At 67.5% G+C, this 54,348-nt stretch carries 65 protein-coding genes, 2 tRNA genes and 1 pseudogene (2 of these 68 only partly in view); 37 read left to right on the top strand and 31 right to left on the bottom strand.

Annotation, left to right across the window (positions count from 1 at the left end):
- From EGH23_RS06235 to EGH23_RS06220, 4 genes are all read left to right on the top strand, one after another.
- On the top strand, positions 1-1,145 hold the 3' portion of the coding sequence (locus EGH23_RS06235) for a ribonuclease J (RefSeq protein WP_220579125.1). Its footprint begins 202 nt before the window's first position; the window shows 1,145 of its 1,347 coding nt (coding positions 203-1,347); its start codon lies off the left edge, out of view; the stop codon is at positions 1,143-1,145.
- A gap of 4 nt (positions 1,146-1,149) precedes the next feature.
- Positions 1,150-2,190, top strand: coding sequence for a geranylfarnesyl diphosphate synthase (gene idsA3 / locus EGH23_RS06230; RefSeq protein WP_220579124.1), 1,041 nt, complete (start codon positions 1,150-1,152; stop codon positions 2,188-2,190).
- Positions 2,191-2,274: 84 nt separating this feature from the next.
- Complete coding sequence (locus EGH23_RS06225) at positions 2,275-2,562, top strand: GYD domain-containing protein (protein ID WP_220579123.1); 288 nt, start codon at positions 2,275-2,277, stop codon at positions 2,560-2,562.
- A gap of 99 nt (positions 2,563-2,661) precedes the next feature.
- Positions 2,662-3,597 carry an ArsA family ATPase gene (locus tag EGH23_RS06220; RefSeq protein ID WP_220579122.1) on the top strand — a complete coding sequence of 312 codons (936 nt, stop codon included), beginning with the start codon at positions 2,662-2,664 and terminating at the stop codon, positions 3,595-3,597.
- 374 nt (positions 3,598-3,971) lie between these two features.
- Here the strand turns inward: EGH23_RS06220 and EGH23_RS06215 are convergent.
- Positions 3,972-4,853 (bottom strand): annotated as a pseudogene (locus EGH23_RS06215) (complex I NDUFA9 subunit family protein); the annotation flags it as partial.
- A gap of 157 nt (positions 4,854-5,010) precedes the next feature.
- Positions 5,011-5,793, bottom strand: coding sequence for a helix-turn-helix transcriptional regulator (locus EGH23_RS06210; RefSeq protein WP_220579120.1), 783 nt, complete (start codon positions 5,791-5,793; stop codon positions 5,011-5,013).
- A 113-nt stretch (positions 5,794-5,906) separates the two neighbouring features.
- Here EGH23_RS06210 and EGH23_RS06205 point away from each other — a divergent pair, with 113 nt between their 5' ends.
- Positions 5,907-7,640 (top strand): glutamate--tRNA ligase, encoded by a 1,734-nt coding sequence (locus EGH23_RS06205; RefSeq protein WP_220579119.1) that lies wholly within the window; start codon positions 5,907-5,909, stop codon positions 7,638-7,640.
- On the opposite strand, the gene EGH23_RS06200 is transcribed toward EGH23_RS06205, so the two are convergent.
- Positions 7,641-9,026, bottom strand: a complete 1,386-nt coding sequence (locus EGH23_RS06200) for a PAS domain-containing sensor histidine kinase (protein ID WP_220579118.1) — start codon at positions 9,024-9,026, stop codon at positions 7,641-7,643.
- Positions 9,027-9,400: 374 nt separating this feature from the next.
- Between EGH23_RS06200 and EGH23_RS06195 the strand changes: the two genes are divergently transcribed.
- From EGH23_RS06195 to EGH23_RS06165, 7 genes are all read left to right on the top strand, one after another.
- A complete protein-coding gene (locus tag EGH23_RS06195; RefSeq protein ID WP_220579117.1) occupies positions 9,401-10,393 on the top strand; it encodes an alpha/beta hydrolase fold domain-containing protein in 993 nt (330 codons plus the stop codon).
- A gap of 50 nt (positions 10,394-10,443) precedes the next feature.
- Positions 10,444-10,773 (top strand): 4Fe-4S dicluster domain-containing protein, encoded by a 330-nt coding sequence (locus EGH23_RS06190; RefSeq protein ID WP_220579116.1) that lies wholly within the window; start codon positions 10,444-10,446, stop codon positions 10,771-10,773.
- Positions 10,774-10,926: 153 nt separating this feature from the next.
- Positions 10,927-11,781: an electron transfer flavoprotein subunit beta/FixA family protein gene (locus tag EGH23_RS06185; protein ID WP_220579115.1), complete on the top strand. Its 855-nt coding sequence runs from the start codon at positions 10,927-10,929 to the stop codon at positions 11,779-11,781.
- Between the two features lie 2 nt (positions 11,782-11,783).
- Positions 11,784-13,490, top strand: a complete 1,707-nt coding sequence (locus EGH23_RS06180; protein ID WP_220579114.1) for an electron transfer flavoprotein subunit alpha/FixB family protein — start codon at positions 11,784-11,786, stop codon at positions 13,488-13,490.
- Entirely contained in the window at positions 13,483-15,141 is a 1,659-nt protein-coding gene (locus tag EGH23_RS06175; RefSeq protein WP_220579113.1) for an FAD-dependent monooxygenase, read from the top strand. The genes EGH23_RS06180 and EGH23_RS06175 overlap by 8 nt, the downstream gene beginning before the upstream one ends.
- A gap of 4 nt (positions 15,142-15,145) precedes the next feature.
- Positions 15,146-15,508, top strand: coding sequence for a DUF8055 family protein (locus EGH23_RS06170; RefSeq protein ID WP_220579112.1), 363 nt, complete (start codon positions 15,146-15,148; stop codon positions 15,506-15,508).
- Between the two features lie 79 nt (positions 15,509-15,587).
- Positions 15,588-16,319, top strand: a complete 732-nt coding sequence (locus EGH23_RS06165; protein ID WP_220579111.1) for a GNAT family N-acetyltransferase — start codon at positions 15,588-15,590, stop codon at positions 16,317-16,319.
- Here EGH23_RS06165 and EGH23_RS06160 read toward each other — a convergent pair whose 3' ends face one another.
- From EGH23_RS06160 to tmcA, 3 genes are read right to left on the bottom strand one after another with little or no spacing between them, the layout of a single operon-like run.
- Complete coding sequence (locus EGH23_RS06160) at positions 16,320-16,484, bottom strand: DUF8014 family protein (RefSeq protein WP_220579110.1); 165 nt, start codon at positions 16,482-16,484, stop codon at positions 16,320-16,322. It abuts the gene before it with no gap.
- Positions 16,481-16,963 carry a DUF456 domain-containing protein gene (locus tag EGH23_RS06155; RefSeq protein ID WP_220579109.1) on the bottom strand — a complete coding sequence of 161 codons (483 nt, stop codon included), beginning with the start codon at positions 16,961-16,963 and terminating at the stop codon, positions 16,481-16,483. The genes EGH23_RS06160 and EGH23_RS06155 overlap by 4 nt, the downstream gene beginning before the upstream one ends.
- Positions 16,960-19,239 (bottom strand): tRNA(Met) cytidine acetyltransferase TmcA, encoded by a 2,280-nt coding sequence (gene tmcA / locus EGH23_RS06150; protein WP_220579108.1) that lies wholly within the window; start codon positions 19,237-19,239, stop codon positions 16,960-16,962. The genes EGH23_RS06155 and tmcA overlap by 4 nt, the downstream gene beginning before the upstream one ends.
- A 313-nt stretch (positions 19,240-19,552) precedes the next feature.
- On the opposite strand from tmcA, the gene rpl7ae reads away from it, so the two are divergent.
- The 5 genes from rpl7ae to EGH23_RS06125 all read left to right on the top strand — a co-directional run bounded on the left by rpl7ae (position 19,553) and on the right by EGH23_RS06125 (position 21,294).
- Positions 19,553-19,915, top strand: a complete 363-nt coding sequence (rpl7ae, locus tag EGH23_RS06145) for a 50S ribosomal protein L7Ae (RefSeq protein ID WP_162315845.1) — start codon at positions 19,553-19,555, stop codon at positions 19,913-19,915.
- A gap of 11 nt (positions 19,916-19,926) precedes the next feature.
- A complete protein-coding gene (locus EGH23_RS06140; RefSeq protein ID WP_135303141.1) occupies positions 19,927-20,154 on the top strand; it encodes a 30S ribosomal protein S28e in 228 nt (75 codons plus the stop codon).
- 2 nt (positions 20,155-20,156) lie between these two features.
- Positions 20,157-20,507, top strand: coding sequence for a 50S ribosomal protein L24e (locus EGH23_RS06135; protein ID WP_220579107.1), 351 nt, complete (start codon positions 20,157-20,159; stop codon positions 20,505-20,507).
- Positions 20,507-20,971, top strand: coding sequence for a nucleoside-diphosphate kinase (ndk, locus tag EGH23_RS06130; protein WP_220579106.1), 465 nt, complete (start codon positions 20,507-20,509; stop codon positions 20,969-20,971). The genes EGH23_RS06135 and ndk overlap by 1 nt, the downstream gene beginning before the upstream one ends.
- Before the next feature lie 83 nt (positions 20,972-21,054).
- Positions 21,055-21,294 (top strand): glutaredoxin family protein, encoded by a 240-nt coding sequence (locus EGH23_RS06125; protein WP_220579105.1) that lies wholly within the window; start codon positions 21,055-21,057, stop codon positions 21,292-21,294.
- 51 nt (positions 21,295-21,345) lie between these two features.
- On the opposite strand, the gene msrB is transcribed toward EGH23_RS06125, so the two are convergent.
- Together msrB and EGH23_RS06115 are read right to left on the bottom strand one after the other, a co-directional pair.
- Positions 21,346-21,753: a peptide-methionine (R)-S-oxide reductase MsrB gene (gene msrB, locus EGH23_RS06120; protein WP_162315849.1), complete on the bottom strand. Its 408-nt coding sequence runs from the start codon at positions 21,751-21,753 to the stop codon at positions 21,346-21,348.
- 50 nt (positions 21,754-21,803) lie between these two features.
- Positions 21,804-22,919: an oxidoreductase gene (locus EGH23_RS06115; RefSeq protein WP_220579104.1), complete on the bottom strand. Its 1,116-nt coding sequence runs from the start codon at positions 22,917-22,919 to the stop codon at positions 21,804-21,806.
- 139 nt (positions 22,920-23,058) lie between these two features.
- On the opposite strand from EGH23_RS06115, the gene EGH23_RS06110 reads away from it, so the two are divergent.
- Positions 23,059-24,102, top strand: a complete 1,044-nt coding sequence (locus EGH23_RS06110) for a YihY/virulence factor BrkB family protein (RefSeq protein ID WP_220579103.1) — start codon at positions 23,059-23,061, stop codon at positions 24,100-24,102.
- Positions 24,103-24,162: 60 nt separating this feature from the next.
- Complete coding sequence (locus EGH23_RS06105) at positions 24,163-25,323, top strand: right-handed parallel beta-helix repeat-containing protein (protein ID WP_220579102.1); 1,161 nt, start codon at positions 24,163-24,165, stop codon at positions 25,321-25,323.
- Positions 25,324-25,333: 10 nt separating this feature from the next.
- Here the strand turns inward: EGH23_RS06105 and EGH23_RS06100 are convergent, their stop codons facing one another.
- The 10 genes from EGH23_RS06100 to EGH23_RS06055 all read right to left on the bottom strand — a co-directional run bounded on the left by EGH23_RS06100 (position 25,334) and on the right by EGH23_RS06055 (position 31,014).
- Entirely contained in the window at positions 25,334-26,581 is a 1,248-nt protein-coding gene (locus tag EGH23_RS06100) for an AI-2E family transporter (RefSeq protein WP_328765827.1), read from the bottom strand.
- Between the two features lie 194 nt (positions 26,582-26,775).
- The gene (locus EGH23_RS06095; RefSeq protein ID WP_220579100.1) at positions 26,776-26,940 is read right to left on the bottom strand and encodes a hypothetical protein; all 165 of its coding nucleotides are present in this window, start codon (positions 26,938-26,940) and stop codon (positions 26,776-26,778) included.
- A gap of 226 nt (positions 26,941-27,166) precedes the next feature.
- A tRNA-Thr gene (locus tag EGH23_RS06090) sits at positions 27,167-27,240 on the bottom strand.
- A 30-nt stretch (positions 27,241-27,270) separates the two neighbouring features.
- On the bottom strand, positions 27,271-27,738 hold the full coding sequence (locus tag EGH23_RS06085) for a GNAT family N-acetyltransferase (RefSeq protein WP_220579099.1): 468 nt from the start codon (positions 27,736-27,738) through the stop codon (positions 27,271-27,273).
- Between the two features lie 48 nt (positions 27,739-27,786).
- Positions 27,787-28,374, bottom strand: a complete 588-nt coding sequence (locus tag EGH23_RS06080) for a CBS domain-containing protein (RefSeq protein ID WP_220579098.1) — start codon at positions 28,372-28,374, stop codon at positions 27,787-27,789.
- A 79-nt stretch (positions 28,375-28,453) separates the two neighbouring features.
- On the bottom strand, positions 28,454-29,212 hold the full coding sequence (locus EGH23_RS06075) for a GTP cyclohydrolase III (protein ID WP_220579097.1): 759 nt from the start codon (positions 29,210-29,212) through the stop codon (positions 28,454-28,456).
- 65 nt (positions 29,213-29,277) lie between these two features.
- Positions 29,278-29,610 (bottom strand): DUF7344 domain-containing protein, encoded by a 333-nt coding sequence (locus tag EGH23_RS06070; RefSeq protein ID WP_220579096.1) that lies wholly within the window; start codon positions 29,608-29,610, stop codon positions 29,278-29,280.
- A gap of 72 nt (positions 29,611-29,682) precedes the next feature.
- The gene (locus EGH23_RS06065) at positions 29,683-29,982 is read right to left on the bottom strand and encodes a DUF5785 family protein (protein WP_220579095.1); all 300 of its coding nucleotides are present in this window, start codon (positions 29,980-29,982) and stop codon (positions 29,683-29,685) included.
- A gap of 164 nt (positions 29,983-30,146) precedes the next feature.
- Positions 30,147-30,230: transfer RNA gene (locus EGH23_RS06060), tRNA-Ser, on the bottom strand.
- A 40-nt stretch (positions 30,231-30,270) separates the two neighbouring features.
- A complete protein-coding gene (locus EGH23_RS06055) occupies positions 30,271-31,014 on the bottom strand; it encodes a glycosyltransferase family protein (protein WP_220579094.1) in 744 nt (247 codons plus the stop codon).
- 80 nt (positions 31,015-31,094) lie between these two features.
- Here EGH23_RS06055 and EGH23_RS06050 point away from each other — a divergent pair, with 80 nt between their 5' ends.
- Complete coding sequence (locus tag EGH23_RS06050; protein ID WP_220579093.1) at positions 31,095-31,520, top strand: CBS domain-containing protein; 426 nt, start codon at positions 31,095-31,097, stop codon at positions 31,518-31,520.
- A gap of 42 nt (positions 31,521-31,562) precedes the next feature.
- Here EGH23_RS06050 and EGH23_RS06045 read toward each other — a convergent pair whose 3' ends face one another.
- The 5 genes from EGH23_RS06045 to EGH23_RS06025 all read right to left on the bottom strand — a co-directional run bounded on the left by EGH23_RS06045 (position 31,563) and on the right by EGH23_RS06025 (position 35,778).
- Complete coding sequence (locus tag EGH23_RS06045; RefSeq protein WP_220579092.1) at positions 31,563-32,189, bottom strand: uracil-DNA glycosylase; 627 nt, start codon at positions 32,187-32,189, stop codon at positions 31,563-31,565.
- A 1-nt stretch (position 32,190) separates the two neighbouring features.
- On the bottom strand, positions 32,191-33,390 hold the full coding sequence (gene aroC, locus EGH23_RS06040; RefSeq protein WP_220579091.1) for a chorismate synthase: 1,200 nt from the start codon (positions 33,388-33,390) through the stop codon (positions 32,191-32,193).
- A gap of 81 nt (positions 33,391-33,471) precedes the next feature.
- Positions 33,472-34,758, bottom strand: a complete 1,287-nt coding sequence (aroA, locus tag EGH23_RS06035; RefSeq protein WP_220579090.1) for a 3-phosphoshikimate 1-carboxyvinyltransferase — start codon at positions 34,756-34,758, stop codon at positions 33,472-33,474.
- Between the two features lie 68 nt (positions 34,759-34,826).
- Positions 34,827-35,255, bottom strand: a complete 429-nt coding sequence (locus EGH23_RS06030) for a DUF6069 family protein (protein ID WP_220579089.1) — start codon at positions 35,253-35,255, stop codon at positions 34,827-34,829.
- 82 nt (positions 35,256-35,337) lie between these two features.
- Positions 35,338-35,778, bottom strand: a complete 441-nt coding sequence (locus EGH23_RS06025; RefSeq protein WP_236044619.1) for a luciferase domain-containing protein — start codon at positions 35,776-35,778, stop codon at positions 35,338-35,340.
- A 96-nt stretch (positions 35,779-35,874) separates the two neighbouring features.
- Here EGH23_RS06025 and EGH23_RS06020 point away from each other — a divergent pair, with 96 nt between their 5' ends.
- Positions 35,875-37,050 carry a M24 family metallopeptidase gene (locus EGH23_RS06020; protein ID WP_220579088.1) on the top strand — a complete coding sequence of 392 codons (1,176 nt, stop codon included), beginning with the start codon at positions 35,875-35,877 and terminating at the stop codon, positions 37,048-37,050.
- A gap of 13 nt (positions 37,051-37,063) precedes the next feature.
- Here the strand turns inward: EGH23_RS06020 and EGH23_RS06015 are convergent, their stop codons facing one another.
- A complete protein-coding gene (locus EGH23_RS06015; RefSeq protein WP_220579087.1) occupies positions 37,064-37,213 on the bottom strand; it encodes a transcription initiation factor IIE subunit alpha family protein in 150 nt (49 codons plus the stop codon).
- Between the two features lie 202 nt (positions 37,214-37,415).
- On the opposite strand from EGH23_RS06015, the gene EGH23_RS06010 reads away from it, so the two are divergent.
- Both EGH23_RS06010 and EGH23_RS06005 read left to right on the top strand, forming a co-directional pair.
- Positions 37,416-37,586: a hypothetical protein gene (locus EGH23_RS06010; RefSeq protein WP_220579086.1), complete on the top strand. Its 171-nt coding sequence runs from the start codon at positions 37,416-37,418 to the stop codon at positions 37,584-37,586.
- A 44-nt stretch (positions 37,587-37,630) separates the two neighbouring features.
- On the top strand, positions 37,631-37,840 hold the full coding sequence (locus tag EGH23_RS06005) for a ribbon-helix-helix domain-containing protein (RefSeq protein ID WP_162414862.1): 210 nt from the start codon (positions 37,631-37,633) through the stop codon (positions 37,838-37,840).
- Here EGH23_RS06005 and EGH23_RS06000 read toward each other — a convergent pair whose 3' ends face one another.
- Complete coding sequence (locus EGH23_RS06000) at positions 37,841-38,251, bottom strand: JAB/MPN domain protein-containing protein (RefSeq protein ID WP_220579085.1); 411 nt, start codon at positions 38,249-38,251, stop codon at positions 37,841-37,843.
- A 61-nt stretch (positions 38,252-38,312) separates the two neighbouring features.
- Positions 38,313-38,993, bottom strand: a complete 681-nt coding sequence (locus EGH23_RS05995) for a hypothetical protein (RefSeq protein WP_220579084.1) — start codon at positions 38,991-38,993, stop codon at positions 38,313-38,315.
- 226 nt (positions 38,994-39,219) lie between these two features.
- Here EGH23_RS05995 and EGH23_RS05990 point away from each other — a divergent pair, with 226 nt between their 5' ends.
- Entirely contained in the window at positions 39,220-39,405 is a 186-nt protein-coding gene (locus tag EGH23_RS05990; RefSeq protein ID WP_220579083.1) for a DUF7333 family protein, read from the top strand.
- A 102-nt stretch (positions 39,406-39,507) separates the two neighbouring features.
- Positions 39,508-40,200 carry a VOC family protein gene (locus EGH23_RS05985; protein WP_220579082.1) on the top strand — a complete coding sequence of 231 codons (693 nt, stop codon included), beginning with the start codon at positions 39,508-39,510 and terminating at the stop codon, positions 40,198-40,200.
- 12 nt (positions 40,201-40,212) lie between these two features.
- On the opposite strand, the gene EGH23_RS05980 is transcribed toward EGH23_RS05985, so the two are convergent.
- The gene (locus tag EGH23_RS05980; RefSeq protein ID WP_220579081.1) at positions 40,213-40,509 is read right to left on the bottom strand and encodes a DUF5779 family protein; all 297 of its coding nucleotides are present in this window, start codon (positions 40,507-40,509) and stop codon (positions 40,213-40,215) included.
- A gap of 31 nt (positions 40,510-40,540) precedes the next feature.
- On the opposite strand from EGH23_RS05980, the gene EGH23_RS05975 reads away from it, so the two are divergent.
- The 10 genes from EGH23_RS05975 (at position 40,541) to pfkB (ending at position 51,118) form a co-directional block, all read left to right on the top strand.
- Positions 40,541-41,866 carry a LeuA family protein gene (locus tag EGH23_RS05975; RefSeq protein ID WP_425433202.1) on the top strand — a complete coding sequence of 442 codons (1,326 nt, stop codon included), beginning with the start codon at positions 40,541-40,543 and terminating at the stop codon, positions 41,864-41,866.
- Between the two features lie 342 nt (positions 41,867-42,208).
- A complete protein-coding gene (gene ilvB / locus EGH23_RS05970) occupies positions 42,209-43,972 on the top strand; it encodes a biosynthetic-type acetolactate synthase large subunit (protein WP_220579080.1) in 1,764 nt (587 codons plus the stop codon).
- 14 nt (positions 43,973-43,986) lie between these two features.
- Positions 43,987-44,574, top strand: a complete 588-nt coding sequence (gene ilvN / locus EGH23_RS05965) for an acetolactate synthase small subunit (RefSeq protein ID WP_220579079.1) — start codon at positions 43,987-43,989, stop codon at positions 44,572-44,574.
- On the top strand, positions 44,567-45,598 hold the full coding sequence (gene ilvC / locus EGH23_RS05960; RefSeq protein ID WP_220579078.1) for a ketol-acid reductoisomerase: 1,032 nt from the start codon (positions 44,567-44,569) through the stop codon (positions 45,596-45,598). The genes ilvN and ilvC overlap by 8 nt, the downstream gene beginning before the upstream one ends.
- Positions 45,591-45,854 (top strand): DUF7989 family protein, encoded by a 264-nt coding sequence (locus EGH23_RS05955; protein ID WP_220579077.1) that lies wholly within the window; start codon positions 45,591-45,593, stop codon positions 45,852-45,854. Before ilvC ends, EGH23_RS05955 begins: the two co-directional genes overlap by 8 nt.
- Positions 45,855-45,924: 70 nt before the next feature.
- Positions 45,925-47,346 carry a 3-isopropylmalate dehydratase large subunit gene (gene leuC / locus EGH23_RS05950; RefSeq protein WP_220579076.1) on the top strand — a complete coding sequence of 474 codons (1,422 nt, stop codon included), beginning with the start codon at positions 45,925-45,927 and terminating at the stop codon, positions 47,344-47,346.
- On the top strand, positions 47,343-47,987 hold the full coding sequence (gene leuD, locus EGH23_RS05945) for a 3-isopropylmalate dehydratase small subunit (RefSeq protein WP_220579075.1): 645 nt from the start codon (positions 47,343-47,345) through the stop codon (positions 47,985-47,987). Before leuC ends, leuD begins: the two co-directional genes overlap by 4 nt.
- 344 nt (positions 47,988-48,331) lie before the next feature.
- A complete protein-coding gene (locus EGH23_RS05940) occupies positions 48,332-49,363 on the top strand; it encodes an isocitrate/isopropylmalate dehydrogenase family protein (protein WP_220579074.1) in 1,032 nt (343 codons plus the stop codon).
- Between the two features lie 82 nt (positions 49,364-49,445).
- On the top strand, positions 49,446-50,213 hold the full coding sequence (gene glpR / locus EGH23_RS05935; RefSeq protein ID WP_220579073.1) for an HTH-type transcriptional regulator GlpR: 768 nt from the start codon (positions 49,446-49,448) through the stop codon (positions 50,211-50,213).
- The gene (pfkB, locus tag EGH23_RS05930) at positions 50,210-51,118 is read left to right on the top strand and encodes a 1-phosphofructokinase (RefSeq protein WP_220579072.1); all 909 of its coding nucleotides are present in this window, start codon (positions 50,210-50,212) and stop codon (positions 51,116-51,118) included. Before glpR ends, pfkB begins: the two co-directional genes overlap by 4 nt.
- A 19-nt stretch (positions 51,119-51,137) precedes the next feature.
- Here pfkB and EGH23_RS05925 read toward each other — a convergent pair whose 3' ends face one another.
- Positions 51,138-52,262, bottom strand: coding sequence for a hypothetical protein (locus EGH23_RS05925; RefSeq protein ID WP_220579071.1), 1,125 nt, complete (start codon positions 52,260-52,262; stop codon positions 51,138-51,140).
- A 6-nt stretch (positions 52,263-52,268) separates the two neighbouring features.
- Positions 52,269-53,051: a class I fructose-bisphosphate aldolase gene (locus tag EGH23_RS05920; protein WP_220579070.1), complete on the bottom strand. Its 783-nt coding sequence runs from the start codon at positions 53,049-53,051 to the stop codon at positions 52,269-52,271.
- Positions 53,052-53,168: 117 nt separating this feature from the next.
- Between EGH23_RS05920 and EGH23_RS05915 the strand changes: the two genes are divergently transcribed.
- Positions 53,169-53,318 (top strand): DUF7557 family protein, encoded by a 150-nt coding sequence (locus tag EGH23_RS05915; protein WP_164509599.1) that lies wholly within the window; start codon positions 53,169-53,171, stop codon positions 53,316-53,318.
- On the opposite strand, the gene EGH23_RS05910 is transcribed toward EGH23_RS05915, so the two are convergent.
- On the bottom strand, positions 53,315-53,776 hold the full coding sequence (locus EGH23_RS05910) for a DUF5799 family protein (RefSeq protein WP_220579069.1): 462 nt from the start codon (positions 53,774-53,776) through the stop codon (positions 53,315-53,317). The two genes, EGH23_RS05915 and EGH23_RS05910, sit on opposite strands and share 4 nt — an antisense overlap.
- Before the next feature lie 73 nt (positions 53,777-53,849).
- Complete coding sequence (locus EGH23_RS05905; RefSeq protein ID WP_220579068.1) at positions 53,850-54,245, bottom strand: OsmC family protein; 396 nt, start codon at positions 54,243-54,245, stop codon at positions 53,850-53,852.
- A gap of 84 nt (positions 54,246-54,329) precedes the next feature.
- Between EGH23_RS05905 and EGH23_RS05900 the strand changes: the two genes are divergently transcribed.
- A protein-coding gene (locus tag EGH23_RS05900) for an NAD(P)-dependent oxidoreductase (protein ID WP_220579067.1) crosses the window boundary here: on the top strand, positions 54,330-54,348 show its start. Its footprint extends 872 nt past the window's final position; only the first 19 of its 891 coding nucleotides appear in the window; it begins with the start codon at positions 54,330-54,332; its stop codon lies beyond the right edge, outside the window.

Here is a 54,348-nt window from a genome sequence, read left to right as displayed (position 1 = left end):
CCGACCTCGAGGGCGACGTCAAGGCCATCGTGCCGACGCACGGTCACCTGGACCACATCGGCGCGATATCGAAGCTCGCACACCGCTACGACGCGCCCATCGTCGCCACGCCCTTCACCATCGAGCTCGTCAAACAGCAGATCAAGGGCGAGGAGAAGTTCGGCGTCCAGAACGACCTCCAGAAGATGGAGGCCGGCGAGACGATGCAGATCGGCGAGCGCACCGAGCTGGAGTTCGTCAACGTCACCCACTCCATCATCGACGCCATCAACCCCGTCCTCCACACGCCGGAGGGCGCGGTCGTCTACGGCCTGGACAAGCGGATGGACCACACGCCGGTGCTGGGCGACCCCATCGACATGAAGCGCTTCCGCGAGATCGGCCGCGAGGGCGAGGGCGTCCTCTGTTACATCGAGGACTGTACGAACGCCGGTCGGAAGGGTCGGACCCCCTCCGAGTCCGTCGCGCGTCGACACCTCAGGGACGTCATGGAGAGCATCGAGCACTACGACGGCGGGATCGTCGCCACGACGTTCTCCAGCCACATCGCCCGCGTGAAGAGCCTCGTCGAGTTCGCCGAGGACATCGGCCGCCAGCCGGTGCTGCTGGGCCGCTCGATGGAGAAGTACTCCGGTACCGCGGAGCGACTGGACTTCGTGGACTTCCCCGACGATCTGGGGATGTACGGCCACCGCAAGTCCGTCGACCGCACGTTCAAGCGCATCATGAACGAGGGCAAGGAGAACTTCCTGCCCATCGTGACGGGCCACCAGGGCGAACCGCGCGCGATGCTCACCCGCATGGGCCGCGGCGAGACGCCATACGAACTGGACGACGGCGACAAGGTCCTCTTCTCGGCCCGGGTCATCCCGGAGCCGACCAACGAGGGCCAGCGCTACCAGTCCGAGAAACTGCTGGGCATGCAGGGCGCTCGCATCTACGACGACATCCACGTCTCGGGCCACCTTCGAGAGGAAGGACACTACGAGATGCTCCAGGCGCTGCAGCCACAGCACGTCATCCCCGCTCACCAGAGCCTCAAAGGGTTCGCGCCGTACGTGGACCTCGCCGAGAACCAGGGCTACAAGGTCGGCCGCGACCTCCACGTTACCCGAAACGGTAACATGATCCAACTCACCGAGTAGAGTGATGTCAGGACGCCATCAGCAGGTCGAAGCGGCCATCCTCGCCCGGCGAGAGCGGGTCAACGAGGCGCTCCCGGAGGAACTCCCGGTCACGCGGCCGGAACACCTCTACGAGGCGACCCGGTACCTGCTGGACGCTGGCGGCAAACGACTCCGACCGACGGTGCTGTTGTTGGTCGCCGAGTCGCTGTTGGACGTCGAACCGCTCTCCGAGAACTACCGCGACTTCCCGACGCTAGACGACGGGCGCGCCGACGTGCTGTCGGCGGCCATCGCGATCGAGGTCATCCAGACGTTCACGCTCATCCACGACGACATCATGGACGACGACGACCTCCGCCGGGGAGTCCCCGCCGTCCACAAGGAGTACGACCTCTCGACGGCGATCCTGGCCGGCGACACGCTGTACTCGAAGGCCTTCGAGTTCCTGCTCGAAACCGGGGCCGCGCCGGAGCGAACCGTCGAGGCGAACAAGCGACTCGCCACGACGTGTACCCGCATCTGCGAGGGGCAGTCGCTGGACATCGAGTTCGAACAGCGCGAGGCGGTCACGCCCGAGGAGTACCTGGAGATGGTCGAACTCAAGACCGCCGTGCTGTACGGGGCCGCCGCCTCGATTCCGGCGACCCTGCTGGGGGCCGACGAGGAGACCGTCGCGGCGCTGTACAACCACGGACTCGACGTGGGCCGGGCGTTCCAGATCCAGGACGACCTGCTGGACCTGACGACGCCCTCGGAGAAACTGGGCAAACAGCGCGGGTCGGACCTCGTCGAGAACAAGCAGACGCTCGTGACGCTACACGCCCGCCAGCAGGGCGTCGACGTGGCGAATCTCGTCGATACCGACTCCGTCGAGGACGTCTCCGAGGCCGAGATAGACGACGCCGTCGCCCGACTCCGCGAGGCGGGCTCTATCGAGTACGCGGAAAACCGGGCACAGGAGCTCGTTCAGAGCGGGAAGGAGAACCTCGAAGTGCTCCCCGACAACGAGGCCCGCGAGCTGTTAGACGGCATCGCGAACTACCTCGTCGAGCGCGAGTACTGAACGTCGGACCGCGTCCCGTCGCTTTTTTTATCGGGGAGAGTATCGGGCAACAGACCTATAATCGGCAGACGCGACGGTCGAACCATGCCGACGTACTCGGTCCTCGCCGACGTCAACGAACAGGAGATACAGAACGCCCAGGAGCTGGTGAGCATCTGGGGCGACGTCCAACAGGACATCGAGGATCTCGGTGGGGAGCTCCTCGACAGCTACGCGCTGGCGGGCAGCTACGACTTCCTGCTCACGTTCGAAGTCCCCGACGAGGACACCGTCCTGCAGGCCTCCATCGCGATCGAGCGATACGGGCTGGACACGGAGACGATGCGTGCGGTGCCCACCGAGCGGTTCGGTGAACTCGTCATGGACATCTGAGGCGCCAGCCCGTAGTCGAGTCGTCGCTCTATTTTCCACCGGAGTTCGACTTTCCCGCTCCGCCACGGAGTTAAACGGGTTCGGCCCCAACACTCGGCCGTGACACGGTTCGTCCTCTACGGCGGGAAAGGCGGCGTCGGGAAGACCACCGTCGCGGCGGCGACCGGGCTGCGACTGGCACGCGAGGGCCACGAGACGCTGGTGGTCTCGACCGACCCGGCTCACTCGCTCGCCGACTCCGTCGGAACCCCGCTCGGCGGCGACCCGACCGAGATACGCGAGAACCTCTGGGGCGTCGAGGTCGACCCGCAGGCGGGCGTCGACCGCTATCGCGTGCTGTTCGAGGCGCTGGCCGACGAGTTAGACGACGCCGGTATCCGCCTCGACGAGGGGGAAGTGGCGACGCTGTTCTCCTCGGGCGTCGCGCCCGGGAGCGACGAACTCGCCGCGCTCGAAGGGCTGGCGACGTACGTCGACAGCGACCGCTGGGACCGCGTCGTCTTCGACACCGCGCCGACCGGCCACACGCTCAGACTTCTCGACCTGCCGTCGGTGATCGACCGCGGGATGGCGACGGCGCTCGACCTGCGAGACCAGGTGCGACGGAAGGTCGACGCCACGCGGACGATGCTGTTCGGGCCGATGGGACGGAAGCGCCGCGGGGAGCACGACGACTTCACCGAGATGCGCGAGCGGATGGAGCGCGTGGGGACGGTTCTGCGAGACCCCGAACAGACCGAGTTCCGCGTCGTCACGATCCCCGAGACGATGGCGGTCCGCGAGAGCGAGCGGCTCGTTGAGCGGCTTGGCGAGTTCGAGATTCCGGTGACGACGCTCGTCGTGAACAAGGTCATCGAAGAACCGGGCGACTGCGAGCGCTGTCTCGGGAAACAGGCCGTCCAGGAGGAGGCTATCGCCGCGCTCCGGTCGTCGCTGCCGGACCTCGACGTGTGGACGGTCCCCGACGAACCCGGGGAAGTCACCGGACTGGAGACGCTCGAACGGGTCGGCGCGCGTCTCGACGGGCGGGATTGACGAGCGGAGACCGACGGCCGCCGTTCAGGAGCGACCTAGCCGCGGCGGGAGCCGACGGCCGAGCGAACCGAGCGGCCGAGCCACGTCAGCGCGACGGCACAGGCGAAGTACGTCACCAGCAGGCCGACGTGGTACAGCGCCGAACTGTGACCGATGCCCAGCAGGGACTCCGCCCCGTAGACGACGTTCTCCAGTCCCCACGGGGCGTCGTAGACGGCTATCGTCAGGAGGTAGGTCGGCACGTAGAGGGCGATCGCCAGCGGGGAGTCGGTCAGGGTCGGGAGGGCGGTCGAGAGCGCGAAGTACGCGAACAGCGCGAGCGTCGCGGGGCGGGTCAGGAGGCTCCGGCGACGGTCGCCGGAACGCTCGCCGCCCTCGTCGAGGTGCTCCTCGAGCGCCCGGAGGTCGGCCTCGGTGCGGCCGAAGGCGCTCACGTCGTTCTCTTCGACGGTGTTGTCGAACTGTAGCGAGCGGTACTGGTCGGGTCCCATCGGGAAACCGGGAACGCTTCCGCCGACAGTCAGCCCGATCTTGGCGAGTGTCGTCGGGACGGGCAGGACGCGCAGCGACTTCCCGTCGGCTCGATAGATGGCGCGTGCCACGTCGGCGAGGGTCAGCACGTCCGGACCGCCGAGTTCGTGCGTCTCGCCGGCGTGAGACCCGTCGGTGACGCAGTCGGCGAGCATCTCCGCGAGGTCTTCGACCCAGATTGGCTGAAAACGGGTCGTCCCGCCGCCGGGCAGGCCCGTGATATAGGGCGTCGTCAGCAGGCGCGTGAAGGAGACGAATTCGCCGCCGTCGCCGAAGACGACGGAGGGCCGGACGATCGTCCACGAGAGCGACGAGTCGCGGACGACGGACTCTGCCTGTCCCTTCGATCGGATGTAGTGGGTCGTCCCGTCGGGGTCGGCACCGAGCGCGCTCAACTGGACGAAGCGGGGGACGCCGTGGCGTTCGGCCGCGGCGACGGCGTTCTCGGTCCCGCCGAGATGCACCTTCTCGTGCATCTCGCTTCCCCCGTCGGGTTCGAACAGCGGCGAGAGCGCGACGAGGTTCACGACGGCGTCCTGCCCGTCGAAGGCCGAATCGAGCGAGTCTGGGTCGGTCACGTCGCCCGCGACCGTTCGCACGCCGTCGGGGAGGGCCGTCGCGTCGGGGGAGCGAGCCAGCGCGGTCACGTCGTGGTCTCGGTCGACCAGTCGGGCGGCGAGGCGGCGACCGACGAAGCCGGTGCCGCCGAGCAGGAGGATTCGCATACGGGTCGAGATACTCCGCACGGGGAGTTTACGTCAGCTACCGTCACGGGCGACACCCCCTGTCACCGCGGCCACTCGTACGGACTGTTGTAGTCTCTTACCGATGACCGACTGATCGGTGTGGACGATCACCGGTAAACAGCTACGACAGTCCGTATCAGGAGCGGAGCGCGTCGAGGCCCGACACCGACTCGCTGCGCTCGCGGCGGCGCTCGAAACAGTCCGTCGCCCACGCGTAGAACTCCGGATCGGTCCCGTCGGCGCAGGCGTGGAGTTGCCCGCTATCGTCGTAGGCGAGCAAGAGGACGCGGTCGTCGGTCAGCGTCAGGCCGAACGAGATGGGGTCCGGACTGTGATACAAGGTAAAGGGCGGGACGCCGACGACGGTCGCGAACTCCGCGGGGTTCTTCTCGCGGGCGCGGTCGATCGTCGCCCCGTCGAGGACGAGTTCGGTCTCGACGCCCGAGACGACCAGTTCGGCGTGAGCGTCGTGGAACAGGCGACTCAACACGGGCGAAATCATCCGCACGCGGGACGTCTCGGCCGACTCGACGGTACTCACGTAGTGACTGACCGGGGCCTGCGGCTGGTCGGTCTCGGCGACGACGAGCGTCGCGTTCGCCAGCAGGTCCGGCTCCGGAGCCACGTCCGCGGGGAGATGCGCGTAGAGGTCGTCGTTGTCGCCGATCGCCGCCAGCGCGTCCACGTACTCGCGGTGGCGGCGCGTGACCAGCAGCCCCGTCGTCGTCAAGCGGTAGTCCCCGTCGCGCTTCTCGGCCCACCCGCGGTCGGCGAAGGCGGCCAGGTTCCGCTGGACGCTCCGGCGGGACTGGTCGAGTTCGTCGGCGAGGTCGCGGGGCGACCCCGGCGTCTCGCGGAGGCGCTCTAAGAGCGCCAGCCGGTCCGGCGAGTCCGCGAGGAACTGCGCGGCGTCGGTCATACGCGGTGACTGCGACGGCCGCGGAAATAACGATGGCGGGACTCTGTCGCGGAACCTCCAGTCGACCGAGCGAACCCGACGGCGTTTTGACCGGGGCGGTGTCAGAGGCGAGCATGGACGACGCGCTACGCCAGCGGATCGAGGAGGCCGCCGAGACGAACGCCCTCCTCAACGCGGTCAAACACGACAGCGAGGCACAGGTCGGGGCCATCATGGGGCCGCTCATGGGCGAGAACCCGGAGTTCCGCGAGTACGGCGACGAGATCCCGGCGATCATCTCGCCGGTGGTCGACCGGGTCAACGGCATGGACGCCGAGGGACGCCGCGAGCGACTGGGCGAACTCGCCCCGGAGAAACTCGAAGAACTCGAAGCGGAGGACGAGGGCGACGAGCATCCGCTCCCGGACCTGCCCAACGTCGACGAGTACGATACGGTGCGGATGCGCGTCGCCCCGAACCCCAACGGCCCGTGGCACATCGGCCACGCCCGGATGGCCGCCGTCATCGGCACCTACAAGGAGCGCTACGACGGCGAGTTCGTCTGCCGGTTCGACGACACCGACCCGGAGACCAAGCGCCCGGACCTCGGTGCGTACGACGCCATCCTCGACGCCATCGAGTATCTGGGTTTCGAACCCGACGCCGTCTACCGCGCCAGCGACCGGGTCGAGACGTACTACGACCACGCGCGGGAACTCGTCGAACTGGGCGGAGCCTACACCTGCTCCTGTCCGCAGGGGGAGTTCTCCGACATGAAGAACAGCGGCGAGGCCTGCCCGCACCGCGAGAAGGACGCCGAGACCGTCCGCGAGGAGTTCGAGGCGATGGTCGACGGCGAGTACGAGAGCGGCGAGATGGTCCTCCGCGTGCGGACCGACATCACGCACAAGAACCCCGCGCTGCGCGACTTCGTCGCGTTCCGGATGATCGACACGCCCCACCCCCGCGAGGAGGCCGAAGAGTATCGCTGCTGGCCGATGCTGGACTTCCAGAGCGGCGTCGACGACCACCTGCTCGGCGTCACGCACATCATCCGCGGCATCGACTTACAGGACTCGGCGAAGCGTCAGGGGTTCGTCTACGACTACTTCGACTGGGAGTACCCCGAGGTCGTTCACTGGGGCCACGTGCAGGTCGACGAGTACGACGTGAAGATGTCCACCTCGACCATCGCGGAACTCGTCGCCGAGGGCGAACTCGACGGCTGGGACGACCCGCGCGCCCCGACCGTCGCCAGTCTCCGTCGGCGCGGTATCCGCGGCGAGGCGCTGGTCGACGCGATGGTCGAACTCGGTACCTCTACCTCGAACGTCGACCTCGCCATGTCCTCGGTGTACGCCAACAACCGCGACCTGATAGACGACGACACCGACCGCGCGTTCTTCGTCCGCGATAGCGACGAGCACGGCGGCGTAGTCGAGCGACAGGTCGTCGGCGGTCCCGACGCCGGCGAACCGCCGTTCCACCCCGACCACGAGGACCGAGGGCGGCGAGAGATTCCGGTCGCGGGCGGCGTCGCCGTCGAGGGCGACGACCTGCCCGAACACGGCGAGCGCGTCTGGCTGAAGGGGTACGGTTGCGTCCGGCACACCCGCGACGCCTTCGAGTACGTCGGCGACGACATCTCGGCGGTCCGCGAGGAGGGCGTCGACGTGGTCCACTGGGCACCGGCGGACGGCCCGCGACTCCGCCTACGGACGATGGACGGCGACGTGACCGGCGTCGCGGAGCCGGGCGTTCTCGACTACGAATCCGACGACATGCTCCAGTTCGAGCGCATCGGCTTCGCTCGGGTGGACGAGGTCGAGTCGGACGGCGAGTCCGTCGCGTACTTCGCACACCCCTGATCAGGTCGTCCGTTCCACGTCGGTGAACTCGAAGCGTGCGCCGCCGTCCTCGCTCTCGGTGAGCGTCACGTCCCAGTCGTGGGCGTCGGCGATGGTCTCGACGATGGCCAGACCGAACCCGGTGCCGTCGCCGACGGTCGTGTAGCCGGATTCGAACACCGCGTCGCGTTCGTCTGCGGGGATCCCCGGACCGTCGTCGGCGACGTAGAACCCGTCTTCGAGCTCGCCGACGGTGACGGTGACCGGCGACTCGTCGGTGCCGCCGTGTTCCAGCGCGTTCCGAAAGAGGTTCTCGAACAGTTCGGTCAACCGCCCGGGGTCGCAGAGGACGGTCCGCGACGTCTCGATCGAACAGGCCGCGCCCTCGGTGAAGACGCCGTTCCACGCGCCCTGGGCGACGATGCGGAGGTCGACCACTTCGGTGTCTTCGATGTCCTGTCCCTCTCTGGCCAGCGTGAGCGTGTCCTCGACGAGCGCCTCCATCCGCTCTAAGGCGTCGCCGATGGAGTCGAGGCGGTCCTCGACTTCCGGCGTCGCCTCGTGTCTCGCGAGTTCGAGGCTCCCGGAGGCGACCTGTAACGGGTTCCGGAGGTCGTGGCTGACGATGCTGGCGAACTCGTCTAAGCGCTCGTTTTGCTCCTGGAGTCGCTCCTCGCGGTCCTTCTGGTCGGAGATGTCCGCGATGATGGCGACGCTCCCGAGGATGTCGCCGTGTTTGCCCCGGATCGGGGCGATGGAGACGCTCACGTCGAGCGTGTGACCGCCCCGGTGTCGGAGCTGCGTCTCGACGCCGGTGAGTCGGTCCCCGTCGAGCACGCGCTCGTGGCGGCGCTGTAACTCGGCGCGGTGGTCGACCGGGAGGACGGCGAGCGGTTCGCCGCAGATCTCGTTCGTCGACCACCCGAACAGCGACTCCGCGGCGGGGTTCCAGACGTCGACGACGCCCGCCTCGTCCGCGGCGACGATGGCCAGCGGTGACGCCTCGATGAGCGTCTGGAGGCGTTCGCGCACCTCCGCCAACTCGGATTCGAGGTGCGCCCGGCGGGAGATATCGCGGACCACGCCGACCGATTTCGACTCGCCTTCCGTCGTCGTGAGCGGCGTCACGGACACCTCGCACGGGATCCGATCTCCCGACGGCGTGACTACCGTTCGCTCCTCGTCCGCGCCGGCCTCCGACGGGCCCTCGTCTCGGCCCGACTTCAGGACGGTCGCGACCGGTTCGCCGACGAGCGTCCCCTCTTCTCGGCCCGTGAGTTCGGCGAACGCGTCGTTGGCCCTGACGAACCGGCCCGCCTCGTTCACGACGTACACCGGCTGGTCGAGCGATTCGAAGACGGCTTCGAACTGTAACGAGTGCCGTTCGTCGGCCTCGCAGTCCGTCATTTGCCCTCCGGTGAGATGCACTCTGGGACGGGGTGCTCCACAGCGCCGTCTCGCCTGCGCCTCGCTGGTCCGGGGGAGGCGAGCGGGACGATGGTTACCGCGCAGCGCTGCGGGACGAACCGGGTTCGCATTTCAGCTACGTATATGCCAGTATCGAACTTTGTTCTATCGGCCCATTATCAACGTTTTATCGACGGGTGTCGGAATCCGGGTCGGCGATAGGCGGCCGTTACTGTCGCTGAGAACGCCGGAGGCACTCGGGAACCGACGGCGATCGCATCCGCGGAGGGGCGGTGTATCACCCTTCTCCGCCACAGTCACTCCCCCGGTCGTTCCCCGACGCGTTTTTATCGCCGACGGGCGCAGTGTCCGACGTGACAGCGAACACCGGCGAGACAGTGACGGTCGAGCGGGACGTCCCGTTCCGGGAAGTCGACGGGCGGACGCTGCTGCTCGACCGCTACGAGGCGACGGCGGCGAGCGGTCCGAAACCCGTGGCCGTCCTCGTCCGCGGCGGCGCGTTCCGCTACGGCGACAAGGGTGAGTTCGCCCGCCACGCCATCGACCTCGCCGCCGAGGGGTACGTCGTCGTCGAACCGCAGTACCGACTCGCGCCCGAGTGGACGTTCCCGGCCCCGCTCGTCGACGTGAAAGCCGCGATCGAGTGGTGTCGCGCCGAGGGCGTCAGCGGCGACCCGCAGGGCGTCGTCGCCGTCGGACACTCCGCGGGCGCGAATCTGGTCCTCCTGGCGGCGGCGACGGCCGACGAACCCGGCTTCGAACCGGAGCGCTATCCGGGGGCGTCCTCGTCTCTCGACGCCGTCGTCGGCTACTCCGGCCTCTACGACTTCCGGGCGCTGGGTATCGAGGACGGCGACCACGAACTCGCGGCGTACCTCGGTGGCGGCCCGGAGGAGATCCCCGAGGCGTACGACCTCGCCTCGCCGGCCGGACAGGTCGACGCGTCGATGCCGCCGACGCTATTGCTTCACGGCGAGGACGACGACGTCGTGCCGCCGGGGCAGTCCGAACTGATGGCCGAGGCGCTGGCACCGCTCACCGATATCGACTACGAACCGGTTTCGGGGGGCCACGCCTTCCCGTTCCACGGCGGGTTCTACGACGACGTCTACGACCGCACGGTCGCGTTTCTGGGACAGCACGTCGGGGCGGTGACGGGGTCCGATCGCGACCTGGGGGCGAGCGGACAGTCACCGAGCGGTGGGCCGGACGGGCGGCGTCCCGACGACGGACCGGGCCGACGACCGACCGACATTCCCGGCGATCGCCCGCCCGGCGGCGGTCCCGGGAACCGGAAACCGCCGGCGAACGACCCGGCCGACGACTCGGATCGCCACCGGGACTGACGCGTCCGGTCGAAAGTTTAAGTACCGCCGACGAGTGGTGGTAGATACCAATGGCCATAGACCCCGAGTTCGAGGACAACCGCGAAGTGGTCGAACAGCACGACGGCCACGACGTGTGGGGACCGGTCGAGGAACCGGAGACGCTCGGTATCCACGGCACACACGTCGCCGTCGACTTCGACATCTGCATCGCCGACGGCGCGTGCCTGGAGGACTGTCCGGTCGACGTCTTCGAGTGGGTAGACACGCCCGACCATCCCGAGAGCGAGATAAAGGCCGACCCGGCCCACGAGGACCAGTGTATCGACTGCATGCTGTGTGTCGACGTCTGCCCGGTCGACGCCATCGACGTGGACCCCGGACGCGCCGGCCGGATCTGAGCGTTCGCCGACAGTTCAAGGGACCGCGTTCTCCGTTCGCGGGAGTCGCCGGTAGCGGTTAGTCACTCGTTACCCGCCGCCGGCCGACATTATCACGAACATACATTTATATCCGACCCGCTTTGAGGTACGTTCACGAGGGTCGTGAGTAATATGCACACAGTAGTTCTGACGAAGGGTGTCCCGGACTTCCGCGAGGGGAAAGTCTCCTTCGACGAGGACGGGCACCTAGAACGCGGCAAGACACCGACGGTGATGAACCCGAACGACAAGCACGCGCTCCGGGCGGCGTTCCAGACCAGCGTGCGCAACGGCGGCCACGTCACGCTGATGAGCATGGGACCGCCGGGCTATCAGGAGGTGTTACAGGAGGGCATGGCCGACGTCTACGCCGACGACCTCTATCTCCTCTCCGACCGGGAGATGGGTGCGGCCGACACCTGGGCCACGGCGATGACCGTCGCCTCGGGCATCGAGAAGCTCGATACCCAGCCGGACCTCGTGTTCGCGGGGTTCAAGACGGCCGACGGGGAGACGGGCCACACCGGGCCGCAGACGGCCTACTGTCTCGGTTGGCCCATCGTCACGCACGCCATCTCGCTGGACATCGACGAAGAGGAGGAACTGTTGCGGGCCAAGCGGTTGGTCGACGGCGACGTTACCGAAATCGAGACAGTCGAGGCCCCGCTTCCGTGTTTCGTCGTCGCGGATCCGGAGTTCGAACCGACCTACCGGAAGGCGACCCACCGCCTCGAACACAAGGACCGGCGCGAGCAGACGCAGGAGCGGGCCGAGGAGTACGAGGACCACCTCACGGTCTGGGACCACGAGGACCTCAACCTCGACCCGGACTACATCGGACTGGACGGCTCGCCGACCATCGTCGCCGGCGTCGACCCGATTCCGAAAGCGCCCTCCGAACGGGAGGCGACCGACGTCGACGGCGGCGACCCGGCCGAACTGGAACCGGTACTGGACGAACTCACGCCCTACGCCGGAGGTGACTGACAATGCCCGAGATAGACCCCACAGAGTACGAGATAGCCGAGCTGGGACCGAAGATCAAGGACGTCGACGACGCCGACGAACTGCGCGAGATGCTGGAACTCGAAGAAGAGGGCGAGGACCGCGCGCCGGTCAAGACGCTCATCGAGGACCGCATCGAGAAACTCGAAGCGGAGGACGACGGCGAGGGAGACCCCGAGAGCGTCGACCTCTCGGAGATGACCGTCGCGGACATCGCGAACATGGTCCGGGACGTCGACGACGCGGCCGTCTTAGAGGGGGTCCTCGAACGCGAACGCGAGGGGAAGGACCGCTCGTCGGCCATCACGCAGATCGAGAACCGCATCGAGTCCATCGAGGGCAGCGACGAAGACGAGGACGCGGAAGTCGAGTACGTCCCGCCCGAGGAGAAGTACCCAGAACTCGACCACCCGACCAACGACAAGAAGTGGGTCGAGGGGACCGTCGGCGAGGAGTACCGCGACATGTGGGTCTACTGCGAGACCCAGGCCGGCGAACTGGTCGACGTCTCCAAGGAGATGCTCGGGAAGGCCCGCGAGCTGATGGACCAGTACAACGAGGACTACGTCGTCTCCGAGAGCGAAGCGAGCGGAGGCTCGGAAGACTCGTCTTCCGGTGAAGAAGAGCGCGTGGTCGCGGTCCTCATCGGCGACGAGGCGAGCGACCTCGTCGAAGAGGTGACCGCCTACGGCGCGGACCTCGTCGTCTACCACGAGGACGACCGGCTCGAACGGTTCCAACACACGCCCTACACCGAGATATTCACGGACATGTCCCGGGCGGGCGGCGACCTCGCCAGCGAGGGCCACGAGGACGTCGAGTGGAAGGACTACCACGAACCGCGCTACACCGTCTTCCCGGCGACGAACAACGGCCGGGACCTCTCGGCGCTCGTCCAGGGCGCGCTCGACTCCGGACTGGCTTCCGACTGCTCGGGGCTCTACATCGAGAACGCGATGATCTCGAACCCGGCGAAGGTCGGGAACGCGGGCGACAAGAAGGAGTTCGAGCGCGTGCTCCACATGAAGCGCCCGGACTTCTCGGGCTTCGAGTACTCCACGATTCTGTGTATCGACAAGCCCAACCGCGACTTCCACCCGCAGGGGGCATCCGTGATTCCCGGGAGCTTCGAGATCCCCGAACCGGACTACGAGCGCGAAGCCGAGGTAGTCGACTACGAGATGGCGTTAGACGACGACTGGTTTCAGGTCGAGGTCACGGAGTTCGACCGCCTCACCGGCGGCGTCGACCTGACGGGCAACGACGTCGTCGTCGCCGTCGGACGCGGCATCGGCGACGACCCGACGAAGGGCATCGAGTTGGCGCTGGACCTCGTCGACGCCTTCGACCACGCCGACCTCGGCCTCTCGCGCGGCGTCATCACCTCCTCCTATGCCTTCGATAGCCACGTCGAACAGTACGTCACGGAGGAGCGCCAGATCGGCGAGTCCGGGCAGGTCGTCGAACCGGACGTCTACATCGCGGCGGGCATCTCCGGCGCGATCCAGCACAAGGTCGGCTGCGACGAGTCCGACACCATCATCGCCATCAACACGAACCCGGACGCCGACGTCCGGGACTTCTCGAACTACATGATAGAGGGCGACCTCTTCGAGGTGTTGCCGCGGCTGACGGAGGCGGTCGAAGCGGGCGAACTCGGCGCGGTCATGCAGGAGGCCAGCGATGACTGAGCACGAACACTACGAGGCGGTCGTCGTCGGGTGCGGTCCCGGCGGGGCCGCGGCGGCGGTGACGTTAGCGCGCAACGGCGTCGAGACGCTCGTCCTCGAACGCGGGGTCGACGCCGGGTCGAAGAACGTCTCGGGCGGGCTCATTTACGCGGAGGAGTCCGCGCCGTACACGATAGACGGCCTGTTCCCCGACTTCCGCGAGGAAGCGACCGAGCGCCCGGTGACGGAGAACTTCATCCACAACATCGCCGGCGACCGGGTGAAGACGTTCGACCTCGGGGGCTTACATCACCACGACACCGCGTGGGCCGACTCGGTCCTCCGGCGGCCAATGGACTCGTGGCTGGCCCAGCGCGTCCACGAGCGGACCCGCGAGACGGGCGGTGGCCTGTTGACCGACGTCCACGTCACGGGTCTGCTCCGCGAGCGGGGCGAAATCGTCGGCGTGACGAGCGAGGAACTGGACCCCATCGAGGCAGATATCGTCGTCGCCGCCGACGGCGTCAACTCGGAACTCGCCCGCGACGCGGGACTGATGGACTGGGAGGAACCCGACGAGTGGTTCCAGGGGGTGAAAGCCGTCGCCGAGATGGACCCGGACACCATCGACGAGCGCTTCGACATCGGCGACGACGAGGGGGAGGCCCACCTGTTCTCGGGCGACCTCTTCGACGGCGTCCGGGGCGGCGGCTTCCTCTACACGAACGAGGCGTCGCTCTCCATCGGGACGGTGTTCCACCTCGACTCGCTGGCCGAGGAGCGGGCCGAACCGCAGAAACTCCTCGACAGCCTGCTCACGCACCCGCTGCTGGCCCAGTGGCTCGGCGACGACTACAACGAAGTGGAGTACAGCGCGAAGCTCGTCCCGGACTCGAAGAAGGTGGCCCACCCCTCGCCGCACGAGGACCGCCTGGTCCTCGTCGGTGACGCCGCCGGGCAGATGCAGGCTCAGGGGCCCATCATCAAGGGGATGAACCACGCCGTGACGGCCGGCGCGCTGGCCGCCGAGGCGTTCGCCGACGCCCGGTCGCGCGGGGACCCCCACCGGGCCGGGAAGTTCTACGAGAAGAAGCTCGAAGACGAGGGCGTGATGGACAAGCTCCGTCCGACCGGCTACGACGTGTTCGGGCGGGCGGGCGAAGTCGGTGCGGTCGACGACCTCACGAACGGCGTCGCCGAGTCCGCCGTCGGCCGGTTCGGTATCCGCGCGGCGGGCGGTCTCTTAGAGAAGGCCTACAACTCGCCGACGCTCGTCTCGATGATCCCCGACACGAAACTGCCCTACGTCACGCTCCCGACGGTCATCGCCGAGGAGCTGGGCGACCCGGTGACGGACGTGAACAAGGTCGAACCGCCGGAACTGGACGACCGTATCGGCGACCTGACCTACGACGTGGGCGAACCGCACATCGAACTCCTCGATAAGTCCTTCGAAGCCTCGGGGACGGCGGTGACGGCCTGCCCGGTCAGCGCGAAGGACTTCGGCGGCGGTTGTTACCGCGACGAGATGGTCCAGACCAACGGCCACGAGGAGCATCTCGTGAGCCTCGACACCCAGCCCTGCGTCGAGTGTGGCACCTGTGCCATCGTCGCCGAGACCGAGTGGGAACACCCCGCCGGCGGGAAGGGAGTCGAGTTCAAACAGGGATAGCCTCGTGAGTCAGCACCCGCAGTACGACGAGCGGATCCGCGCGCTCGAACGGGCGGCCGAGGAGGCCGCCGAGTCGCTCGACCCGGACCCGCCCGACGAGGCGCGGGCGACGGAAATCGTCCGCGAGGGCGTCGGCCCCACCGTGGCGCTGTACTGCGAGGCGCGGACCGGCGGGACGTGGGCCCGCTTCGACGACGAGACGTTCGACCGCCTCGAAACGACGCTGAATCACTGGCTCGACTGTTACGCCGCCTGCTACGGCGTTTCCCTCGACGGAGTCTACTCGGTTCGCACGGCGGCGGAACTGCTCGTGGATACCCACGACGCCGCCGCCGTCGCCGCGACGCTGACCGGCGTCCCCGAGTAGTAGCCGCTCGTTTCCCCGGGATGAACGCTGTGCGAAATCGTGACAAACAGTTAAATACTGGGGAGTGATAACACGTTACATGGAGCTTACCGAGCCACTGCAGTTCGACCACACAGACCGGAAGGACATCTACGAGTACGTCGAGTCGCACGGATCGGTAGACCCCGAAGAGGCGCGCAAGGCTCTGAGAATGGAACCACACCCCTTCGGCCACCACGTCGCCATCATGAAACGCGACGGCGTCCTCACCGAGTACGAGGAGGAACTCCGCATCGCCTACGAGGACAGCGGCGAGGAGGAGTTCCAGGCAGACGACGTGGAGTTCACCATTCGACAGGCTCGTCAGGAGGACCTGACCGGACTCGTCGGCGCGATTCGGGCGGCCATCGGGAGCGGTGAGTACATCGACGCCGAGACGGTTGCCGACGTCATCGACACCGAGGGCGTCCTGCTCCGGCACAACGAACTGGAGTCGCGCATCTTCTTCGTCGCCTGCATCGACAACGACGTCATCGGCTGGGTTCACCTCAAACACACCGAGACGAAGAAGCTCTCCCACACCGCCGAACTCACCGTGGGCGTACTGGCCCAGTACCGCGGCCACGGCATCGGCGCGCACCTCCTCGAACGCGGGACAGAGTGGGCGTCAGACCACGGCTACGAGAAACTGTACAACTCCGTCCCCTCGACGAACCAGGATGCTATCGACTTCCTCGAAGCCCACGACTGGGAGACCGAAGCGGTGCGCGAAGATCACTACAAGTTCGGCGACGAGTACGCCGACGAAGTGATGCTGGCGCGGTCACTCTGATCAGGGCCACTCGTCCTCGTGACCGTCGAGTGGCTCCGGAACGACGCCGTCTTTCTGCACCCAGACTCGCGCGTGCGCTGCACAGACGAGTCGGTCGGCGTCCCACGGGATATGTAGCTCCACCGCGGCCTCGCTCTCGCAGTCCACCTCCTCGCAGGTCGTCATAGCGCGACCACGACCATCGTCACCAGCATCGACCCGGTGAGCAGCGCCTGGACGACGCTCGACGCGAGCATCCCGGCCGTCGTCACGAGCGCCGCTCTCAGCCCCTGCTTGGCGTCCTGTTGCCGCCAGAACTCCACGGCGAACACCGTCGCGGCCACGCCGAGGATGAGGCCCACCGGCCCGGTAACGAAGAACAGCAACAGGCCGACGATTCCGGCGACGACCGCCGTGGTGGTCGACGCGCCGCCGACGCGGGCCGCGACGGCCCCGCCGAAGAAGTCGACGATCCACGTCAACACGCCGACGAGGGTCAGACCGACGAGCACTACGAGCGGGAGGCCGACGGCGTACCAGTAGACGTAGACGCCCGCGAGCGACAGCAGCGCGCCGGGTACCTGCGGGACGAGGCTGCCGACGACGCCGCCGACGAGCAGGGCGAACGCGAGGACGACCAGTATCGTCTCGGTTCCGGTGATCATGTGTAGCGGTCCAGTTCCTCCTGTACCCACTCCTCGCCGTAAAGACGGGTCAACCTTTCGACGGTTCCGCCGAGCGCCCGCATGCACTGTCGCCGCGAGACGAAGTCGAGCTCGGCGGTCACGCCGTCCCACGACTGCGCCTGCAACACTTTTCGGACGAGCAGTCGCTCCTCGCGGTCGGCGAGGGCGTCCGGGTCGTCGGGCGCGACGAGATGCCGGACCGCGAGCGCCCGGAACGGCGCGGGGTCGGTGTCGAGGATGGCCGCGCCGCCCGGGACGCCCGCGACGAGTCGCCACTCCCAGTCGGAGAGGTCGAGAGAGGGCGCGCCGTCGACGGCCCGCAGTGCCGCCCGCACCACGTCCGGGTCGCAGTCGGCGAGCGCGTCCGAGAGGACGGCACCGACGCGAGCGAGGAACCACTCCGCGTGTCGCTCGGCGAGCGCTCGCCCGTCCTTCGAACGGGGGTCGAGCATCACCGCGGAGTACTCGCCGCTCGTGTCGTTGCGCGACGTCGAGAGGTGGACGGTTCCGAACCCGTTGCGACGCCAGAACCGGACGAGTTCCGGCGTCGCGCCGTAGCCGACGCCGAGCCAGTCGACCTCGTCGTCGAACTCGGCCCGGACTTCGTCGAGGAGGTACGATCCGAAGCCGCGAGACCGCACGGCGGCGTGGGTTGCGATGCGGAGGACGCGCTGGCCGACCGGGACGCCCGCGTCCTCGTCGCGCAACTGCGTCGTCAGCACGTCGGGCACCATGTTCCCGCGGATTCGTCCGCCCTCGTACATCGTCGCCCGCGTCTCCGCATCCAGACTGCCCTCCCGCGCGAGCAGCGCGACGGCGACGACGTGACCGCCGTCGGACTGGCGGTCCGACGCGGTCAGCGCCCGAACCGAGAGATTCGGGGCGTCGAGCAGCCGCGCGAGGTCGGCGGGTTCGGTGCGGTAGTGTGCCAGCACGAGCAGGCCGAACACCTCCCGAAGCAGGTGTTCGTCGGCGAGCAAGTCGGCGCTCGTCAGCCGTCGGTACCGGACCGTCTCGGGCGTCGCGTCGGCGACCAACTGGTCGACCGGCGGCCGCGCGTCGAGCAACAGCGCCCGGAACGCCCACGCTTCGACCGGGTCGGCGTCGGCGTAGCGGATTGGCGTCGTCATCGTCACGTCCGTCACCGCGCGGTCGCTCTCGGCCAGTCGGTCGCGGAACCGTACAGAGAAGCCCCGTCCGGCTCCTTCGTAGCCGTGAACCGTCGTCGTGAAGGCGACGGCCGGCGCGTCGAGCAGCGATTCGAGCCGTCGGACCGGCAGCGCGGCGGCCTCGTCGACGACGACCGCGTCCGGATCCCCGGGCAGTTCGACGGCCGCGGCGGGCTTCGCGAACCTGATGCGCCCGCCGATACTTCCGCTATCGTCGCCCGCGACGCGCAGTTCGTGTGGCGCGTCCTCTCTATCACCTTCGAAGGTGATATCACACGTCTCGAACAGCGCCGTCGCGCGGGCGAACACCTCCGCCGCGCTCCGGTACTGCGGTGCGGTCACGAGAACGTCTCGCCCGTCGAGCGCGAGATTCGCAGCGGCGAGTCCGGCGGCGCTGGACTTCCCGCGGCCGCGGTCGGCCTCCACGACGACGGCGTTGCCGGCCTCGCGGAGCCGCTCGAAGGCGCGGACGGCGGTAACCTGGTCGTCGGTGAGGCAGGCGTCGTACGTCTCGGGCCGAAACGCGGCGTCTTCCGGCGGGGCCGGCGGCTGGGTGGGGCGACGCGGCGGGGGGTCGGTCAGTCCGCGCTTCTCGACGGCATCGCCGCTTTCGTCTACCGAGACAATAGCGATGCCGCGATGCGCACGCAGCGTCTCGACCAGCCGTCGGCGGAAGTGGCCGGTCACGTCCTCGACGCCGAACGGCGGGACGGCGATCGTGCCGTCGAAGGAATCACACCTCTCGGGCCACTCCGCAAGGAGCGGCGTCAGAAGGACGAGCAGGCCGCCGCCGTCCACCGCGCCGACGGCTGTCCCGAGCGCGTTCGGTCGGAGTTCGTCGCGACAGTCCAGCACGACGGCACTCCGGGTCCGTCCGAGCAGCTCGCTCGCCCGAGACTGCTCGTGGCGCTCGCAGTCGAGAAACCCGTCGGGACCGATAACTGTGGTCTCCTCGCGTGGAATCTCGGCGGCGTCGAGCGCCGCCGCGGCGCGGTCGCGGGTCCGGTCGGCGTCGCCGGCCAGCACGAGCACCCGCCGCTCGTTCGACCGGCGGGCCTCCGCGCGTAGCGACCGTGCGAGGTCCATACCTCTCGGTGGTAGTCGCGCGGTGATGGTCGTGACGGTCTCGGACCGGGATTTCTGGATCGCCGGTCGCTTCGACAGCCGTGACAACAGCGCCGATCGCAGGAGAACTCACCAGCGCTGTGTGGCGGGCTGGCACGCGATTTCGGCTTCGAAAGCGCTTTTAGGGCCGGTGGCACAGAATGGGGTACAGCCTGCGCCGGGTTGATGATGCTCCCAGCCTTCTCAGGACTACGCGCGCCATCGCGGCGTGCCGCGGGGTCTCCCGCGAACGGCGGGGGAGCCTGAGCCCGCGCGCAGGAGGTGAACCATACAAATGCCAGTATACGTAGATTTCGACGTTCCGGCCGACCTCGAGGACGACGCCCTCGAGGCGCTGGAAGTCGCACGAGACACGGGCAGCGTGAAGAAAGGAACCAACGAGACGACCAAGGCCGTCGAGCGCGGCTCCGCGGAACTCGTCTACGTCGCCGAGGACGTCCAGCCCGAGGAGATCGTCATGCACATCCCCGAGCTGGCCGACGAGAAGGGCGTCCCCTTCATCTTCGTCGAGCAGCAGGACGACCTGGGCCACGCCGCGGGTCTCGAAGTCGGCTCGGCCGCCGCCGCCATCGTCGACTCGGGCGAGGCCGAAGGCGACGTCGAGGACATCGCCGACAAGGTCGAGGAGCTCCGCTGAGGTGACCAGAGATGAGTGCTGAGGAATCCGAAGGAAGCGGCGCCACGCCCGCCGAGGTCATCGAGATCGTCGGCAAGACGGGGATGCACGGCGAGGCCATGCAGGTCAAGTGCCGCATCCGCGAGGGCGAGAACCAGGGCCGTATCATCACGCGCAACGTGCTGGGGCCCGTCCGCGAGGGCGACGTGCTGCAGCTCCGCGAGACGGCCCGCGAAGCCGACTCTATCGGAGGTCAGTGACGATGCCCCGAACGAGAGAATGTGACTACTGCGGCGCGGACATCGAACCCGGTACGGGGACGATGTTCGTCCACAACGACGGGACGACCGTCCACTTCTGTTCCTCGAAGTGCGAGAACAACGCCGACCTCGGCCGCGAGGCCCGCAACCTGGGCTGGACCGAGGACGGTCGCGGCGCCGGCGGCGAGACCCGATCCGACGAGGACACCGCCGAGGACGAGGTCGCCGAGGACGAATCCGGCGACGTCGCCCCCGACCTCGAAGCCGCCGAGGACGAGGCAGAAGCGGACGAGACAGAAGAGGCGACCGAGGAGAGCGAGGAAGACGAAGAGACTGAGGAGGCCGAGGCCTGATGGCCGACGCCGAGCGCACCTTCGTCATGGTCAAGCCCGACGGCGTCCAGCGTGGGCTCATCGGCGACATCGTCTCTCGCTTCGAAGAGCGCGGGCTGAAGATGGTCGGCGGGAAGTTCATGCAGATCGACCAGGACCTCGCCGAGGAGCACTACGGCGAGCACGAGGACAAACCGTTCTTCGACGGCCTCGTGGACTTCATCACGTCGGACCCGGTCTTCGCGATGGTCTGGGAAGGCCAGGACGCGACGCGGCAGGTCCGCGACATGATGGGCGAGACGGACCCCGCGGAGTCCGCGCCCGGTACCATCCGCGGCGACTACGGCCTCGACCTCGGTCGGAACGTCGTTCACGGCTCCGACCACGAGGACGAGGGCGCGAACGAGCGCGAGATCGCGCTGTTCTTCGACGAGGACGAACTCGTCGACTGGGAGCGCATCGACGAGACCTGGCTCTACGAGTAAGCCACCTCGCGGTTCGCTTCTGCCGTTCGCGGTTTCGCGGTTCGACCGCAACCACCTTGAGACGCGCGTCCCTACTGCGGGGCGTGAGCCGAACGCTCTATCAACTGGACGGCTGTCCGTACTGTGAGAAAGTGGCGGACCGACTGGACGAACTCGACGTGGAGTACGAGACGGTCTGGGTCGACGCGTTACACTCGGACCGCGACGAGGTCAAGCGCGTCTCCGGCCAGCGCGGCGTCCCGGTGCTCGTCGACGAGGAGTACGGCGTCACGATGGCCGAGTCCGACAGGATTCTGGAGTTCGCCGAGCGGAGCTACGCCTGAGCGTCGTCGGTCGGAACCGGGCGGAAAGCGCGGGAGACGGCGCTCACTCGGTCACTCGTCGGCCTCGAAGTCCAGCGCCGCGCCGTTGATGCAGTAGCGCTTGCCGGTCGGTTCGGGCCCGTCGTCGAAGACGTGGCCGAGGTGGCCGCCGCAGTTGCCGCAGACGACCTCCGTGCGGCGCATCCCGTGGCTCTCGTCGAGTCGCGTCTCGATGTTGCCGTCCTCGTAGACGTCCCAGAAGCTCGGCCAGCCGGTCTCGGAATCGAACTTCTCGTCGCTGTCGAACAGCTCCGCCCCGCAGCCGGCACAGACGAAGACGCCCTCGTCTTTGACGTCCAGCAGGTCGCTGCTGAAGCGCGGTTCCGTGCCGGCCTCGCGGAGGATCTCGTACTCTTCCTCTGTCAGCATCTCGCGCCACTCCTCGTCGTTTTCGGGCAGTCCGCTCTCCTGTTCGCTCATGGCTCCCCGTACGCGCCGGAGGGTGATAAGCCCACGTCGTACCGGCGGGCTCAGTCGTCGGCCGGCGGCCGCTCGCTCGGCAGTTCGTGGCGGGATATCGACGCCGTGGGCACGAGGAACTCCGCGGGGTCGAACGCGGCCAGCGACTCCCCGTCTCGGACGCGGGCGGGCCAATCGGGATTGGCGAGCGCCCCGGTCGCCAGCGTCACCAGATCGGCTCCGTTCTCTACCGCCCGTTCGGCCGCGTCGGGGTCGCCGAGCCCGCCGTTGGCGACGACCGTCGTCCCGTCGGTGACGTACTCGACGGCCGCCTCGGCGAGGGTCGGTCCGTCGTCGCCGAACGTCGGGCTCGTGGCGTCCGCTTCGGTCGTGTGGACGTACTCCGCGCCGGCGGCCGAGAGCCGCTCGAAGAAGACCGCGGCGGCGTCCTCGCCCTCGGGCCACGCGTACTCGTCGTTGGTCACGCGGGTCTGCGAGATGCGGATTCCGACGACGAAATCGTCAGGAACGGCGTCGGCGACCGCCGAGACGACCGATTCGGGGAACCGAACCCGGTCCGCGGGCGTCCCGCCGTACTCGTCGTCGCGCCGGTTCATGTCCGCCGCGAGGAACTCGTTGAGGAGGTAGCCGTTAGCCGCGTGGATCTCGACGCCGTCGAAACCGGCCGCGAGCGCGTTCTCCGCCGCGTCGACGAACCCCTCGCGGACGGCGTCGAGGTCGTCCCCCGTCGCCGCCTTCGGTTCGGCGAACTCCCCGCTCCCGCCGTAGGCCTCGGTCTTCTCGGCGTCGGGGCCGACGTCCGACGGCGCGAGCGTGACGTCACCGTCGACGTGTGGGTTACCCTGCGTCTGTGCCCCGCCGTGCATCAGCTGCGCGACGATGGGCGCGCCGGCGTCGTGGACGGCGTCGGTGACTCGCTCCCACGCGGCGACCTGTTCGTCGGTGGCCAACCCCGGCTGGTTCAGGTATCCCTGGCTGTAGGCGTCGTCGGTGTAGGTGCCCTCGGTGACGAGCATCGAGAAGCCGCCGTCGGCGAACTTCGCGTAGTAGTCCGCCATCTCTCGGGTCGCTCGTCCGTCGGCCGTCGCGCTCACGCGCGTCATCGGCGCGAGCGCGACTCGGTTGTCGAGCGAGAGCGGTCCGATCGACGTCGAGTCGAATAACATCGTACCACGGGGTACGAGACACGGGCCATTAACCCGCGGTTCGGACCACGCCGAATCGTGCGCCGCCGTCACTCACCTGCGGGAAGCGGCGCGGTCGGGCGACGGTGGGTATTTGCGCCGGCCTGTCGAATCGCCTCTCATGCGCGTCAACCGCGCCCGCACCGAGGAGGTGGTGCGGGCCATCGTCCACGAGGCCAGAGCGGAGAAGATAACGTTCATGGCCGGCTCGATCGCCTATCACGCCTTTATCTCTATCCTGCCGCTGTTGTTGCTGGTGCTGACGCTCGTCCAGCGGACCCAGAACGTCGCGCTCCGGGACTCCATCGTCGCCATCATGCGGGCCGTGCTGACCGAAGAGGCGAGTCAGGTCATTCAGCAGGGGCTGACCGACGCCGACGCCTCCGTCTCGATACTCGGTCTCGCCTTCCTCGTCTGGGGGGCGCTCCGCATCTTTCGGGGGCTGGACACCGCGTTCTCGGACATCTACGAGACCGAACGGCAGAACACGTTCGGCGATCAGTTGCTCGACGGGCTGCTGTTGCTCGCCACCGTCGCGCTGGCCATCGTCGGCGTCAGCGTACTCGGAAACGCGGTCTCGGTCGAGGGCGGGGGCTTCCTCGGGACGGTACTGCGCGGCAGCGTGACGGCGGTCGGCCTGTTCGTCGTCTTCTACCCGATGTACTACGTCTTCCCCGACACCGACGTGACCGTCGCCGAGATCGTTCCGGGGACGCTGTTCGCCGCCGTCGGTCTCACGGTCGCACAGGCGCTGTTCACGACCTTCAAGTCCGGCGGCGCGGGCGGCAACCTCGTCGCCAGCATCCTCGTCTTGCTGACGTGGCTCTACATCATCGGGCTCGTGATCTTGCTCGGGGCCGTCGTCAACGCCGTCCTCTCGAACCGCTCGCGGGACGTGACCCTCGAACCCGTCGTCGGCGGCGTCGAGGAACGGGGCCGAGATATGAGCGCCAGCGTCGAGCGGACGGTGTTGCTGTCGGACCTCGACGAGCTGGCCGACCGATTGACCGAGGGCGGAGAGTCGGTGTCGGTCTCCGTGACGGTCGGCGACGAGACGACGACGGTGGTCGCCCCGCAGACGGCGACCGTCGACCGCGAGAGCGGCGTCTTCGGACTCGACGGCTCTGTCGCGTTGACCCTCCGGTGGTGGCCCGAGGACGACTGACAGGGAACAGAGCGACGGACCCATGCGTCGCAAGCGCCGAGTCCGGAACAGACCAACGCCATGTCCGACATCACGAACGCGCTGCGACGGTTCGTCGACGACGGCGGTCCGACGCTGGTCCGCGCGGCGGGCGAAGCGGGCACCGACGAGACGATTCAGGCGGCCCACGACGCGCTTGGCGACCACTGGCGCGACGGCGGGATCGTCCTCGTGTTGCCGAGTTACGACCCCGAGCGCGAGGAGTTCCCGATTCGGTGGTCCAAGACCGCGACGCTCCGCGGCGGGAACCACACGGTCATCGAGAACGCCGACGACAGCGTTCCGACGCTGATCGTGGACGTGGACGCGCCGGTCAACCGACCGCCGGGACCGAACTTCAACGATTTCACGATCCGCGGCGGGAAACACGGCGTCGAGAAGCGGGGCGGTCGCTACACCATGTTCCGCGACGTCACGGTGAAGGACGCCGCCGAAGACGGCTTTCACGTCGCCGGCGCACGGGAGTACGACGCCGGCGAGAACCCGCCGAACGAGTTCGCGCCGAACACCCACCGGTTCTACGGCTGCGTCGCCGAGGAGAACGGCCGGGACGGATGGCGCGTCGGCGAGGGGATCCACGGCGTCACGCTCGCCTCCTCGAACGCGTACTTCAACGGACGGGACGGCGTCAACTGGCGACAGAACTACGCGGGCCACGTCGAGGGTGGAAGCTTCGAGCAGAACGGACGCAACGGCCTGCGATTCGACCGCGCGCAGGCGCTCGAAGTCGAGAACGCCTACGTCGAGAAGAACGGGCGGGCGGCCGGCGGCGGCGGTATGACCATCGGCGTCCTCGTCGGCGAGCGCTCCCGCGGCGTCTCGTTCTCCGATTGTTACTTCCAGGGCGGCGGCGACGTCTCGTGGGGGGTCTACAATCAGGGGCGGGGGACCAGTCTCAGAAACTGTTACGCGCGCGGACACACCAACGGGTTCGTCTACAACGCCGAGGCCGCGAGGGACACCGAGTGGGCGCGCGCGAGCCACACGCTCGCCGACGGCGAACGGCTCGGCGGTGGCGACGGCGTGCGGACGAGAGACCACGGCGTCGTCGTCCCGCAGGACCTCTCGACCGTCACCGGCCAGTTCGACGGCGACAGGGGCGTCCATCTCGGTAGCGACGGACCGGTCTTCTGTCTCTGGTACGACGGCGCGTGGTACCGCCCGGACGGGAGCGCGCTCTGAACTCGGGGGTTCAGTCGGACCCCGACGACGCGCCGTCGCCGCCGGTCTGCGGATCCGCCGAGTCGTCCCCGGCGTCGCTGGTGGCGATGTCTCCCGCGTTGTCCCCCGCCGCCTCCGGGACGTCGTCGCGTTCGTTTACCGGGTCCGTACCGGACTCGAGGTCGAGTTCCGCGGTCGGTCGCGGCCGTTCTCCGTGGAGAAGTTCCGGCAACACGATGCGGACCGCTTCCAGAACGAGGACGAACAGGATGGGAAAGAGGAAGAAGCCGGGCCATCCGAGCGCCATCGGGCCGAGGATGTACGCGAACAGCAGCAGGGTCATGTCGAAGTGGCGGCCGGAGACGTACGGCTGGATCACCGCCTGCGGAAGCAGGTCCAGTACGACGACGTATCCGACGAGCGCCGCGGCGACGAACGTGATCCCGCCGCTACCGGACCGAAGCGCCTGGAACCCGAGGTACGCGACCACGGGTACGTAGACGATCTTGCCGACGACGACGGGGACGAGGCTCGCAACGCCAGTCAGGAAGCCCAGAACGAGCACCAGCGGGATCTGCAGACCCTGGGGTGCCAACAGGTTCGTCGCCCAGTACGCGACCACCGCGACGACGGCCATGATGCTGGCGAACAGGAGATTACCGAAGAACACCGATTCGAGGTCCTCGTCCACGGCCGCGGCGTAGGCGTACGTCGTCGTCTCGCGCCCGCCCACGAGTTCGACGAAGGCGTCGGCGAGACCGGTGTCTTTCGCCAGGAGGACGTACGCGAGCGTCAGCGCGAGCCCGAGGACGAGTATCGCGTTGAACGTCGAGCTCAAAACCTGCAGTATCAGATCGCTGTTCGAGAGCAACGCGCCACCCCGCCCGCTGAGCAGCGCGGTCGGATCGCTGAGCAGCGTTCGCAACTGCTGGCGCTGGACGGAACTGAGCGAATCGAGCGACGGAAGCTGTCCGAGCAGCGAGACCGTATTCGACCCGTTCAGGAACTGCCGGGCCCGCTGGGCCGCCCGCACGACGAGGACGGACAGCAACAGGAATATCGGCAGGAGGACGACGAGGACGGTGAACGTCGCCGCGAGGCGGTCAGAATCGACGAGCCTGCTCATCCGGCGGCTGATCGGACGCGTCGCGTAGTAGCCGAACACACCGAGTACGAGTATGCCGGTGAAGCGAGCGGCGACGAACGCCATCGCTATTCCGAGCCCGACGACGAAGAGCCACCAGCCGAGGCGGTCACGGGAAACCGAAAGGTTTCGAATACTCGATACGTCCGTGCGTTGCCGACTCTCTCCTCCGTCTGCCGGCGAATCACTAGTGGGACTCAAAATTCGGGTGGTTCCGCTACGTTTCTCTCATATAGAGGGGTTCTGCATGCAAACGAAAGCGCCGATCTCGTCGTCTGTGGATTCGCACGGACACGTCGCGGATACGGGGAATCGCGGCCGAAGCGGCATCAGCGGCCCGACGGTTCGACGCCGGTCTGCTCGTCACTCGAAACGGGTCGCTCGGACGCTCGCGGCAGTCGGACGGGGATCGTCGTTCCCTCGGGCCCCGTCCGGGAGAGTTCTATCTCCCCGTCGCAGCGGTCGACGAGTCGCCCGACGACGACGGTTTCCAACCGTATCTCGGTCGGTGGGGGACCGTAGGGGCGGTACGCGAACTCGGCGGCGATCCCGCTGCAGAGAACCAGCCCGAAATCCGCGGGTACGGCAGGTAAACGACGTGCGAAGCGCCGCGCCGTCGCGAGAAGCGAGCCCGATACTGCTATATTCGGTGGCTTCTCCGGATATCAAACGTGGGGTCGCCGCCGAAACGACGGCGTCCACGGCCGCGCCGGCGAGGAGAGCCAGGGGTGGGATTTGAACCCACGAACTCTCGATTACAAGTCGAGTGCTTGGACCACCCAAGCTCCCCTGGCGCTCGCATGCAGTCGTTACGGGGGGACCGTTTAGAGCGTATCGCTTTCGGTCGGCTTCTCGAGTTCGACGCGGTGGGGTGTGTAGCCGTGTGCGGCGTAGAACTGGCGCGCCGCGTCGTTCTCGGCGAGGGCCTCCAACGCGACGACGTCCGCGCCGGCCTCGGTGAGCGTCGCTTCGGCGGCTCCCAAGAGAGCGCTCCCGATCCCCCGCCGTCGATACGCCGGACTGACGTAGATGTTCTCGACGAGTCCGCGGACCCGTCGCTGTTCGTAGCGGCCGCGCTCTATCGTCAGCATGACGAACCCGACGATCGCCCCGTCGACGCGAGCGACGAGCAGGTCTTCGGCGACGACGCGCTGGAGCGTCGCCTCCCGCACCGTAGTCCGGTTTTCGTCCGCCAGCAGGTGCGAACCGTGCGCCCGCTGGTCGCGGGCGAGTTCGACCCAGAGATCCACGACGGCGTCGACGTCGTCGGTCGTGGCGGTCGTTATCTCCACGGACGAACTGGGGGTCGCTGGTGGAAAACAGTTGTTGCGGCCGACCGATTACACGTCCCGGCAGTCCGCACACAGCAACTGACCGTTGAACGACGCGAGACTTCGCGTGAACGTCCCGCAGGCCGAACAGATGCCCTGTTCGTCGAAGGAGTCCTCCGCCGCGGTGGTCGCGCCGTCGGTCGTCGCGGCCCGGGTGGTCGTCATCTCTGTTCCCTCCACGTCCGCATCGGCGTCGGCGTTCGTCGTGCTCTCGCTCTCCAGCCGAGCCGTCGAGAGGATGTCGTGTTCGGTGACGGTTCCCACCGGCTCGCCGTCCTCGGTTATCAGGACCCACTGAGCGGACCACGCGGCCATCCTGTCCCGGGCCTCGGGGAGTCGCGCGTCGGGCGAGATCGATGGGACCGACTCGGTCATCGCGTCGCCGACGACCGCGGATTCGGTCTCGCCCTCCGAGACGAGGTGCGCGAGGATGTCCTCTCGCGTCAGAACGCCGACGGGGTCGTTGCCTCGCAGGACCAGCGCGACCGCCTCGTCCTCTCGAACCAGCAGTTCCGTCGTCTCGAGGAGGTCGTCCGACTCGCTCACGCCCACGTACTCGCGGTTCATCACCTCCCGCACTGAGACCGGCTCATTCATGTGTGTCAGTATCACACGACCGGTCTAAAAGATACCTCCACTACGCTTATGTGGCGTGGTATCTAAGCACAAGGGCTCGCTATTCGAAGGTGACCGTCTCGCCGGTGGCGCGGCACGTCTCCAGGGCGTGTTTCGCGTCCATGCCGGCGTCCGAGGCGGTGCGACCACGTCCGATGCCGACTTTCAATTCGACGTCGACCGATTCGCTGACGTGCGCGATCGCGTCGTGATACGCGTCGGCCGACAGCGACGGACAGACCGCGATGACGTTGTCGCCGCCGACGAAAAACGAGAGGGAGTCGTGGGCCTCGCGCATGTACTTCATCAGCGCCGCGTACCCCTGTTCTATCTGGATGAACGTATCGAACTCGTTCATCTGGTCGGTGTACTTCTCCGTGGCGTCGTCCACGTCGAAGTGCGCCAACTGCACGTCGGACTCGGTTCGGAACTCGTCGTCGATGGTCTGGCCGCGCAGCACTTCGCGGCGGCCGTCGTCCTGTGCGCTCCCGGCGTCCTGTAGTTGCTCGGTCGCCGTCCCGAGCGCCGAGACGGGCGTCGTGCCGGTCGCCACGGAGAGGCTCATCGTGACCGGATAGCGGTTCCCGACGGACTCCTGAATCAGCGCGTGGTCGGCCTCGTCGAGCCCGTTCGTGACCGCGATCATGTTGTCGAACCGCGAGAAGAAGATGTAGCCGTCGCGGTTGCCGACGAGCTGCGCGAGGTCGGCGTACAGTCGGGACTGAAGCGTCTGAAGGTCGACCTCGCGACGGGGTTCCGGCGTCACCGTCCACGGGCCGTAGTTGTCGATCTGGATGTGGGTAACCTGCGTGTTCGTCACTGTCGCTCGTCGCTTCGACACCGGCGAGTATTGGTCTGTCGGAATCCGCTCGTCCGTCGTCCGTCTCAGGCCCGTCCGCGGCCGACGAGTCCGCGACGCAGTAGCGTCACCGTCCCGAGCATCGAATCGTAGGACAGCGCGCCGGTCGCCGTCAGCTTCGGGATGTGCTCGTCGTAGAGCTCCTCGCACACCGCCGCTCGATCGCTGTCGGTCACGGCGGACTCCGCGACGTCGTCACGGGCCGCGACGACGGCCGTCGCCAAATCCTCGACGACCATCGGCTCGCCGCGCTCGTCCAGTATCGACAGCGCGATCCGACAGGTATCGGCCGATAGCAAGTCGCTGACGACCGCTTCGGGTAGCTCGTCCGGGCCGGGCTCGGAACGTTGTGCCGCCATACGTGGGCGTACGACAGCCCGCTACAAGTATGTGTCGTGGGCACACACGACGTGGCAAATCCGCGGCGAGAATCAGGCGTGGTCGAGGCGGTAGGGCCACAGGTCGGCTTCTCGAAGCGCTCTGCCGAGGGACTTATGAAAGTCTGGGAAGTCCTCGAACTCCGCCTGGTCGACGTGCTCGAAGATGTCCTCGACGCTGACCACCGTCTCGTAGTCGATCCGAACCGGGTGGTCGCCGTACTGCTCGACGTACTCCTCGGCCGTCAGCGGGAAGTCCTCTCCCTCGTCGATCTTCTTCGCGAGGACGGCGTGTCCGTACTTCCGCCTCCCTTCGCTCCCTTCCTCACCGTCCGGGTCGTGCGGCCAGTCCATACCGGAGACTGGCACACCGACGCAAAAAGGATTCCCCTCCGATCCCGCTACCGCGGGACTACAACTCGTCGAACCCGCCGGTGTCGCCGCCACCGCTCCCGCGCGACCGACAGGGCTCAAATCCCAGTTGCACCGCTCTTCGGTCACGTCCGTTCCCTCAGAAGCGGTGGGGCTGGGATTTGAACCCAGGAATCCGTGAGGATACCTGCTTTCAAGGCAGGCGCAATAGGCCGCTCTGCCACCCCACCGCACGCAGGGCTACTGTTCGGTCCCTCTAAGGCCTGTCGGTTACTCGCGGAACAGTTCGGTGCCGTCGTCGCCGTCCCGGACGTTCAGGCCGAGGTCCTCGACGAGTTTCGTCGTCGTCCGCGGCGGGACGACGCGACCGGTCTTGAGGCGGGCGCGGAGCAGGGGAACGACGGTTCGGAGGTCGGCCGGCGTCTCCACGACGGGATTCGTCGGGAGGAAGTCCACGCCGAAGTCGGCGTCGGCCGCGCGGTCGACCAGCGTCTCGACGGCGGGCGTGGCGTAGGCCCCCTCGAAGTCGACGGGGTCGCCGAAGCCGGCGTAGTACACTCGGCCGTCCATCGAGGGACCGAGGACGACGTCGCTGGAGCGGAACTTCATCGCGGCGCTGTCGATCTGCTGGCGGGCCAACAGCGCGGCCGTCGGTTCGACGGCGGCGACGGTCGTCACCTCCTCGCGTTCCAACAGGTGGGTGACGGTGTTGCCGACGCGGCCGGCGAACGTCGAGCCGACCTGCACCTCGTAGCGGGCGTCGTCGGGCGCGTCCAGTTCCTCGTCGAGCGTGTCCCGAATCGCCGACTCGGAGTCGACGCCGTCCGGCACCTGGTCGTCCGGGCGGTAGTTGACGAGCAACTCCCCGCCGCTGGCCTCGACGGCGCGGCAGACGTCGGCCAGCATCGCGGCGTAGAGGGCCGTCGCTTCGGATTCGTCGAGCGGTCCCGCGGTCAGTTCCGGGAGGACGAACCCCTCGACGGGGGGGTCGGCGAACACAGCAACCGTGGTCATACCTCCCTCTGGGACCGTCTGCGGTTAGTCGGTTCCGTTCTCGCCGCGACGCTTATGCGGTCGACTGTCGAACGCCCACCGTGCTCGTCCGCGACCTGATGTCTACCGAGGTAGTCACCGTCCCCGCCGACGCGACGCTCGACGACGCCGTCGGCCGCCTCCTCGACGAGGGCGTCGGGTCCGCCGTCGTCGTCGATGGGGGCGACCCGGTCGGGATCGTCACGGAATCCGACGCGCTCCGGGCCGCCCGAGAGACCAGCAAACCGCTCGCCGAAGTGGGCATCAGAGCGGTGGGTCACCGACCGGTCGTCACGACGACGCCGTCGACGGCGATTCCGACGGTCGCCCGGCGGATGGCCGACGAGGGAGTGAAGAAGGTGCCCGTACTGAACGGCGTCGACCTCGTGGGGATCGTCACGCTGACCGACATCGTCTGGCACCTCTCCGATCTCCGCTCCGAGACGAGTCGGTTCGAGGCGGCGCGAAAAGCGTGGGACCCTCGGTGAGACGATCGGCTGCCGTCTCCGTGGCCCGACGGTACCGGGCGACTATCGACCGCGGCGGCCCTTCGTCTGGCGGTAGTCCTGGCCGAGCACGTCGCTGAAGTGTTCGAGGAACGCGGTCCGTTCCTCGTCGGTCTGTTCGGCCGGCGGAATCATCGGCAGGATCTCGAAGCCGCGGCCGCGGATGGTGGTGGCGTGACGCTCTTCGACGTCCAGTTCGTCCTCGCTCAGGGTCGTGTACTCGAAGGCTAACTCCTCGAGCGGCCGCTGGCCGACGGGGAGGAGGAGTTCGGGGTTTATCATCCGTATCTCGCCGTTGAGGTACGGCTCGCAGTTCATCACCTCTTCCTCCGTCGCCGGCCGCTCGGGGTGGCGACAGCGGGTGACGTAGGTCAGAAAGGCGTTCTTCATCTCGGGTTCGGCGGCGTCGGGGTCCTCGATCATGTCGACGGCGGCGAGGATGTCGAGCAACTCGCGCTCCCGTTCGCCGGTGAAGGGGATGCCCGACTCGTCGGCCCCCTCGCTCGGCGAGTCGCCGAGGACGACGAACTCCGCGCCGACGTCGCCGTAGCCGTGGACGACGTTCTCGCGCGTCTCGCAGAGCTCGGGGCAGTTCTGGCACGTCTCGTCCATGCCGAAGGGGTTGGCGATGGTTTCCTGATTGGCTTCCATGTTAGTCCTCGTCGACGGTCGTGGCGTGCGTGTCGGCGTCTTCGGGGTCGTTCTGCGGACTCGACGGGTGGTAGTCGGTATCGTACTCGCCGGGGCGGCCGTCGAGGCGGTCGGGGTTGATGCGCCCCCCTAGGAGCATGAAGTCCAACACCGTGCAGTAGAGCATCGCCTCGACGACGGGGACCGCACGCGGCGGCAGGACGGGGTCGTGGCGGCCGGTGACGGTGATCTCCTTCTCCTCGCTGGTCTCCCAGTCCACGGTCTTCTGGGTCTTCGGGATCGACACCGGCGGGTGCCACGACACCTCGCCGTAGATGGGTTGGCCGGTCGTGATGCCGCCCTGGATGCCGCCGTGGTCGTTGCCGGTCGGCACTGGCTCGCCCTCCGAATCGAACTCCCAGTCCTCGTTGTACTCCTCGCCGGTCGTCGTGCGGGACTCGCGGCCGATGCCGTACTCGAAGTCGTTGACCGCGGGGATGGAGTACATCGCCTGTCCGAGGCGGGAGGGGAAACTGTCGAAGCGGGGCGCGCCCAAGCCTCTGGGAACGCCGCGACACTCGAAGTAGATAGCGCCGCCGATGGAGTCGCCTTCCGTCTGGTACTCATCCGCGAGGTCGCGCATCTCCTCGGCGGCGTCGGGGTCGGCACACCGGACCTCGTTCTCCTCGCTGTGTTCGAGCATGTCCTCGAAGGTGACCGGGCCGGACTCCACGTCGCCGATCTGGCAGACGTGTGCCTTTATCTGCACGTCGAACTCGCTCTGGGCGAGGACCTGCTTCGCGACGCCGCCGGCGGCGACCCAGTTGACCGTCTCGCGGGCCGAGGAGCGGCCGCCGCCGCCCCAGTTGCGCGTCCCGAACTTCGCGGAGTAGGTGTAGTCGCCGTGCGAGGGCCGGGGAGCCGTGATGAACGGTTCGTACTTCCCCGAGCGGGCGTCCTTGTTCTGGATGACCATTCCGATGGGCGTCCCGGTGGTGTAGCCGTCCTGAACGCCCGAGTTGAGCTTCACCTTGTCGGGCTCGCCGCGGGAGGTCGTGATCATCGACTGGCCCGGTTTGCGCCGGTCGAGGTCCCGCTGGATCTCCTCCTCGGATAGCTCCACGCCCGCGGGCACGCCCGACACCGTACACCCCATCGCCTCCCCGTGTGACTCGCCGTAGGTCGTCATCCGGAAGAGACGACCGAACTCGTTGCCGTTCATTGTCGGTGTGTCGGGGACGGGGGCATTTGAACCTTGTAGGTGCGCGCCCCGAGGGAGCCGCTTCGGCGCGATAAAACGCGTCTACTGGCCGACTGCGGCACCGAGCCCCTGCAGTACGTCGAAGAACCCCGGGAAGGACACGTCGACGTGCTCCGCGCCGGTTATCGTCGTCTCGCCGTCGGCGACGAGGCCGGCGACGGCCAGCGACATGATGATTCGGTGGTCGTCGTGGCCGTCGACGGTCGCGCCCCGCAGGTCGGTCTCCTCGCCGTAGACGAGGAGTTCCTCTTCGCGCTCTTCGACCTCCGCGCCCATCTTAGTCAGTTCCTCGGCCATCGCGCTGACGCGGTCGGTCTCCTTGTAGCGGACGTGCTCGGCGTCGGTGATGCGCGTGACGCCGTCGGCGGCCGCGCCGAGCGCGGCGATGGTCGGCAGGAGGTCGGGCGTGTCCTCGACGCCGACTTCGACGCCGTCGAGGGCGGAGCGTTCCACCGTGATCTCGCCGTCGTCTCGGTTCCAATCGAGCGTCGCGCCCATCGATTCGAGGATATCGACGATGGCCGAATCGCCCTGCGCGCTCGGGAACGCCGAGGTGACGACGAGCTCCTCGTCGGCGGCGAGCGCGCCGGCGGCGAGCAGGTAGCTCATCGAGGAGAAGTCGCCGGGGACGTGATAGGCGCTGCCGTCGGGGTCGTAGGACTGGCCGCCGGCGACGGCGTAGCCGCCGTCGGTCTCCTCGGCCGTGACGCCGAACGCCTCCAGCACTTCGAGCGTGATGTCGACGTACGGCGAGGACTTCAGCCCGGTCGTCAGTTCGACGTCGATGCCCGATTCCGTGACCGCGCCGGCCATCAGCAGTGCGGTGATGTACTGCGAGGAGACGTCGCCGGGGATGGAGACGGTGCCGCCGTCGACGCCGCCGCCGACGACGAGCGGTGCCTGACCGTTGTCGCGGGTGCTCTCGGCCCGGCCGTCGAGTTGCTCGATGGCGTCGAGGAGCGCTCCCTGCGGGCGCGAGCGGAGCGAGTCGTCGCCGGTGAGGACGGTCAGGTCGTCCTGTAGCGCGGCGGTGGCGGTGACCAGCCGCGTGGTCGTCCCGCTGTTGGCGCAGTCGATGACGTCGTCGGGCGTCTCCGGTCGGCCGGCGAACCCGGTGACCGACAGCTCCGATTCGTCGCTCCGGTCGACGATGCCGCCGTAGGCTTCGACGGCGCGCATCGTCGCCTTCGTGTCGGCGCTCACGAGCGGGTCGTGGACCGTCGCGCCCTCGGAGTAGCCGGCGGCGAGGATAGCTCTGTGCGTGTAGCTCTTCGACGGCGGGGCCTGTGCGGTGCCCCGAACGGCAGACTCGGCGATGGTGACGTCCATATCGGGCGGGTCACGGCCGGACGACAAGAGGCTACCGCTCTCGCCGGAGAACCGAGGGAGCCGCGCCGTTACAGCCGAACCGCGCCGACGATGAACGCGACGAGCGGGACGGCGACCACGACGTGTAGCGCGACGAGGACGGCCTGCCCGACGCCGGAGACGCCCATCGCGGGAGCGACGGCGAAGACGGGCACCAGCATGAGGGCGAACACCGCCGCGGCGAGGGCGGCGAAGTTCCGGACGGGTCGCTCGGTCAGGCGGACCAGCGCGGCGTAGGCGACGGCGGCACCGACCCCGGCGACGACGACGTTGCCGAGTATCGGGCCGGCAGTAAACGGGCTCGCCGGCCCGGTGACGCCGAGCGAGAGGCCGAGAGCGCCGACGAGCCCGTTGACGAGCAACGCGGCCACCACTGCGACCAAGACGCCGAGCGCGGTTCGGCGGGCGAGTTCTCCGCCGCTCTGTGCGACCGGATAGCGTGACGTGATAGTTGCCATGTCCGGAAAGTACGTCGCCCCAGAGCATAAAGTAGTTAGTCGAGTGTCAGATTGACACCCGATAGCCGACGGCGCTCGGCGGTCAGCGGCGCTCGAAGGCCGCCCGGACGGGGTCGCTCGGTGCGAGTTCGTCGAGCTCGGTCGGGACGTCCACGTCGGCGAGCTCCTCGGCACCGGCCGGCGTCCCTTTGAGGACGTCGACGTGATAGAGGTACGACAGGCGGAGCAACCACCGGGCGTGGTCGTACCCCTCGGGCGATTCGACGTACTCAGTCGTCCACCCGGACTCCGTCAGGAGGTGGTGCGGCCCGGTCTCGCCTTCCTCGACGAGTACGTCGCGGAGCTTTCGCAGATAGGCGATGTCGAGCATTCCCCACGCGTGGACGTGACCGATCTCCCGCGGGCCGACGCGGAACTCCGTCCCGCCGAAGCGGTGTCCGCCGACGGTGACGTGGGACCACTCGCCGACCTCGTCGACGAGCCGCTCGACGGTCTCCTCGATCGCCGCTCTGTCTGATTCCATAGCCGTAGTACGGTCCCAGAAGCGATAGCCACACCGCCCCGACGAGTGCCGACCGCTGGCGGTAGTCCTTTGCCGTCCCCGCTCGGACGGTTCGGCATGGACCCCGACCTCTCTGCGCTCGACGCGTATCTCGACGAGCGGGACGCCGACGGCTATCTCATCGACGCGGATTCGGAAGACTCCGATCAGTACTACCTCTCCGGGTTCGACGCGCCGGACCCCTTCGTCACGCTGTACGACGGCGACACCCACCTCCTCTTCCCGCGGAGCCTGGAGTACGGCCGCGCCACGCGGGAGGCCCGCGCCGAGACCGTCGAGCGCTACGTCGACTTCGACCACGCCGAACTGGTCGACGAATTCGGTCCCGAAGAGGCGGTCTCGCACGTTCTAGCGAGATTCTGTGACTCCCACGGCGTCGAGAGCGTCGCAGTGCCGCCGCGGTTCCCGCTCAAGACGGCCGACGGTCTGCGCGCCCGCGGCGTCGAGGTGACTGCCGACACTGACGGCGTCGTCACGGAGATACGCGCGACCAAGACCGACGAGGAAGTCGAGCACGTTCGCGCGGCCCAGCGGGCGAACGAGGCGTCGATGGCCGCCGCCGAGGAACTCCTGCGAGACGCGACCGTTGCCGAGGGCGGGACGCTCGAATACGAGGGCGAGGCGCTGACCAGCGAGCGCGTCAAAGAGGAGATAGAGGTGACGCTCCTTCGTCACGGCTGTTCGCTGGACGAGACCATCGTCGCCTGCGGGAGCGACGCCGCCGACCCGCACGACCGGGGGAGCGGCCCGCTGTCGGCCGACGAACCGATAATCGTGGACATCTTCCCGCAGGACAAGGCGACGAAGTACCACGCCGACATGACCCGCACCTTCTGTGTCGGCGACCCGAGCGAGACGGTACGGGAGTGGTACGACCTGACCGAGCGAGCGATGGCCGCGGCCTTCGACGCGCTGAGACCGGGAGCGACCGGACAGGACGTCCACGACGCCGTCTGTGACGTCTACGAGGGGGCGGGGATGGAGACCCTGCGGAGCGACGACCACGCCGAGACGGGGTTCATCCACAGCACGGGCCACGGCGTCGGTCTCGACGTGCACGAACTCCCGCGGCTCTCGCCCGCCGGCGGCGAGCTCGAACCCGGTCACGTCGTCACCATCGAACCGGGGCTGTACGACCCCGCGGTGGGCGGGGTCCGCATCGAGGACATCGCCGTCGTCACCGAGGACGGCTACGAGAACCTCACGGAGTACGAAAAACGACTGGTCGTTTGATGGACGGGCGACGCTACAGCTCTTCCATCTGTCCGCCGCAGTTCGGACAGGCCGCTTCCGGCAGCTCCGTCTGCTTCCCGCACACGACGCACTCGTAGCCCATCTCGGTCGGTTCGTCCGTCTCGTCTCCGAACAGGCCGGTGACGCGGGAGAGGAGGCTCATTGTGGAACCCGTGTTAACGTACCGCTCGATTCGTAATATCGATTGTGGCCGACCGCGCCCGTCAATCATTAACTTTTATTATAGATGGCCGAATAGCGAGTGGTACGCTCATGCTTGTACCCGAAGCACGCCTCGCCCGCTCGCACGATGCCCGGACCGACGACCACCGCAGCCGACCGACACGACCCCCGAGACCCCCGAGATGACCACACGAATCACGACACCCACCGACGAGGACGCGTATCCGACCACTGCTTCGACGCTCGGCGACACCGGGCGCAGTTCGCGCTCCGACCGCGCGCCGATGACCTTCTCTCCGACCAGTTTCGCCACCGCCGGCCAGTTCGACACCGAGGCCGACGACCACAGCTGAGACCGGGACATAACCGTTTTCCCCGCGGCTTGCCTCCCTCCGGTATGGCAGACTACACGACGGTTTCGATCCCGAAAGACCTCGCGGAGCGCGTCGAAGACACTATCGAGGGGACCAGTTTCTCCAGCACGTCGGACCTCGTCCGCTTCCTCCTCCGGAGCATCGTCGTCCAGCACCAGCGAGAGGGCGAACTCACCGAGGCGCAGTTTCAGGACATCGCCGACCAGCTCCGCGACCTCGGCTACCTGGAGTGATCAGGCGAGCGATTCCTCGGGCGGCTCGACGTCGAGGACCGTGACCTCCCGTTTCCGGCCCGAGCGGTCGAACGCCCCGAAGGCCGTCTCGTCCCACGGCGGGATGGCGACGAACACCACCTCGTGCAGGTCGTCGGTCTTGCTGACGCCCATGTAGCCGCCGGGGTGTGAGACGAACCGGCCCTGCGTCTGTCCGGCCGGCGTCCCGAGGTCCATCCCGAAGACGGCGTTGACCGACCCGCCGGCCGACGGGAGGTAGAAGTCCGTGAACACCGGCGTCTCCGGGTCCAGGTCGGCTTCGGGAAGGTCCTTTGCTCTGGTGACCGCGAGCGAGATGGTCACGTCGTCTGGCTCGGCTTCCCGTGCCAGCCGTAACAGCGTCTCGACGAGGCCGCGCGTGACGTAAACCACGGTAGAATTTGGCGCGGCGAGCGTATAACCCCGTCGGCCGTCGTCGGTCGTCTCCCCCCTCTCAGCCGAAGACGAACGACCGGACGGTCTCGGCGTACAGGCTCGGGGCCCGACTGCGAGATCCGCGCAGCGCGTAGGCCAGTGCTTCCGCCGCGTCCTCCATGATGCCGTGGCCGTGGCCCACGAGGAGGCGCTCGGGGTCCAACCGCCCCAACTTCGTCGGCGGCGTCAACCGGAGCATCGGGTGGACGCCGAGGCGCTCGTCGCCCGCGAGGAAGAAGTCCGCCGTCCCGACGGCCTCCGGCACGACCAGCGTGTCGTCCGCGTCGCCGTACAGCATCGCCTCCTGCCAGGCGGGGTTGTTGACGAGCTTGTGGACGCCGTAGTCCGTCCCCGGAATCTGTCGCCCGACGCGTTCGACCGGCGCGTCGAGGTCGCTCTCGACGCCCGACATCCACTCGGGGACGTACACCGGCGCGTTGTGGCGGTTCGCGACGGCGGCGCTGTCGCGCTTGTGCCGGTCCAGCAGGACGACGACGCCGGCCACCTCGCCGAACTCCGCGAAGAGGTCGTCGATGCCGTCGGCGTCGACGGGGTCGACGACGATAGCGCCCGCCTCGGTGTCGAGGACGTGACTCGCCCGCCGCATCTTCTCGTGGGGGTAGGCGAGCCAGCTCGCCCCCCGGTCCCAGCGGTTCGTCTCCTCCCAACTCGTCGCCGCGCCGGAGCCTTTCATGGGCATGGGTGGCCGTAGGGTGCGCGCGTGGATAAATGCTCGAACCCCGGCCGAGAGATACCGTTGTACGACTCCGTTGACCCCCTTCAGAATCCGACAGAAACGGCGTGCCGAATACAGCGGGTCTACGTGGTACGCAGTCGATTTCGATTTCCCGCTACTACGCACCGATTTTGCCCCGAGATAGGTCCGCTTTCTCAACAGTTTTGTTCGCTCGACCGCAACGGCGAACATGGAATTCGACTTCGCGCGCTCGGTGGCCCCGCTCGTCGGCATCGTCGCCGTCGCGGCGGTCGCGCTCACGAGCGTGATGACCCCCTCGACGGTCTTCATGATGGTCCTGCCCTCGATGATCGCCTTCTCGGTCGTCGCGTTCTTCTTCGGGATGAAACACGGCGAGTTCCGCACCAGCCCGTAGCAGTCCGGCCCGGTCGCCGACGTTCGCGGGCGACTCGCCGTCGCCCTTTTCCGCGCCGTCTGGAGACGGAGAGTTTTCACCGTCGCCTTCGAACGTCCGCGTATGCTCTCACACCCGGAGTGGCTCACGTTGGAGGTGAAAGACACCGACCGGATGACGGCCTTCTACGACGCGTTCCTCGAACTCGACGTCGCCGAGGAGACCGAACAGGAGGCGGTACTGATGGTTGGCGACACCGAGCTCCGTCTGCGCGCGCCGGGACCGGTGCCCCGCGGCGGCTTACACACTCACTACGCGCTGACGATCCCCGAGTCGGAGTACGACCACTGGTGGGACCAGTTGGAGGAGCGCTTCGACTTGGTCGAGGAGACGTTCGGGGACGCGCGCTCGCTGTACTTCTACGACCCGGAGGGCAACTGCGTCGAGTTGGGCGAGCGGGCCGACGAGGGCAGCGGCGTCACCGGCATGTTCGAACTCGTCCTCGAAGTCGAGCAACTGGACGCCGCCGTCGAGTTCTATCGGGAACTGGGGTTCGAGACGGTCGACGACGGCCGCGAGCAGGGGCGGGTTCGGCTGACGACGGGCGACCTCGACCTCGAACTGTGGAGCCCTCGACTGGGCATCGCCGACGCGCGCGGGGGCGTCCACGTGGACTTCGGCGTCGTCGCCGACGATCCGAAGTCGATCGCCCGAACCGTCGCGGACGAGGCGATCGCCGTCACGTCCGTCGAGGAGGGCGTCCGCATCCGGGACCCGGACGGCCACTATCTGACGCTCGTTAGCGAGGAGAACTGAGTGTAGCGCCGCTCAGAGGCGGTCGGTGTCGATGCTGACGCCGGGCGGCGTCACGACGAGGAAGCCGCGGAAGTGCATCAGTTCGCCGCCGGCCTCCTTGACCGGGCGGGCGAAGCCCGCGGCGAGTTCGTTCAGGTCGCCGTCGACGTTCAGGACGAGCGCGCCGCCGCTCTCGACGATCTCCAGCCACTCGTCCTCGTCGGTCGTCCCGTCGAGGACGCCGAGGACGACGCGGTCGCTCCCGCCCGTCTCGCCGTCGGCCATCTGGTCTTCGACCGCCTGGAGGTCCAACCCCTCGAAGTCGCTCATACCGGCGCGGATGCGGGGCACCGGCAAAAATATTCGGCTCTCGTCTGACGCGGCGTCCATCGACGACTGCACACCTGTCCGGAACCGGCCCGATGGACAACTATTTATACCGGAAGTGTCCAGATATAGGTGCTTATGTCCAACAACGAGGGCACGTCGGGATCTCCGGCGGATCGAGTTCTTCCAGGGCACACTGGATTCCACGTCTGAGATAACAGACGCACGGATTTTCGACACCACGCTGCGCGACGGCGAACAGTCGCCACGCACGTCGTTCAACTACGAGGACAAGCGCGAGATAGCCGCTGTACTCGACGAGATGGGTACCCACGTCATCGAGGCCGGGTTCCCCGTCAACTCCGACGCGGAGTTCGAGGCAGTTCGGGACATCGCCGAGTCCACGAGCGTGACGACGTGCGGACTGGCGCGCGTGGTCGAGAAAGACATCGAGGCGGCCTTGGATTCGGGTGTGGACATGGTCCACACCTTCGTCTCGACGTCGGACGTACAGTTGCAGGATTCCATGCACGCGACCCGAGAGGAGGCGCTGAACTCGGCGGTCGAGTCCGTCGAGCGCATCGCCGAGGCGGGCGTCGAGTGCATGTTCTCGCCGATGGACGCCACCCGGACCGACGAGGAGTTCCTCCTCGAGGTCATCGAGGCGACGTCCGAGGCGGGCGCGGACTGGATCAACATCCCCGACACCTGTGGGGTCGCGACGCCGCGGCGGTTCTACGACCTCATCGAGATCGTCGACGGCCACACCGACGCGCGCATCGACGTCCACACCCACGACGACTTCGGGCTGGCTTCGGCCAACGCCATCTCCGGGTTCGAGGCGGGCGCGAGTCAGGCGCAGGTCTCGGTCAACGGCATCGGGGAGCGGGCCGGTAACGCGGCCTACGAGGAAGTCGTCATGGCGCTGGAGTCGCTGTACGACGTCGAGACGGGCATCGACACGACGCGCATCACGGAGCTGTCGCGCGTCGTCGAGGAGAAGTCGGACATCCCGGTCCCGGCCAACAAGCCGGTCGTCGGGCGCAACGCCTTCTCCCACGAGAGCGGCATCCACGCCGCCGGCGTCATCCAGAACGCCGACACCTTCGAACCGGGCGTCATGACGCCCGAGATGGTCGGTGCCGAACGCGAACTGGTGCTCGGCAAACACACCGGCGCGCACTCGGTGCGCGAGCGACTGGTCGACGCGGGCTACGACCCGACCGAGGCCGAGGTCCGTGAAGTGACCCGCCGCGTCAAGGATTACGGCGCGGAGAAACAGCAGGTCACCATGAGCGAACTGGAGCGGTTCGCCGCGGAGGTCGGCGTCGACGAGGAGTCTGAGGAGGTCCGGGCGTAGGCCCATGACCTCGCCTTCGGCCGCGACGAGACGACAGCGGTGCACAGCGTCGCGACGTAGCGGCGGTGCCGTGCGCCAGCGGCTCTCACAGAACGTTTATTACTCATCGCGGACAGAGATTCGACGTGATGACAGCGCGCGCTGGGAGTCGGGTCCGCTCGACCGCGACCACCAGCGGCGCGCACCTTCTTCGCGGCGGGCGTATTGTAGGGGCCTTCTAGCCCCTCACACCCCACTTTCGTCGCCGGCCGTACCGACTATCTACCACACAGCAGAGACGCCAGCTATGCACACAGCACACACAGCACCGCGGTATCGACCGACAGCGGACGGAGGGACAGCATGAGCGAACGCGCGTCCGTTCCCAAAGAGGAAGCGGACGAACAGGACGAGGAAAGCGAGGACGCGGCCCCGGTCACGACCGGCGCGCAGTCGGTCGTCCGGGCGCTCGAGAACGCCGGCACGGAGTACGTCTTCGGCGTGCAGGGCGGGGCCATCATGCCCGTCTACGACGCGCTGTACGACTCCGACATCGACCACGTGACGATGGCCCACGAGCAGGGGGCCTCACACGCCGCCGACGCGTACGGCATCGTCACGGGCGACCCCGGCGTCTGTTTCGCCACGTCCGGACCCGGCGCGACCAACCTCGTGACCGGCATCGCCGACGCGAACATGGACTCGGACCCGGTCATCGCGCTGACCGGGCAGGTCCCGACGGACTTCGTCGGCAACGACGCGTTCCAGGAGACCGACACCGTCGGCATCACCCAGCCGGTCACGAAAGAGAGCTACTTCGCCAGCAGCCCCGACACCGTCGGCGACAACGTCAGCGAGGCGTTCGCGCTGGCCGACGAGGGCCGGCAGGGACCGACGCTCGTCGACCTCCCGAAGGACGTCACGCAGGGCGAGACCGACATCGAACCGAAAGCTCCCGCGACGCCCGACACCTACGAGGTCCAAGAGGAGGCCGACGACGAGGACGTGCAGGAGGCCGCCGACGCGTTCGCGGCCGCCGACCGCCCGGTCATCCTGGCCGGCGGCGGCGTCATCAAGGCCAACGCCTCCGCGGCGCTGCGGGAGTTCGCCACGGAGTACGAGGTCCCGGTCGTCACGACGATGCCCGGCATCGGGAGCTTCCCCGAGGACCACGAACTCTCCCTGGAGTGGGCCGGGATGCACGGCACCGGCTACGCCAACCTGGCGGTCACGAACACGGACTGCCTGCTGGCCATCGGCACGCGCTTCGACGACCGCCTGACCGGCGGCGTCGACTCGTTCGCGCCGGACGCCGACGTCATCCACGTCGACATCGACCCCGCGGAGATCAGCAAGAACATCTACGCGGACTACCCGCTCATCGGCGACGCGCGCAAGGTCCTGCGCCAGCTGTTCGACGCGATGCCTCGGGCACCCGAGGCCGAAGAGTGGCGCGAGCAGTGTCAGGACTGGAAGGACGAGTACCCGATGGAGTACGAGACGCCCGACGACGAGCCGCTGAAGCCGCAGTACGTCGTCGAGACGTTCTCGGACCTGACGCCCGACGACACCATCGTCTGTACGGGCGTCGGCCAACACCAGATGTGGGCCTCGCAGTTCTGGGAGTACACCGAGGCCCGGACGTGGGTGTCTTCCCACGGTCTCGGGACGATGGGCTACGGCGTCCCCGCGGCCATCGGCGCGAAACTGGCCGCCCCCGACCAGGAGGTCGTCTGCTTCGACGGCGACGGCTCGTTCCTGATGACTGTCCAGGGCCTCTCGGTCGCGGTTCGAGAGAATCTGGACATCACGTACGTCATCCTCAACAACGAGGCGGTCGGGATGGTCCGCCAGTGGCAGGACGGCTTCTACGAGGGCCGTCGGATGGCCTCCGAGTACCCGTGGATCCCGGCCTTCGACAAGCTCGCGGAGGCATTCGGCGCTCGCGGCTTCCGACTGGAAGCCGAGGAAGACGTCGAGGAGACGATTCAGGCGGCCCGCGACTACGACGGGCCGAGCGTCATCGACGCGCACATCGACCCAGGGGAGAACGTCTTCCCGATGGTCCCGAGCGGCGGTGACAACGGCCTGTTCGCACTGGAAGAAGACCATCTGGAGATGCTCTAACGATGACCGGAGGAATGCCAGGACCCGCGCCGGACGAACGGATGCGCCCCGAGGGTCGACGCAACACGCAGGGAATCCGAATCGACCCCGAGGCCGAAGTGACCCACGAGCCGCGACAGGCGGTCCTGTCGGCGCTCGTCAAGCACCAACCGGGCGTGCTCTCTGAAGTGTCCGGGCTCTTCAGCCGCCGACAGTTCAACATCGAAAGCCTCACCGTCGGCCCGACGAGTGAGGAGGATACGGCCCGGATGACGATCCTCATCGAGGAGCCGGAACCGGGGATCGAACAGGCGAAAAAACAGCTGCGGAAGCTCGTGCCCGTCGTCTCCGTCTCGGAGCTGGAACCCGAAGCGGTGCGGCGGGAACTGGCGCTCGTCAAGGTCGGCGGGGAGAAACCCGACGACGTGAACGCCGTCGCGGAGATGTACGACGGACAGGCCGTCGACGCCTCCACCGACTCGGTGACCGTCGAGATAACGGGCAGCAAGCAGAAGATCGACGCCGCCGTCGAGGCCTTCAGGCAGTTCGACGTGCAGGAGATCGTGCGAACCGGGGCCGCCGCACTCGAACGCGGTCCCAACACACTCGATAAAGATGACTGACGAACTCAACACGACGGTTTACTACGACGACGACGCGGACGTATCGACACTGGACGACGAGACGGTTGCCGTACTCGGCTACGGTTCGCAGGGCCACGCCCACTCGCTGAACCTGCACGACTCCGGGGTCGACGTCGTCGTCGGCCTCCGCGAGGACTCCTCCTCGCGCTCTGCCGCCGAAGAGGCAGGCCTGCGCGTCGAGACGCCGGACGTGGCGGCCCGAGAGGCCGACCGCGTCGTCATGCTCGTCCCCGACACCGTCCAGCCGGCCGTCTACGAGGCCATCGAGGACGAACTCGACGAGGGCGACACGCTCCAGTTCGCTCATGGGTTCAACATCCACTACGGGCAGATCGAGCCGCCGGAGGGCGTCGACGTGACGATGTCCGCGCCGAAGTCGCCCGGTCACCTCGTGCGCCGGACCTACGAGCGCGGCGAGGGTACCCCCGGCCTCATCGCGATCTACCAGGACGCGACCGGGAACGCAAAGGAAGAGGCGCTGGCGTACTCGAAAGCCATCGGCTGTACCCGCGCCGGCGTCATCGAGACGACGTTCCAGGAAGAGGTCGAGACGGACCTCTTCGGCGAGCAGGCGGTGCTCTGTGGCGGCGTCACCGAGATGGTCAAGGCCGGCTTCGAGACGCTCGTCGACGCGGGGTACGCCCCGGAGATGGCCTACTTCGAGTGCCTGAACGAGCTCAAGCTCATCGTCGACCTGATGTACGAGGGCGGCCACATGGGCATGTGGAACTCCGTCTCCGACACCGCCGAGTACGGCGGCCTCACCCGCGGTGAGGAGGTCATCGACCGCGAGGGCATGGAGAAGATCCTCGAAGAGGTCCAGAACGGCGAGTTCGCCCGCGAGTGGATCAACGAGAACCAGGCCCACCGGCCCGCCTACAAGCAGTATCGCGCGGCGGAGGAGAACCACCAGATCGAGGAGGTCGGCGGCGGCCTGCGCGAGCTGTTCGCGTGGGGCGAGGACGCCGACCAAGAGAAAGAGGAAGCACCAGCAGATGACTGAGGAAGAACGAGCGACAGCGGAAGTGAACGACGACGGAACGATGGGCGACGTGGACCACACGCACCCGCACACGAACGAGACCTTCGGCGCGGCCTTCAAGCGCGGCCCCGCGGTGGCCGCCGACGGGGGCGAGCGCGACGCCGAAGACGAGACAGAGGCCGAAGAGACGATGGCCGACGTAGACCACGAAGCGCCCGGTGAGGGCGTCACCCGCGCCTACGAGCGCGGGACAGAGGGACGGGACGAGACAGTATGAGTTCCGATAGACGTTCCGGCTTCGCCGGCTGTGACTATCGACCTCATGCTCGATCACACGGTGATTTCGCATGAGTCGAGGCACCCTGTACGATAAAGTCTGGGACCGGCACAAAGTCACGACGCTGCCGAACGGGCAGGACCAGCTGTTCGTCGGCCTCCACCTCATCCACGAGGTCACCAGTCCGCAGGCGTTCGGGATGCTCCAGGAGCGCGGCCTCGAAGTCGCGCGCCCGGACCTGACTCACGCGACGGTCGACCACATCGTCCCGACGGCGAACCAGGACCGTCCGTACGCCGACGACGCGGCCGAGAACATGATGTCCGAACTCGAGGAGAACGTCCGCGAGGCGGGCATCGAGTTCTCGGACCCGACGACGGGCGATCAGGGGATCGTCCACGTCATCGGGCCGGAGCAGGGGATCACCCAGCCCGGCAAGACCATCGTCTGCGGCGACAGCCACACCTCCACCCACGGCGCGTTCGGCGCGCTGGCGTTCGGTATCGGGACCAGCCAGATCCGGGACGTGCTGGCGACCCAGACCATCGCCATGGAGAAGCAGAAGGTCCGGAAGATCGAGGTCGACGGCGAACTCGGCGAGGGCGTCGAAGCGAAGGACATAATCCTCGAGATCATCCGCCGGCTCGGTACCGAGGGCGGCGTCGGCTACGTCTACGAGTACGCCGGCGAGGCCATCGAGAACCTCGACATGGAGGGGCGGATGTCCATCTGTAACATGTCCATCGAGGGCGGCGCTCGCGCGGGCTACGTCAATCCCGACGAGACCACCGTCGAGTGGCTGAAAGAGACCGACTACTTCCAAGAGAACCCCGAGAAGTTCGAGGAGCTGAAGCCGTACTGGGAGTCCATCCGCAGCGACGACGACGCCGAGTACGACGACGTGGTCGAGATCGACGCGAGCGACCTCGACCCCGTCGTGACGTGGGGAACCACGCCCGGTCAGGGCATCGGCATCGACGACCCGATTCCGGCCCCCGAAGACTTAGCGGAGGACAAGCAGGACACCGCTCGGCGCGCTCAGAAGCACATGCGCGTCGAACCCGGCGAGACGATGAACGGCTACGACATCGACGTGGCCTTCCTCGGCTCGTGTACGAACGCGCGGATGCCCGACCTGCGCCGCGCGGCCCGCATCGTCAAGGGCCGGCAGGTCGCCGACGACGTGCGCGCGTTCGTCGTCCCCGGCAGCCAGCGCGTCCAGCGCACCGCCGAGGAAGAGGGCCTCAAGGACGTCTTCGAGGAAGCCGGTTTCGAGTGGCGCAACGCCGGCTGTTCGATGTGCCTGGGCATGAACGAGGACCAACTGGAGGGCGACGAGGCCTGTGCCTCCTCCTCGAACCGGAACTTCGTCGGCCGGCAGGGGAGCAAGGACGGCCGCACCGTCCTGATGAACCCCCGGATGGTGGCCGCGGCGGCCATCAACGGCGAGGTGTCCGACGTGCGCGACTTAGAGGAGGTGGCCTTGGCATGAGCGACGCCACGGAAGACATCCCCGAGGTCGACTACGTCGAGGGGACCGGCATCCCCATCCGCGGGAACGACATCGACACGGATCAGATAATCCCCGCGCGGTTCATGAAGGTCGTTACCTTCGACGGCCTGGGCGAGTTCGCGTTCTTCGACGTCCGCTTCGACGACGAGGACAACCCGAAGGACCACCCGATGAACGAGGAGCGCTTCCAGGACGCCAACGTCATGGTGGTCAACAGCAACTTCGGCTGTGGATCCTCTCGGGAACACGCCCCGCAGGCGCTGATGCGCTGGGGTATCGACGCCATCATCGGCGAGAGCTTCGCCGAGATCTTCGCGGGCAACTGCCTCGCGCTCGGCATCCCGACGGTGACCGCCGACCACGAGACGATCAACGCGCTCCAGCAGTGGGTCGACGACAACCCCGAGAAGGAGATCGAGGTCGACGTGGCGGCCGAGACGGTCCGCTACGGCGGCAACGAAGCGAACGTCTCCGTTGACGACGCTCAGCGACAGGCCCTCGTCGAGGGCATCTGGGACACGACGGCGCTGATGAAGGCCAACCGCAACGCCATCGAGGAGACGGCCGCGCAGCTGCCGTATCTCGACCAGACGCGGTCGGACGTCGAAGCGGACGATTAGCCGCGAGAAATTGCATTTTCGAGCCGTGAGCGGCCGGTTCGCAGAAGCCGACGATCAACTACGGAGAGTTTCATCTCTCCGGCGTGAGTAGTCTCGCCCGCTCTTACATCTCTCGCTAGAGGCGATACACAGTCGGTCTCCCGGAGCGAGGGCACCTATGGAGCGGATACGCGAGGTCCACATCGCGCCGCTGGGGCACGAACGGGACCGCATCGTCGAGTAGCGATTCCGGTCCTCGCTATCCTCGACCGCTACGGATTCGCCGGTAACGGTGGCGCGGCGGCCTGATACGGTAACGCACCGGAACCGAACCACTTTCACCGGCCGCCCGCCTCTCGGCGCACATGACACACGAGATCGCGGTCATCCCCGGTGACGGGATCGGACAGGAGGTCACGCCCGCCGCCGTCGAGGTTCTGGAGGCCATCGAGACGGTCGACTTCGAGTTCGTCGAGGGCGACGCCGGCGACGCGGTCAAAGCGGAGACCGGCGAGGCGCTCCCACAGGAGACGCGAGACATCGCGGCCGACGCCGACGCGACGCTGTTCGGCGCGGCCGGCGAGACGGCCGCCGACGTCATCCTCCCGCTTCGCGAGGTCGTCGGCTCGTTCGCCAACGTCCGCCCGGCCCGGTCGTACCCCGGACTGGACGCGGTTCAGCCGGACACGGACATCGTGTTCATCCGGGAGAACACGGAGGGCGTCTACACCGGCATCGAGAGCGAGATCACCGAGGGCGTGCGGACGCTCACTCGCGTGATTACCGAGGAGGCCTCCCGCGATATCGCCGAGTACGGCTTCGACTACGCGAAGCGGAACGGCTACGAGGACGTGACCATCGCGCACAAGGCCAACGTCATGCGCCAGACGGACGGGCTGTTCCTCGAAACCGCCGAAGCGGTGGCGGAGGAGCGGTCGGTGCCCCGCACCGACGAACGAGCGAGCGGCGAAGCCGCGAGCAGCGGTCTGACGTACGACACCGCGCTGATGGACGCGCTGGCGATGCATCTGGTGATGACGCCCGAGGAGTACGACGTCATCGTCTGTCCGAACCTCGCGGGCGACATGCTATCTGACCTCTCGGCCGGACTGGTCGGCGGCCTCGGACTCCTGCCGTCGGCGAACGTCGGCGAGGACAACGCGCTGTTCGAACCCGTCCACGGGTCGGCTCCGGACATCGCCGGCGAGGGCGTCGCCAACCCCTCGGCGATGATCCTCTCCGCGGCGATGCTGTTAGAGCACCTCGGCTACGACGAGGAGGGCGAGCACGTGCGAACCGCGGTCGAGTCGGTCCTCGAATCCGGTCCGCGCACGCCGGACCTCGGCGGCGACGCCGGGACGACCGACGTCACCGACGCCGTCGTCGACGAGCTGTAGGCCCGCTGTTTTCTTCACTCAGAAACGAGCAAGGGACGATAGAAAGTGGTAAAAACGAAGCGAAACAATCACGGGAAACAGCATGCTCCCGGCCGAACGCAAACGAACTATCGTCCAGCTCGTGACGGAACGAGACGGCTGTTCCGTCTCCGTGCTGGCCGACGAACTGGAGTTCTCGAAGGCGACGATCCGCCGAGACCTCCGCGACCTCGAAGAGGAGGGCCGCGTCGAGCGCTCGCACGGCGGGGCGGTCCCCGCGTCGTCGGTCGGCACGGAGCGCTCCTACGACCAGCGCGAGGTCGAACACTTAGAGGCGAAGCGGGCCATCGCCGCGCGGGCGAGCGAGGAGATCCGCGAGGGCGAGGTCGTCTTCTTCGACGCGGGGACGACCACGATGGAGGTCGCGCGGGCCGCGCCCGACGAGGGGTACGTCGCCGCGACGAACATGCCGGAGCTCGCCACGGAGCTCTCCGACGGCGAGATCGACGTGAAACTGACCGGCGGGACGCTGCGGGCGCGAACGCGCGCGCTCGTCGGCTCGACCGCCGAGGCCTTCCTCGACCGGACGAACTTCGACCTCCTCTTCCTGGGGACCAACGCGCTGGACGCGACCGTCGGCCTCTCGACGCCGAACGAGGCCGAGGCCGCCGTCAAGCGCCAGATGGTCGAACGCGCCGGTCGCGTCGTCCTCGTCGCGGACAGTTCGAAGTTCGGGGAGCGGAGTTTCGTCTCGTTTGCGGACCTGTCGGACGTCGATATGCTCATCACGGACGAGGCGCTCCCGGCGGCGCTCGCGGACGCGGTCGCCGAGGCGGACGTCGACGTCGTCGTCGAAGGTGTCACAGCATGATAGTCACGCTCACGTTCAACCCCGCGGTCGATCAGACGATTCAGTTCGACGAACCGATGGCTCCGGACCACGTCATGCGGGCCAGCGACGCCCGCTTCGACGCCGGTGGCAAGGGCATCAACGTCGCCCAGTTCCTGACGGCGATGGCGAAGCCCTGCGTCGCCACCGGCGTCGTCGGCGGGTTCACGGGGACGTTCATCCGCGACGATATGCGGGCCGACGGCGTGGAGACGGCGTTCGTCGAGGTGGATGGAACGACGCGGCTCAACACGACGGCGCTCGCCGATGGCGTCGAGTACAAACTCAACCACGACGGGCCGACGATCGAGGAGAGCGACCTCGACGCGGTCGTCGAGCGAGTCCGAGAACAGGACCCCGACCGCGTCCTCGTCGGCGGGAGCCTCCCGCCGGGACTGTCGGTCGCGGACGTCGACACCGTCGCCACCGCGGGCGACTGGGAGACCGTCGTCGACATGGAGGGGAAGGCGCTCCGAGAACTCGACGCGCAGTACGCCCTCTGTAAGCCCAATCGCGAGGAACTCGGTGAGGCCACGGGCGACGATGTCTCGACCGTCGAGGGCTGTGCGCGCGCGGCGGACTCGTTCCGCTCCCGCGGGTTCGACCGCGTGATTGCCTCGCTCGGCGGCGACGGCGCGGTACTCGCGAACGGCTCGGACCTGCTCTACGCCGAGGCCCTCGACGTGGACGTCGTCGATACCGTCGGTGCCGGTGACGCGCTCCTCTCGGGAGTCGTCGCCGCGTGGGAGGACGGAGAGGACGACGCGACGGCGCTACGGAACGGCGTCGCCGTCTCCTCTCGACTCGTCGAACGGGCCGGTACCGCCGTTCCGTCCTTCGACGACATCGAGGCGCTGCGAGAGCGGGTGACGGTTCGGGAGTTATAGAGCCGAACTGACTTCCGTTTCAGAACTTCCCGTCGTAGTCGTCGATGAAGGCGCGAACCTCCGCGAGCGACGGCTGGTCCGCGGTTCGGACGAAGTGCCCGGCGACCGCGTTCCCGAGGACGACGGCCGCCGCCGGGGAGAGGCCGTTCACGAGACCGAGCCCGAGCCCCGCGTTGAAGTGGTCGCCGGAACTCGTCGTCAGCTCGGGGTCCGTGACCGCGGGGACGGCCACGCTCTCCGTGCCGTCGGGGGAGACGACCACGGAGCGGTCGACGCCGTGGCCGACGAACCACGCCGGCGAGAGCACGTCGTAGACGACTTCGGCCGCTTCTTCGAACGAACGATCGTACTCTCCCTCGTAGGCATCGGCTAGGACGCCGGTCTCTGCGCGGTTCGAGGAGACGACGACGTCCGTGACCCCGTTCAGCCGACCGATGGCTTCCCGACCGGCGCGCAGTCCCTCGGCGTCGAGTTTCCGTACGTCGCCGGTGTCGACGAGGACGTGCGACGGTGGGTCGGTGATCTCGTCCCATATCTCGCACAGTCCTTCGAGGACATTCGGGAGGCTCGGCGTCTCGGACCAGTAGCCGGTCCCGAGCAGCGCCGCGCCGTCGAGTCGGTCGGCGAGTTTGTCGTGGCCGAATCGCTCGTCGAGACCCGCCCAGTCGAGGTCCATCGTGTCGCCGACCTCGGTCAGCATCAGTTTGCCGTCGTCGAACTCGACGGCGTCGGTGACGCCCGGGGCGCCCATCGAGTGGAGTTCGTAATCGTCGAACTCCGAAGCGAAGGCGTCGTGGACCGGATCGCCGTACATCCCGACCATCACCGGGTCGAACGACCACGTGCCGAACGCGCGGGCGAGGTGACAGGTGTGGCCGCCCGTTCGGTTGCCGTGCTGAAGCCACTCGAAGGTGAGCGAACTGTCGGCGGCGACCGAGTCGGCCACCCGGTCGCCGAGCGCGGCGATAGTCGACAGTCCTTCGTAGGTATCGGGGTCGATACGGTCGGCGACGATCTCTCGCACGCGGTCGAGGTAGCCGTCGAACCCGAAGACGGCACGACCGCGCTCTACGTCGTCGAGCGCGGCCGCCGTCGGGAACTCCTCGCGCGCGGCGGCGACTGCTCGTCGAGTTGACTCGTCCATAGCCGGCTACAGGACGTCGTCCGCACCGGCTCCTTCGAAGACGACTTCGTCGAGTTTGTCGAGGATGTCGTAGGGGTCGTCTCGCTGCCAGACGTTGCGGCCGACGGCGAGACCGGAGACGCCGACGTCCATGCAGTCCGCGACGAGTTCGAGGAAGTCGCGGTCCGACGTTTTCGAACCGCCCGAGAGCAGGACGCGGTTGTCCGCGGCGGCGTTGACGGCGTGTTCCATCGCCTCCTTGTCGCGGGGGTACTTGACCTTCGTGAAGTCAGCGCCGAGTTCGAGGCCGATGCGGGCGGCGTAGGCGATGATGTCGCGGCTACGGTGTTCCTTGACGGCCTGTCCGCGCGGGTACGACCACATGGCGATGGGCAGGTCCTCGTCGCGGGCGGCCTCCTGTACGGGGCGGAAGTCCTCGAACATGTCCGTCTCGCGGTTCACGCCGGGATAGACCGTGTAGCCGATGGCGTCGGCACCCAGTTCCGCGGCGTACTCGACGGACCAGTTCTGCGGCGAGTAGGGGTCGCCCATCCAGAGGTCGGACCCGCCGTTTAACTTCGCCAGCAGATTCACGTCGTCTTCGTAGCTCGGATAGTACGTCTCGGCGAGGCCCTTCCCGACGGCCAGCGCCGTGACGGCGTCGTGGGTCGCCATCTCGAACACTTCCCGGGGGTCGAGGCGCTCCTCGACGCCGCCGAACTGCTTGGGACCGTGTTCCAGTCCGTGGTCGTGAGCCAGCACGAGCGTCTTGTCGTTGCGAACGAGCGGTGAGTTACCCAGTGGTCGCATACAGGTGGATTACCGAGAACGAACACTAACAGCTTTCGGTCGTGTTTTTTTACTACTGAACGAGTTCGTTTCTGCTCGGCCCCGAAGGTTAAGTACGTGCGAGGGGTACCGACGACCATGCCATCCGTCGAACTCGACGACGAGACGATCCAGCGCCTGGACGACCTCCGAGTCGAGGACGAGTCCTACGACGAACTCGTGAACGAACTCATCAATATCTACGAAGCGGAAGAACTGACCCTCTTCCACGGCGGCGACGAGTACTAATTCTGCGACTGCGATTGGGCCTGTTCGCAGATCGCTTTCCAGCGCCCGTTCGACTCCAGTTTCTCTTGGAGGTCCTCGGCGTACTCCTGTGCCAACTCCTCGGCTTCCTCGGTCTGCTTGCTAGAACCGCCACCGCCACCGAAGCCGAGCGCGTCTTTCACGCCCGAGAGGAAGCCGCCACCACCGCCGCTACCGCCGCCCGACCCGCCGCCCGACTGCATCGAGGGCTGTTGGTCGATGCGGTCGAGTTCCGGCATGATGCTCGGGAGCTTCGACGTGTCGGCCACGACGCGCGCGGACTCCGGGTCCTCGGGGTTCTCGATCTCGAACTCGACGGCCGTCATCACGAGGCCCCACTGCTGGTTCGAAAAGGAGGACGCCGTGACCTTCTCGTTGAACGACTGGTCGACTGCCATCCGCTCGCCCGCGATACGGTCGGTCCAGTGATTGTCACTCATGAGTCGGTGTTTGCCCCCCGCATCAATGAGCGTTTCCCGAGAAAGCGCTGAAAAACGCCGGTTCTCGACCGTTTCAGACGCCCGACTCGATGGAGATGTCGGCGTGAAGCTCCTCGCGCAGCGCCGAGTGGACGTGACAGATCTCCTCGCCGCGCTCGACGACGTCCCGCTCGTCGTCCCCGAGGTCCTCCTCTACCTCCATGTCGAAGGCGATGGAGACGAGGTCGTCGTCGTCGTCGAGTTCGGCCTCGACGTCGACCTCGATGTTCCCCACGTCGTCGTAGCCGTGTTCGTCGGCGGCGACGCGGAACGCCGGGATGTAACAGGAGGCGTAGTCGGCCGCGAGCACTTCGTTGGCCGACGGCCCGTCGTTGCTCAGGGCGTCGACGACGAGTTCCCACTCGCCGTTGATGACGCTCTCTACCGTGTACCCTTCCTCGCACGTGCTGGTGACTTCGATATCTGCCATAGCGTTCGGACCGTCTCGCGCCTCCCTCCTAAACGTTGCCAGACGAGAGAGGGTATAAACCGATGGCGGCCGAACTGGCGGGGTATGACGAACGTCGGCTTCA

It is taken from the genome of Haloarcula nitratireducens (assembly GCF_019599505.1).
The sequence above is the reverse complement of the archived record's forward strand: the minus strand, read 5'-3'. Positions and strand labels throughout refer to the sequence as shown.

Coding starts and splice junctions, on each gene's coding strand:
- idsA3 (WP_220579124.1), top strand. CDS start 1,150: ATGTCAGGACGCCATCAGCAGGTCGAAGCGGCCATCCTCGCCCGGCGA.
- EGH23_RS06225 (WP_220579123.1), top strand. CDS start 2,275: ATGCCGACGTACTCGGTCCTCGCCGACGTCAACGAACAGGAGATACAG.
- EGH23_RS06210 (WP_220579120.1), bottom strand. CDS start 5,793: ATGACCGACGCCGCGCAGTTCCTCGCGGACTCGCCGGACCGGCTGGCG.
- EGH23_RS06205 (WP_220579119.1), top strand. CDS start 5,907: ATGGACGACGCGCTACGCCAGCGGATCGAGGAGGCCGCCGAGACGAAC.
- EGH23_RS06200 (WP_220579118.1), bottom strand. CDS start 9,026: ATGACGGACTGCGAGGCCGACGAACGGCACTCGTTACAGTTCGAAGCC.
- EGH23_RS06190 (WP_220579116.1), top strand. CDS start 10,444: ATGGCCATAGACCCCGAGTTCGAGGACAACCGCGAAGTGGTCGAACAG.
- EGH23_RS06185 (WP_220579115.1), top strand. CDS start 10,927: ATGCACACAGTAGTTCTGACGAAGGGTGTCCCGGACTTCCGCGAGGGG.
- EGH23_RS06180 (WP_220579114.1), top strand. CDS start 11,784: ATGCCCGAGATAGACCCCACAGAGTACGAGATAGCCGAGCTGGGACCG.
- EGH23_RS06175 (WP_220579113.1), top strand. CDS start 13,483: ATGACTGAGCACGAACACTACGAGGCGGTCGTCGTCGGGTGCGGTCCC.
- EGH23_RS06165 (WP_220579111.1), top strand. CDS start 15,588: ATGGAGCTTACCGAGCCACTGCAGTTCGACCACACAGACCGGAAGGAC.
- EGH23_RS06160 (WP_220579110.1), bottom strand. CDS start 16,484: ATGACGACCTGCGAGGAGGTGGACTGCGAGAGCGAGGCCGCGGTGGAG.
- EGH23_RS06155 (WP_220579109.1), bottom strand. CDS start 16,963: ATGATCACCGGAACCGAGACGATACTGGTCGTCCTCGCGTTCGCCCTG.
- tmcA (WP_220579108.1), bottom strand. CDS start 19,239: ATGGACCTCGCACGGTCGCTACGCGCGGAGGCCCGCCGGTCGAACGAG.
- rpl7ae (WP_162315845.1), top strand. CDS start 19,553: ATGCCAGTATACGTAGATTTCGACGTTCCGGCCGACCTCGAGGACGAC.
- EGH23_RS06140 (WP_135303141.1), top strand. CDS start 19,927: ATGAGTGCTGAGGAATCCGAAGGAAGCGGCGCCACGCCCGCCGAGGTC.
- EGH23_RS06135 (WP_220579107.1), top strand. CDS start 20,157: ATGCCCCGAACGAGAGAATGTGACTACTGCGGCGCGGACATCGAACCC.
- ndk (WP_220579106.1), top strand. CDS start 20,507: ATGGCCGACGCCGAGCGCACCTTCGTCATGGTCAAGCCCGACGGCGTC.
- msrB (WP_162315849.1), bottom strand. CDS start 21,753: ATGAGCGAACAGGAGAGCGGACTGCCCGAAAACGACGAGGAGTGGCGC.
- EGH23_RS06115 (WP_220579104.1), bottom strand. CDS start 22,919: ATGTTATTCGACTCGACGTCGATCGGACCGCTCTCGCTCGACAACCGA.
- EGH23_RS06110 (WP_220579103.1), top strand. CDS start 23,059: ATGCGCGTCAACCGCGCCCGCACCGAGGAGGTGGTGCGGGCCATCGTC.
- EGH23_RS06105 (WP_220579102.1), top strand. CDS start 24,163: ATGTCCGACATCACGAACGCGCTGCGACGGTTCGTCGACGACGGCGGT.
- EGH23_RS06080 (WP_220579098.1), bottom strand. CDS start 28,374: ATGAATGAGCCGGTCTCAGTGCGGGAGGTGATGAACCGCGAGTACGTG.
- EGH23_RS06070 (WP_220579096.1), bottom strand. CDS start 29,610: ATGGCGGCACAACGTTCCGAGCCCGGCCCGGACGAGCTACCCGAAGCG.
- EGH23_RS06065 (WP_220579095.1), bottom strand. CDS start 29,982: ATGGACTGGCCGCACGACCCGGACGGTGAGGAAGGGAGCGAAGGGAGG.
- EGH23_RS06055 (WP_220579094.1), bottom strand. CDS start 31,014: ATGACCACGGTTGCTGTGTTCGCCGACCCCCCCGTCGAGGGGTTCGTC.
- EGH23_RS06045 (WP_220579092.1), bottom strand. CDS start 32,189: ATGGAAGCCAATCAGGAAACCATCGCCAACCCCTTCGGCATGGACGAG.
- aroC (WP_220579091.1), bottom strand. CDS start 33,390: ATGAACGGCAACGAGTTCGGTCGTCTCTTCCGGATGACGACCTACGGC.
- aroA (WP_220579090.1), bottom strand. CDS start 34,758: ATGGACGTCACCATCGCCGAGTCTGCCGTTCGGGGCACCGCACAGGCC.
- EGH23_RS06030 (WP_220579089.1), bottom strand. CDS start 35,255: ATGGCAACTATCACGTCACGCTATCCGGTCGCACAGAGCGGCGGAGAA.
- EGH23_RS06025 (WP_236044619.1), bottom strand. CDS start 35,778: ATGGAATCAGACAGAGCGGCGATCGAGGAGACCGTCGAGCGGCTCGTC.
- EGH23_RS06020 (WP_220579088.1), top strand. CDS start 35,875: ATGGACCCCGACCTCTCTGCGCTCGACGCGTATCTCGACGAGCGGGAC.
- EGH23_RS06015 (WP_220579087.1), bottom strand. CDS start 37,213: ATGAGCCTCCTCTCCCGCGTCACCGGCCTGTTCGGAGACGAGACGGAC.
- EGH23_RS06010 (WP_220579086.1), top strand. CDS start 37,416: ATGACCACACGAATCACGACACCCACCGACGAGGACGCGTATCCGACC.
- EGH23_RS06005 (WP_162414862.1), top strand. CDS start 37,631: ATGGCAGACTACACGACGGTTTCGATCCCGAAAGACCTCGCGGAGCGC.
- EGH23_RS05995 (WP_220579084.1), bottom strand. CDS start 38,993: ATGCCCATGAAAGGCTCCGGCGCGGCGACGAGTTGGGAGGAGACGAAC.
- EGH23_RS05990 (WP_220579083.1), top strand. CDS start 39,220: ATGGAATTCGACTTCGCGCGCTCGGTGGCCCCGCTCGTCGGCATCGTC.
- EGH23_RS05985 (WP_220579082.1), top strand. CDS start 39,508: ATGCTCTCACACCCGGAGTGGCTCACGTTGGAGGTGAAAGACACCGAC.
- EGH23_RS05980 (WP_220579081.1), bottom strand. CDS start 40,509: ATGAGCGACTTCGAGGGGTTGGACCTCCAGGCGGTCGAAGACCAGATG.
- ilvB (WP_220579080.1), top strand. CDS start 42,209: ATGAGCGAACGCGCGTCCGTTCCCAAAGAGGAAGCGGACGAACAGGAC.
- ilvN (WP_220579079.1), top strand. CDS start 43,987: ATGCCAGGACCCGCGCCGGACGAACGGATGCGCCCCGAGGGTCGACGC.
- ilvC (WP_220579078.1), top strand. CDS start 44,567: ATGACTGACGAACTCAACACGACGGTTTACTACGACGACGACGCGGAC.
- EGH23_RS05955 (WP_220579077.1), top strand. CDS start 45,591: ATGACTGAGGAAGAACGAGCGACAGCGGAAGTGAACGACGACGGAACG.
- leuC (WP_220579076.1), top strand. CDS start 45,925: ATGAGTCGAGGCACCCTGTACGATAAAGTCTGGGACCGGCACAAAGTC.
- leuD (WP_220579075.1), top strand. CDS start 47,343: ATGAGCGACGCCACGGAAGACATCCCCGAGGTCGACTACGTCGAGGGG.
- EGH23_RS05940 (WP_220579074.1), top strand. CDS start 48,332: ATGACACACGAGATCGCGGTCATCCCCGGTGACGGGATCGGACAGGAG.
- glpR (WP_220579073.1), top strand. CDS start 49,446: ATGCTCCCGGCCGAACGCAAACGAACTATCGTCCAGCTCGTGACGGAA.
- pfkB (WP_220579072.1), top strand. CDS start 50,210: ATGATAGTCACGCTCACGTTCAACCCCGCGGTCGATCAGACGATTCAG.
- EGH23_RS05925 (WP_220579071.1), bottom strand. CDS start 52,262: ATGGACGAGTCAACTCGACGAGCAGTCGCCGCCGCGCGCGAGGAGTTC.
- EGH23_RS05920 (WP_220579070.1), bottom strand. CDS start 53,051: ATGCGACCACTGGGTAACTCACCGCTCGTTCGCAACGACAAGACGCTC.
- EGH23_RS05915 (WP_164509599.1), top strand. CDS start 53,169: ATGCCATCCGTCGAACTCGACGACGAGACGATCCAGCGCCTGGACGAC.
- EGH23_RS05910 (WP_220579069.1), bottom strand. CDS start 53,776: ATGAGTGACAATCACTGGACCGACCGTATCGCGGGCGAGCGGATGGCA.
- EGH23_RS05905 (WP_220579068.1), bottom strand. CDS start 54,245: ATGGCAGATATCGAAGTCACCAGCACGTGCGAGGAAGGGTACACGGTA.